General features: G+C 41.6%; 44 protein-coding genes. 32 read left to right on the top strand and 12 right to left on the bottom strand.

Annotation, left to right across the window (positions count from 1 at the left end):
* Positions 1–190 precede the first annotated feature (190 nt).
* Positions 191–541, top strand: coding sequence for a GNAT family N-acetyltransferase (locus HUS62_RS18370; RefSeq protein WP_175080720.1), 351 nt, complete (start codon positions 191–193; stop codon positions 539–541).
* A gap of 37 nt (positions 542–578) precedes the next feature.
* On the opposite strand, the gene minE is transcribed toward HUS62_RS18370, so the two are convergent.
* The 3 genes from minE to minC are packed head-to-tail and all read right to left on the bottom strand — an operon-like array spanning position 579 to position 2,363.
* Positions 579–842: a cell division topological specificity factor MinE gene (gene minE, locus HUS62_RS18365; RefSeq protein ID WP_054552047.1), complete on the bottom strand. Its 264-nt coding sequence runs from the start codon at positions 840–842 to the stop codon at positions 579–581.
* A gap of 1 nt (position 843) precedes the next feature.
* Complete coding sequence (gene minD / locus HUS62_RS18360; RefSeq protein WP_054552048.1) at positions 844–1,653, bottom strand: septum site-determining protein MinD; 810 nt, start codon at positions 1,651–1,653, stop codon at positions 844–846.
* A gap of 5 nt (positions 1,654–1,658) precedes the next feature.
* Entirely contained in the window at positions 1,659–2,363 is a 705-nt protein-coding gene (gene minC / locus HUS62_RS18355) for a septum site-determining protein MinC (RefSeq protein ID WP_054552049.1), read from the bottom strand.
* Positions 2,364–2,519: 156 nt separating this feature from the next.
* Between minC and HUS62_RS18350 the strand changes: the two genes are divergently transcribed.
* Together HUS62_RS18350 and HUS62_RS18345 are read left to right on the top strand one after the other, a co-directional pair.
* Positions 2,520–2,801, top strand: coding sequence for a YcgL domain-containing protein (locus tag HUS62_RS18350; protein WP_175080719.1), 282 nt, complete (start codon positions 2,520–2,522; stop codon positions 2,799–2,801).
* The gene (locus HUS62_RS18345) at positions 2,794–3,819 is read left to right on the top strand and encodes a lytic transglycosylase domain-containing protein (RefSeq protein WP_175080718.1); all 1,026 of its coding nucleotides are present in this window, start codon (positions 2,794–2,796) and stop codon (positions 3,817–3,819) included. The genes HUS62_RS18350 and HUS62_RS18345 overlap by 8 nt, the downstream gene beginning before the upstream one ends.
* 214 nt (positions 3,820–4,033) lie before the next feature.
* On the opposite strand, the gene HUS62_RS18340 is transcribed toward HUS62_RS18345, so the two are convergent.
* Both HUS62_RS18340 and HUS62_RS18335 read right to left on the bottom strand, forming a co-directional pair.
* Positions 4,034–4,447 carry a hypothetical protein gene (locus tag HUS62_RS18340; RefSeq protein ID WP_175080717.1) on the bottom strand — a complete coding sequence of 138 codons (414 nt, stop codon included), beginning with the start codon at positions 4,445–4,447 and terminating at the stop codon, positions 4,034–4,036.
* Between the two features lie 336 nt (positions 4,448–4,783).
* Positions 4,784–5,341, bottom strand: a complete 558-nt coding sequence (locus HUS62_RS18335) for a GbsR/MarR family transcriptional regulator (RefSeq protein ID WP_054552053.1) — start codon at positions 5,339–5,341, stop codon at positions 4,784–4,786.
* Between the two features lie 251 nt (positions 5,342–5,592).
* On the opposite strand from HUS62_RS18335, the gene adhP reads away from it, so the two are divergent.
* From adhP to HUS62_RS18315, 3 genes are all read left to right on the top strand, one after another.
* Positions 5,593–6,603 carry an alcohol dehydrogenase AdhP gene (gene adhP / locus HUS62_RS18330; protein WP_054563854.1) on the top strand — a complete coding sequence of 337 codons (1,011 nt, stop codon included), beginning with the start codon at positions 5,593–5,595 and terminating at the stop codon, positions 6,601–6,603.
* Positions 6,604–6,974: 371 nt separating this feature from the next.
* Positions 6,975–7,808: a DUF2806 domain-containing protein gene (locus tag HUS62_RS18325; RefSeq protein ID WP_175080716.1), complete on the top strand. Its 834-nt coding sequence runs from the start codon at positions 6,975–6,977 to the stop codon at positions 7,806–7,808.
* Between the two features lie 144 nt (positions 7,809–7,952).
* Entirely contained in the window at positions 7,953–8,819 is an 867-nt protein-coding gene (locus tag HUS62_RS18315; RefSeq protein WP_175080715.1) for a DUF2971 domain-containing protein, read from the top strand.
* Positions 8,820–9,025: 206 nt separating this feature from the next.
* On the opposite strand, the gene HUS62_RS18310 is transcribed toward HUS62_RS18315, so the two are convergent.
* Together HUS62_RS18310 and HUS62_RS18305 are read right to left on the bottom strand one after the other, a co-directional pair.
* On the bottom strand, positions 9,026–11,437 hold the full coding sequence (locus HUS62_RS18310; RefSeq protein WP_175080714.1) for a TonB-dependent siderophore receptor: 2,412 nt from the start codon (positions 11,435–11,437) through the stop codon (positions 9,026–9,028).
* A 196-nt stretch (positions 11,438–11,633) separates the two neighbouring features.
* Complete coding sequence (locus HUS62_RS18305; protein ID WP_175080713.1) at positions 11,634–12,902, bottom strand: amidohydrolase family protein; 1,269 nt, start codon at positions 12,900–12,902, stop codon at positions 11,634–11,636.
* Between the two features lie 147 nt (positions 12,903–13,049).
* Here HUS62_RS18305 and HUS62_RS18300 point away from each other — a divergent pair, with 147 nt between their 5' ends.
* From HUS62_RS18300 to HUS62_RS18290, 3 genes are all read left to right on the top strand, one after another.
* Positions 13,050–14,873, top strand: coding sequence for a DUF885 family protein (locus HUS62_RS18300; RefSeq protein ID WP_175080712.1), 1,824 nt, complete (start codon positions 13,050–13,052; stop codon positions 14,871–14,873).
* 65 nt (positions 14,874–14,938) lie between these two features.
* Positions 14,939–15,436 carry a YcgN family cysteine cluster protein gene (locus tag HUS62_RS18295; protein WP_054552059.1) on the top strand — a complete coding sequence of 166 codons (498 nt, stop codon included), beginning with the start codon at positions 14,939–14,941 and terminating at the stop codon, positions 15,434–15,436.
* A complete protein-coding gene (locus tag HUS62_RS18290) occupies positions 15,436–15,960 on the top strand; it encodes an RNA methyltransferase (protein WP_175080711.1) in 525 nt (174 codons plus the stop codon). Before HUS62_RS18295 ends, HUS62_RS18290 begins: the two co-directional genes overlap by 1 nt.
* Before the next feature lie 26 nt (positions 15,961–15,986).
* Here HUS62_RS18290 and HUS62_RS18285 read toward each other — a convergent pair whose 3' ends face one another.
* The 4 genes from HUS62_RS18285 to HUS62_RS18270 all read right to left on the bottom strand — a co-directional run bounded on the left by HUS62_RS18285 (position 15,987) and on the right by HUS62_RS18270 (position 21,025).
* Positions 15,987–17,723: a hypothetical protein gene (locus HUS62_RS18285; protein ID WP_175080710.1), complete on the bottom strand. Its 1,737-nt coding sequence runs from the start codon at positions 17,721–17,723 to the stop codon at positions 15,987–15,989.
* A 75-nt stretch (positions 17,724–17,798) separates the two neighbouring features.
* Positions 17,799–18,566, bottom strand: coding sequence for a hypothetical protein (locus HUS62_RS18280; protein ID WP_175080709.1), 768 nt, complete (start codon positions 18,564–18,566; stop codon positions 17,799–17,801).
* Positions 18,567–18,854: 288 nt separating this feature from the next.
* On the bottom strand, positions 18,855–19,808 hold the full coding sequence (locus tag HUS62_RS18275; RefSeq protein ID WP_175080708.1) for a carbohydrate kinase: 954 nt from the start codon (positions 19,806–19,808) through the stop codon (positions 18,855–18,857).
* Positions 19,808–21,025, bottom strand: a complete 1,218-nt coding sequence (locus tag HUS62_RS18270; protein WP_175080707.1) for an AGE family epimerase/isomerase — start codon at positions 21,023–21,025, stop codon at positions 19,808–19,810. The genes HUS62_RS18275 and HUS62_RS18270 overlap by 1 nt, the downstream gene beginning before the upstream one ends.
* A gap of 137 nt (positions 21,026–21,162) precedes the next feature.
* Between HUS62_RS18270 and fucP the strand changes: the two genes are divergently transcribed.
* From fucP to HUS62_RS18180, 18 genes are all read left to right on the top strand, one after another.
* Complete coding sequence (gene fucP / locus HUS62_RS18265; RefSeq protein WP_175080706.1) at positions 21,163–22,434, top strand: L-fucose:H+ symporter permease; 1,272 nt, start codon at positions 21,163–21,165, stop codon at positions 22,432–22,434.
* Positions 22,435–22,781: 347 nt separating this feature from the next.
* Positions 22,782–24,671, top strand: a complete 1,890-nt coding sequence (locus HUS62_RS18260) for a methyl-accepting chemotaxis protein (protein ID WP_175080705.1) — start codon at positions 22,782–22,784, stop codon at positions 24,669–24,671.
* Positions 24,672–24,690: 19 nt separating this feature from the next.
* Positions 24,691–25,770: a diguanylate cyclase gene (locus HUS62_RS18255; protein WP_235575516.1), complete on the top strand. Its 1,080-nt coding sequence runs from the start codon at positions 24,691–24,693 to the stop codon at positions 25,768–25,770.
* Complete coding sequence (locus HUS62_RS18250; protein ID WP_175080704.1) at positions 25,771–26,376, top strand: DsbA family protein; 606 nt, start codon at positions 25,771–25,773, stop codon at positions 26,374–26,376.
* A gap of 176 nt (positions 26,377–26,552) precedes the next feature.
* Entirely contained in the window at positions 26,553–27,305 is a 753-nt protein-coding gene (locus tag HUS62_RS18245; protein WP_054552068.1) for a DUF3450 domain-containing protein, read from the top strand.
* A gap of 10 nt (positions 27,306–27,315) precedes the next feature.
* Positions 27,316–28,683 (top strand): MotA/TolQ/ExbB proton channel family protein, encoded by a 1,368-nt coding sequence (locus tag HUS62_RS18240; RefSeq protein ID WP_054552069.1) that lies wholly within the window; start codon positions 27,316–27,318, stop codon positions 28,681–28,683.
* A 3-nt stretch (positions 28,684–28,686) separates the two neighbouring features.
* On the top strand, positions 28,687–29,214 hold the full coding sequence (locus HUS62_RS18235; protein WP_054552070.1) for a MotA/TolQ/ExbB proton channel family protein: 528 nt from the start codon (positions 28,687–28,689) through the stop codon (positions 29,212–29,214).
* 45 nt (positions 29,215–29,259) lie between these two features.
* Entirely contained in the window at positions 29,260–29,673 is a 414-nt protein-coding gene (locus tag HUS62_RS18230) for a biopolymer transporter ExbD (protein ID WP_036971869.1), read from the top strand.
* 12 nt (positions 29,674–29,685) lie between these two features.
* On the top strand, positions 29,686–30,291 hold the full coding sequence (locus HUS62_RS18225) for an energy transducer TonB (protein WP_175080703.1): 606 nt from the start codon (positions 29,686–29,688) through the stop codon (positions 30,289–30,291).
* 17 nt (positions 30,292–30,308) lie between these two features.
* On the top strand, positions 30,309–31,616 hold the full coding sequence (locus tag HUS62_RS18220; protein ID WP_175080702.1) for a lipopolysaccharide assembly protein LapB: 1,308 nt from the start codon (positions 30,309–30,311) through the stop codon (positions 31,614–31,616).
* A 290-nt stretch (positions 31,617–31,906) separates the two neighbouring features.
* Positions 31,907–36,007 carry a hypothetical protein gene (locus tag HUS62_RS18215; protein ID WP_175080701.1) on the top strand — a complete coding sequence of 1,367 codons (4,101 nt, stop codon included), beginning with the start codon at positions 31,907–31,909 and terminating at the stop codon, positions 36,005–36,007.
* A 65-nt stretch (positions 36,008–36,072) separates the two neighbouring features.
* Entirely contained in the window at positions 36,073–38,763 is a 2,691-nt protein-coding gene (locus tag HUS62_RS18210) for a TonB-dependent receptor plug domain-containing protein (protein WP_175080700.1), read from the top strand.
* Positions 38,764–39,156: 393 nt separating this feature from the next.
* Complete coding sequence (gene yegS, locus HUS62_RS18205; RefSeq protein WP_175080699.1) at positions 39,157–40,053, top strand: lipid kinase YegS; 897 nt, start codon at positions 39,157–39,159, stop codon at positions 40,051–40,053.
* Between the two features lie 129 nt (positions 40,054–40,182).
* Entirely contained in the window at positions 40,183–41,325 is a 1,143-nt protein-coding gene (asd, locus tag HUS62_RS18200; RefSeq protein WP_175080698.1) for an aspartate-semialdehyde dehydrogenase, read from the top strand.
* Between the two features lie 61 nt (positions 41,326–41,386).
* On the top strand, positions 41,387–41,998 hold the full coding sequence (locus HUS62_RS18195) for an FMN-binding negative transcriptional regulator (protein WP_175080697.1): 612 nt from the start codon (positions 41,387–41,389) through the stop codon (positions 41,996–41,998).
* A gap of 249 nt (positions 41,999–42,247) precedes the next feature.
* Positions 42,248–42,682, top strand: a complete 435-nt coding sequence (locus HUS62_RS18190) for a GNAT family N-acetyltransferase (RefSeq protein ID WP_175080696.1) — start codon at positions 42,248–42,250, stop codon at positions 42,680–42,682.
* Positions 42,683–42,996: 314 nt separating this feature from the next.
* On the top strand, positions 42,997–43,680 hold the full coding sequence (locus HUS62_RS18185) for a hypothetical protein (protein ID WP_175080695.1): 684 nt from the start codon (positions 42,997–42,999) through the stop codon (positions 43,678–43,680).
* Between the two features lie 227 nt (positions 43,681–43,907).
* A complete protein-coding gene (locus HUS62_RS18180) occupies positions 43,908–44,288 on the top strand; it encodes a VOC family protein (RefSeq protein ID WP_175080694.1) in 381 nt (126 codons plus the stop codon).
* A gap of 59 nt (positions 44,289–44,347) precedes the next feature.
* On the opposite strand, the gene HUS62_RS18175 is transcribed toward HUS62_RS18180, so the two are convergent.
* Positions 44,348–45,154: an ion transporter gene (locus HUS62_RS18175; protein WP_175080721.1), complete on the bottom strand. Its 807-nt coding sequence runs from the start codon at positions 45,152–45,154 to the stop codon at positions 44,348–44,350.
* Between the two features lie 88 nt (positions 45,155–45,242).
* Between HUS62_RS18175 and HUS62_RS18170 the strand changes: the two genes are divergently transcribed.
* The 5 genes from HUS62_RS18170 to HUS62_RS18150 are packed head-to-tail and all read left to right on the top strand — an operon-like array spanning position 45,243 to position 46,941.
* Complete coding sequence (locus HUS62_RS18170) at positions 45,243–45,449, top strand: hypothetical protein (RefSeq protein WP_054563817.1); 207 nt, start codon at positions 45,243–45,245, stop codon at positions 45,447–45,449.
* Positions 45,442–45,714, top strand: a complete 273-nt coding sequence (locus HUS62_RS18165) for a hypothetical protein (RefSeq protein WP_175080693.1) — start codon at positions 45,442–45,444, stop codon at positions 45,712–45,714. Before HUS62_RS18170 ends, HUS62_RS18165 begins: the two co-directional genes overlap by 8 nt.
* Before the next feature lie 2 nt (positions 45,715–45,716).
* Positions 45,717–46,163 (top strand): hypothetical protein, encoded by a 447-nt coding sequence (locus tag HUS62_RS18160; RefSeq protein ID WP_175080692.1) that lies wholly within the window; start codon positions 45,717–45,719, stop codon positions 46,161–46,163.
* A gap of 59 nt (positions 46,164–46,222) precedes the next feature.
* On the top strand, positions 46,223–46,417 hold the full coding sequence (locus HUS62_RS18155) for a YwbE family protein (protein ID WP_036971837.1): 195 nt from the start codon (positions 46,223–46,225) through the stop codon (positions 46,415–46,417).
* The gene (locus HUS62_RS18150) at positions 46,414–46,941 is read left to right on the top strand and encodes a DUF4240 domain-containing protein (protein ID WP_062565591.1); all 528 of its coding nucleotides are present in this window, start codon (positions 46,414–46,416) and stop codon (positions 46,939–46,941) included. The genes HUS62_RS18155 and HUS62_RS18150 overlap by 4 nt, the downstream gene beginning before the upstream one ends.
* Positions 46,942–47,036: the final 95 nt, after the last annotated feature.

Raw genomic sequence — 47,036 nt, 5'->3', positions numbered from 1 at the left:
TAACAACTAAGCGTAAGCACTCTGATGCAGTTGCAGATAATTTGCTTAACCAGAACTTTAATCCGGTAGCACCCAATTAGATTTGGGCTGGCGACGTGACATACCTGAAAACTGGTGAAGGCTTGGTATTTCATTTGTAGCAGCTACAGAGCAAGACAAAGCTTATTTGCTCGACTTAAGATTAAATACCATGGTTGAGCACTTAGAAAATCAGGGGTTGTTTTTATCACTTGAGCAGCATCAAGAACGAGTGGCTGAGCACTTTGAGCATAGTCATTTAGTGTTAAATGATGGGCAATGTGTAGGCGCTGCCAAGTTCATCGTAAGTGACCAAGCAATCAGTTTATTACAGCTACAAATTGCACCTAAAGAGCAGGGCAAAGGGTTAGGCACTAAGGTGTTAGATGCACTAAAAGCACAAACAGCAGAGATTAATTTAACGGTGCTAAAAGCGAATCCAGCGTATGGGCTTTATCAACGGGCAGGGTTTAAAACTCTAGGCGAAGACGACTATGAGTTTCATATGCAGTGGCAGAAATAAAAAAGGGCGCTGTTAAAAACTAAGCGCCCAATTTTGACTATTTCTTTTCTTCGTCAGGTAAGGTGACGTTTAGCTCAAGTACGGCTAAGTCATCTTCGTTTTGGTCAAACTGCACCTGAACTGCATCAGTGTTTACATTCACATATTTACGAATAACATCAAGGATGTCTTGTTTTAGCTGTGGTAAGTAATCTGGTGTACCACGCTGTGAACGTTCGTGCGCGACAATGATCTGCAATCGCTCTTTTGCTAATGACGCACTGCTTTTCTTTTCTGAGCGGAAGTAGTCAAGTAAAGACACATTAACCTCCAAAAATCCGTTTAAATAAGCCTTTTTTCTCTACGTCTAAGAAACGAAAATCAACAGTTTCGCCTAATAAACGATTGATTGCATCTGTGTATGCTTGGCCTGCATCCGATTCACCATCAAGGATAACCGGTTGACCAGAGTTTGATGCACTCAGTACAGCTTGTGATTCAGGAATAACGCCCAGTAGTTTAATCGCTAAGATTTCTTGTACGTCTTCTACCGAAAGCATTTCGCCTTTTTCAACACGCTCAGGATTATAGCGAGTTAATAGTAGATGTTCTTTTACGCTTTCAAGGCCTTCTTCAGCACGTTTTGATTTGCTGTGTAAAATGCCAAGAATACGGTCAGAGTCACGTACTGATGATACTTCTGGGTTCGTTGTTACAATCGCTTCATCAGCGAAGTACATTGCCATCATTGCACCAGCTTCGATACCCGCTGGAGAATCACACACAATGTAATCAAAATCTTTTTTCAGCTCGTTTAGTACGCGCTCAACACCGTCACGGGTTAGGGCGTCTTTATCACGGGTTTGTGAGGCAGGTAAAATATGTAGCTTATCAACGCGCTTATCTTTAATAAGTGCTTGATTTAAGTTAGCTTCGCCATTGATTACGTTTACGAAGTCATAAACAACACGGCGTTCACAACCCATGATAAGGTCAAGGTTACGTAGACCAATATCAAAGTCGATAATAACGGTTTTAAAGCCTTTAAGCGCTAAACCTGTGCCAATCGCAGCACTCGATGTGGTTTTACCAACACCACCTTTACCAGAAGTAACGACAATCACTTTTGCCATGAGATTTATCCTTTAACCAAAGCTGAAATTTCTAATGAATCATTTTTTTGTTGGATTTGTACTGCGCTGCCCCAGTGTTCACCTTGTAGAGAGTCGCTGATCCAATAACTACCATTAATCGAAACAAGTTCTGCTTCTAATTTTTGGCAAAATATATTTGCTTCGTTGTAACCTTTAGCCCCAGCAATTGCACGGCCACGAAGAGTGCCATAAATGTGCACGTTGCCATCGCTAATCACTTCGGCGCCATGACTTACAGCACCAATTACGATTAGGTCGCGGTCTTTTGCATACACTTGCTGACCCGAACGTACAGTGCCATGAATAACTTGCGCAGGCAGGTGAACGGTTTTTTCAACGATAGATGTATTTGTTTGTTGTTTAGCGGTTGCACCCTTAACGTCTTGTGAATAATTTAACACCGACAGGCCCGCAGCTTTTGCGCTTTCGTTTTGCTCTTGAGAGCCATTACAAACCCCAACAGGGTTTAACGAAAGGCCGCTTAACATTGATTTTAAGAAAGAGAAATCAAGCGCTTCATCTTGTACGTCGCTTAAGTTGATTACGATAGGCGCACCGGCAAAGAACTTAGGTGCTTGGGCGATTTTCTCATCTAACTGCTTACTTAAAAGGGCTGTATCTGCTGAAAATAAATGTAAAACAGATAACGTAAAAAGGTTCCCTTTTAATTCAAAAATTTGTTCCGACATACACGCTCAATTGAATTGTCTGGATTAGCATTATTTAAGTATAAACACAGGCTGAACAAGGCATATACAGTAAAAATCTAATCTATTTTTTCTAACTTATTATATCACTCATGTTATAGTGTGCGCCTTCGTTAAGCAAGATATTATAGGGCCATAATGCTAACTGCGGTGTATAAAAGTATTAAAAAAGCGGATACATACCTTTTTGTAGAAAAAAGAGATGATTTCTCACGCGTACCAGAACCATTACTAGAAACGTTTGGTCAACCTAAGTACGTGATGATGATTAATCTAGCAAGCCGTGAAAAGTTAGGTGTGGCAGACTTAGACGCGGTTAAGCAAGCGTTAATTCACCAAGGGTTCTACTTGCAATTACCTCCGCCGGAAGAAAATCTGTTAACCCAATTTAAAAAAGACAAGGGAGTTGAGAGTGATTAAAAAACTTGCCGTCATTTTACTCAGTGCTTCACTAAGTACTTCAGTATTGGCAGAACAAAAGACACAAGCTGATTTTGACGTTTACGTTGCAGCATTAAAAAAAGAAGCACTTGAAAAAGGCTATGATGAAGCCTTAGTTGATCAAGCACTTGCAACAGCTAAATTCAAAAAGAAAGTGATCTCAGCTGATAAAAATCAGCCAGAAGTAAAAGAAACCCTCGAAACTTATTTACCAAAACGTGTGCCGCAATGGAAAATTGACCGCGCGCGTAAGTTATACAAAGAAAACCAAGAGGTTCTTGAAAAAGTCGCTAAAGAATACGGCGTTCAAGCACGCTTTATTGTCGCACTTTGGGGCCTTGAAAGTAACTTTGGTAAAATCCAAGGTGGTCACAGTGTAATTGCATCATTAGTTACGCTTGCTTTTGATGGTCGCCGCGAAACCATGTATAAAAACCAACTTTGGGCTGCGCTTGATATCTTAAAAGAGGGTCACATTACCCTTGATAAGTTCAAAGGCTCTTGGGCTGGTGCAATGGGGCAAACGCAGTTTATGCCAACCTCATTTAACGCTTACGCTGTTGATTACAACGGTGATGGCCGCAAAGACATTTGGACCACAGAAGAAGACGCATTCGCTTCAATTGCTAACTACCTTAAGCAAGCAGGTTGGAACGATGATTTAACCTGGGGTCGCCAAGTTAAACTACCTGAAGGCTTTGATAACTCAAATATTCTTAAGCGTGGCACTAGAACACGCAGCCAATGGTTAGAGTATTGGAAAGAGTCAGAGCGCAGCCTTGCTGATTGGCAAGCTCTTGGTGTGCGTAAAATGGATGGTAGCGACTTACCAAACGTTGATGTTACCGCCGCAATGGTAATGCCAGATGACGTAAACGGCCGTATGTATCTAGCCTACGATAACTACAAAGCACTTATGCACTGGAATCGCTCGTATTACTTTGCAACCAGTGTTGGTTACTTATCAGACCGCATCGGTTACCCAGCGATTAAGTGATTAGATACTAGAGCCTAGGTAACTAGGTTCTAGGCACTAGGGGATTTGCAGAAAGCGCGAGTTTATCTCGCGCTTTTTTATTACTACTGCAAAAGATCTCTAAGTGAATTACTCACAAAGAGTTCAAGAGGCGCTGCGCTTAAGAGGAAAAATACAAAATTATTAAAATATACTTGCTAACTTTACTCTTGTAACTTTCCCTTCGATACAATTTTTAAACCTTAACTTTGAGTGCTTGTTGCAGTGCATCAGCGTCTTTACAGCCAAGGTATATGTTTTTTCCGTCAGTTAAAGTTATTTTAATGGCTTGTCCAACTGACGCATTGTATAACCAGCCATCATTTAGCATACGAATGCCAATTCCTTGATACCACTTTGTTTTGTAAACTGAGGTCTCTGCAATCTGAGATAATTCAACATCTTTGCTAATAATCCCAAACCCAAAATACCAACGAAGCGTTTGCTCATTGATGACTATTGTTAGTGAAAAGAACAACAAAGTAACAAGCAGGTTTATCGATAATATAATTATTTTGAGGTCAGCCAGTTCAGGCGATAAAATTATAAAGGCACTAATCACTAATAAAATAACAATTAACGAGTAATTTATTTCTGTCTGTTTATACATAGCTTAATATCCTTTTAAGTCAGAACGTAAATAAACGTTTAGTCATTAGTATAGCAAAGGCAAGTGTAGTTATGATTACCCGTTCAAAACGCGCTAAAGCACGACCTACAAGAGAGCGCGCGAAACAAGTTTCACGCCTACGATAGAAAACATTAGGCGCTAGGATTTAGGCTATGGGACGCGATATAAAATCGCAGCTACATGTTCGGCGTTAAACGCATCCTACGCCGAGAGGGGATTGGCGTAGGTCGTCATTTATGGCGACAAAACCTTAAACATTTCTCAAATGACGCGCTAAAGCACGACCTACAAATTTTTCCCTTGTAACTCGCTAACTTATTCCCCTTTCCCCGGCTTTTTCAAAATCTTGTCTTTAAAATCAAGTACCTTGCCAATGCCAGAGCCTAGTTTCATTAGGCTTTGAAGTTGCTCAGGGCTTAAGCGTTGTAGCTCTGCAGACCATTTGGTTACGGTTTCAAGTAGGTCGTGAATTTCTTGCATTTGCTGTTGAGCAAAGCGTTCATCATCATTGTGGGCTTCTTCTAAAATGTTATCGCGAAGCAGGCTAAGGGTTGGGTCTATCTCGCGCTTTTTACGCTCTTCGAATACGCGGTTGGCCATATCCCAAATGCTGCCAGCAGGACCGTAGTATTCTTTACGGTCGCCCGGAATATGATGCACTTTAATTAAGCGCCAAGACTGTAGCTCTTTAATGCCCATGCTGACGTTTCCGCGCGAGATACTTAAGGTATCGGCAATTTCATTGGCGGTCATTGGCTCTTTAGTAATGGTTAATAATCCACACATTTGACCAATGGTGCGGTTAAAGCCCCAACGGCTACCCATTTCACCGCAGTGCATAACAAAAGCTAAGTTTTTTTCAGATAGGCTCATAATTTTTAGTATTCAAAAATTTCAGAAATTAAATGCTAGCACGCTCGGGGTATAACTAAAAGAAATAGCCACTATGCAATCTGCTACTACTAAAGTGTGGATACGCCACATTTTAAATTTAAGTTATTGAAATTAAATAATAGTTTAATTAAATACCGCAGTGGTTAGCTATTTGATGTGGATCAATAATAGTGACAGTCAATAAGTTTATCGTATAGGCTGAATCGCAATTTATACCATGGAGGAAGGTTATGAAAGCTGCAGTAAATAAAGAGTACAAAGGTAAATTAACTATCGAAGATATCCCATGCCCAGAGGTGGGAATTAACGATGTGCTAGTTAAAATTGCCGCGTGTGGAGTGTGCCACACAGATTTACATGCTTGTCATGGAGATTGGCCAGTCAAACCGAAAATGCCATTAGTACCGGGCCATGAAGGGGTAGGTACTATCGAAAAAGTAGGCGCAAACATTAAACACTTATCAGTAGGCGACCGTGTCGGTGTTCCTTGGTTATACAGCGCCTGTGGTCATTGTGAGTTTTGTTTAGAAGGTAAAGAAACTTTATGCCTTGAGCAGCACAACACGGGGTATTCAGTCGATGGAGGTTACGCCGAGTACTGTGTAGCTCATGGTGATTACGTGGTTAAAATTCCTGAAGGATTAGGCTTTGCAGAAGCCGCACCACTATTTTGTGCTGGGGTTACGACTTATAAAGCGCTTAAAGTGACTGATGCCAAAGCGGGTGATTGGGTTGCAATTGTTGGTGTTGGCGGCCTTGGCCACTTAGCAGTGCAATACGCAAAAGCAATGGGCTTTAATGTAATTGCCGTTGATACCGGCGAGAGCAAGTTGGCACTAGCCAAAGAGCTTGGCGCAGACATCACCATAGATTTTATGAAGCAAGTGCCTTCAGAAACCATTTTTGAACAAGTAGGCGGCGCACATGGTGTTGTGTGTACTGCCGTATCAAAACCCGGTTTTGAACAAGCCTATAAAAGCGTACGCCGTGGCGGTAAATGCGTACTTGTAGGTTTGCCACCCGAAGATATGCCACTGCCAATTTTTGATACCGTATTAAATGGGGTATCTGTTGTAGGCTCAATCGTTGGTACGCGGAAAGACTTACAAGAATGCCTCGACTTTGCAGCAAAAGGTAAAGTTAAAGCCATTATTGAAGAAAAACGCCTAGAAGATATCAACGATATATTTGACGACATGCTAAAAGGCGACATCACTGGTCGAATCGTGATGACGCTTTAAGCTTAGTCTTTAATCAAGTACTGTCAGGTTTGTTGAGTGATTCAATTGAATCTGACAGTTTTCATTGTTTGCAGGATCAAAAAGTTAACTTATTGGTCTTACACATTTTCCTTGTAAAAAATATTATTGCATATCTAGCTAAAGTTAGGTGTAATGATAACTGAACATACGCTGAGCAGTGCAGGGAAAGCAGAAATAAAAGCTAAGCTAAAACACTAAAAAGCAAATTCCCGCAGCATAAACAACACCAACTCTGACACACCGAGCAGGTAGCGCCTCAGCCTAACAAGCGATTATGCAACACAAACTGCATGTCGCATAAATACTAAAATGTTTTAAATACACGGCAATCTATACTTGGTGAAAGCACAATGACAGAAACTAGTCTAATCGACTTAAAAGCACTATCTGAACCTGCATGTAAGTTGATTGATGCAGTGAGTAACACTATTGGTGTTTTGTATGAGCCAACGAGGATTCGCCGAAAAGCTAGGGCCGAATCTGATTCGCTTGTTATTATGGCTAAAGGAGAGTCTGACGCACTTGCTCTCAGAGCTGCTAGACGGATTTCAACGCAAGAGACGCGTCGACAAGAAAATATCGAGGGTATAATCGATAAATCAATTAACTTCCTTGATCATAATGATATTGCCGATGGTGTAACTATAGATGTGGATTGGTTGTCGTTTTATTTTGATAAATGCCAAGATGTTTCTATTGAAAATGTCCAAGAACTTTGGGCTAAAATACTTGCGGGTGAGGTTTTAGAACCAGAAGCGTGTAGTAGAGCTACATTGCTTGTCCTTCAATCTCTGAGTAACAATGATATAAAGTTATTTAATAGTTACTGTCAGTTCCTTTTTCAGGTTAACGGTGAGCTGTTGCGTTTTAAATACTCATCACTTAACAAGCATATCGAAAATCGAGGGATACGAGAGGCAGATATTCGTCACCTTCAAGATCTTGGTTTGGTACAACCTCAGCAACAATTCCACTTTACCAAGAATGAGCGATATGTAATTGAATATAATAGCTATAAGTTTGCAATGACGCTGAAAGGTCATCGTGAAAATCGAACAGAGTTTCTAACAAAAGCTGGACGAGAGCTCTATCGATTCATTGACGTTAAACCATGTGAAAAATACTACGAGATCTTGATAAGCAGATCACAGCTAATGGCTCGCAAGGTAAAAGAACTGGAATAAGTATTTATAACAAACTGTTTAAGAGTGATTCGCAACGCGTTGCATTTTTACTATGTGTTGATTTTCCTGATTAAGGTGGTGTGCGGAGGCTTTTGTATTGCGTTGCTCACACTTTAGCAGAGCGTTAGCTTAAAAGGAGTATTCATGATCTATCATTATTGCAGACCTGAAGGTTTCCTTAATATTGTTAAGAGTCAAAAAATATGGGCTTGTGATTTAAAAAAAATGAATGACCCTGCTGAACTTGTTCTAGGCTTTTCAATTATCAGGGATTTATGGGACACAGTATTCCCCGAACAAAAAGGAACATTCAAAGATAATGATATAGAACACGTTCGTTTCTTTTACGTAGGCACTTCTTTTTCAAAGAATAAAGATCTGTTAAGTCAATGGCGTTCTTATGCTGGTGATGGTTGTGGAGTTTCAATTGGCTTTTTAGAAAATGACTTATTTAAAGCAAATTCAGAGAGGCATCAAGTTCCGGTAGAGCATAGAAAAGAAGTAGGGTCTGAGTATACTGTGAGTAAACCTAGGTTCAAACTCGAAGATGTGTTTTACAATAAAGAGTCTTTTACAAATTTTATTAAGGATAAGATGCTTTCATTTAGAGAAACAAATGGAGTTCCTTTCAAAAAAAAAGACGGAGAGCCTACTAGTTTAAATCATGTCTTATTTTATACTGAACTTATGGAAGCTTCTTGTTTACTAAAAAGTTCATTTTATGAAGAAGAGCAAGAAGTTAGACTATTCTCTTCATTATGGTATGAACCGTTAAAAGTCCAAAGCTATAGCTCGCCAAGTGACTTTGATTTGAGACTAGATTTTAGGGCTTCTTCAAATGGTCTAATTGCTTACACACCTGTTAGATTAATAGGGTATGAACATAAAGCTATAAAAGAAGTTATTTTAGGGCCTAAGTCAGAATCTTCAATTGAAGAGATTCAATTATTTTTACGTTTAAACTCATTTGAAAATTGCCATGTAACAAAATCTGCAGGAAAGTATCGGTAAGCTAACAAGTCGTTTAAAAGGACAAAAACAGTTGGCTTTTATCCTTCGTCGCTTTTTATTCGCCGTTTATTAAGGCCTTTCTTTTATACAGTGCCGTCCTGTGGCGTTAACTGACTTTTCCAAAAACAAGCCACTAGTCAAACTTGCTCCCACAAAACAAAAAAGCGCGACTTAACTAAGCCGCGCTTTTTGCTATCAATTTATAATTAAAGTGTGTAGCTAAAGGTTAATTTAGCATCACGCTCTTCTCCTGGCATGCCGCCTAAGAACATTGCTTTTGAGTAATAGGTTTTGTTAAACAAGTTATTTAGGTTTAACTGTAGTTTCCAATCATCTGTATGGTATTGAATGGCGGCGTCGTACACCGTGTAGCTAGGTACGTAGCCATCAGGAATACCAAACGAGGTTGAGTTTGTGCTGCGGTCATCAACATATTGCACGCCTGCACTAATTGTCAGTGGCTCGGCTAAATTAAACCATTTAGCGTCATAGCTTAACCAGCTGCTTGCTGTTACATAAGGCACACCTTTTTGACGAGTATCGAAAGATGATGAGTTAGGGTTTTTCTTATCGCGGGCGTCTTGATAAACCGCGTTTATGTTAAGTTTCCACTGCTCGTTTAAATCGGCATTTAAATCAAGTTCAACACCTTTGGTTTGCTCTTCACCATCGTAAAAGCTTTTTGGTACTGAGGCATCAGATACACCGGCTTCGTAATCTGGGTTGGCATACTCAAGGTTTGTTCGAGCACTATCAAATACCACCAGTGATGCTAGTAGTTGATCGTCAAAGGCTTTTACACGCATACCAATGTCGTTACTGACTGACTCGGCGTCATCGCGGTCTGCTTCGTTACCCGATACACTACCAAGCACGCTGTAGGCAGTACGGCCTTTAGAGTGGTTTACAAAGAACGAAATATCATCGCTCAGTTTGTAGGTTGCACCAAGGTTGTAGGTCATACCGCTGTCTGATGTATCTGCTTCTGGCGTTGGCTCGGCGGCACTTGCGCGGTAGCGCGCATCAACACCAAAGTGTTCGTAGCTTTGTTTAATACGGTTAAAGGCAACGCCTACTCGGGTTGTAAAGGTATCGTGAATATAGGCAACATGTTGAATACCCACACCCCAAGCTTGAACCTTTTTGTTGTAATCGCTGGTTTTTAGCGGGTCGTAATCAAAAAAGCTGCCTTCGCCCCAGTTCGGGTTACGAATATCAAAAATGTAAGGTAATTGACCTTGGTAAATAACCTCTCCATCTTTGTTTTTAATGACCTTGTCGGCATCGTAAATTGAGTATTGTTTAAAACGAATATCGCGGTCTTCGTAGTTGGCGTTTACAAGTAGTTCGTTATCAATACCGGCAAAGCTAAAGTCATAACGCAAGTCAGCAAAGTATTGCCATGATTTTTCGTCAGCTTCTACTTGGCGGTACTCTTGGCGACGCGCGGCAAATGGGTAAAGTACGTCATCAACCACTAAAGGAGCGCGCGGGTCGGCATTTATCACGCCTCTGCGGTTCCAATAAACATAGTTATAAGCACCTGTTTGGCGGGCAAAGCTCGATTCGTAATTACGGTATTGTAGTTGCTGATTTAAAAATAAATTATCGGTAATGAAGTAGTTATGAGTTAACTTAAAGCGTAGCTCTTCGCCTTCGTTATCATTTGCCATTGGCGAGATAATACCGTTATGACCAAAGGTGTAAGGTGTTAGCCCATCATTTGCTGCCAGTGAGTCTGCTAATTGTTGGCGTTGCTGTTCGGTTAGTTGCAGGCCTTTTGCCGTTGCATCGTTAATTAAATCGGCAGCGGTTACTTCACCTGCGGTTTTACCATTCACTGAGTCGCTGTTAAAAATACGAATAGGGTGGCCAATTGAATCAACGGCAATGGCATCTTTGATATAAGCGGCAGAAATCATGATGTCTTGTTTGTCGCTTAATACGTATTTTAATGCGCCATAAATTTCATCTCGGTCGTCTTTTAAGTCGCGGTAGCCATCGCTGCGAGCGGTTTTTGCGTTAACGCGATAAGCAAGATTGTCGGTTAATGCTGCTGTGCTATCAAAGCCTAATGAGTAGCTATCCCATTGACCAAGCTCGGCATTAACGGTGTGCTGCTCAGTAAATTGTGGTTTCTTTTCGATTAGGTTGATAACACCGCCTGCGCTACCCATACCATATAAGCCCGTTGCAGGGCCTTTAAGAACTTCTACAGATTCAACATTGGTCATTGAGCGTGTTGGGTTAAAGGTGTTACCCAGGCCTGCACCGCCATACATGCCATCGTATGTATAGTTAGCGCCTAAACCGCGGATCACTAAGTTATCGCCAATACCGTAGTTATTACCGGCTTGGGTAACACCACTGATGTTACGTACTAAGTCTTGTAAGTTTGTCGCGCCTTGCGAGTTGATAAGCTCTTGGTCTACAACCACAACTGGGGCTGGCGTTTCCATTAGGGTCATATTTGATTTAGTGGCAAGGCCAGATTCAAGTACTACACGGTTTTGTTTGTCGTAAACGGTAATACGTTCAACAGAATCTAAATCGTTGGCGGTTGCATTGAATGCGCTTAAGCAGGCTAGGGCTAAAATTGAATATTTATATGTCGTCATTATAGGTAAATTGTCGAAATTTTTCGGCAATGATAATGCGAGCTATTTTCATTTCAAGTTTTATTTATCTGTTTTGGGTAATTTCTTTGTTTAGATACAAGTTGCTAACAACTGGTTTTATGGTTGGTAATTTTGTTTACGATATAGATACAAAGGAAGATTGCTGACTTCACTAATGCAAAGCCAGCATAATAGCTTATTTAAAAACTTTACCGTCTTTCATAACAAATTGTACATCTTCAAGTACAGCAATGTTTTCAAGCGGGTTGCCTTTAACGGCGATAATATCGGCTAAGAAACCGCTTTTGATTTGGCCAAGTTGATCATCAGCTTTAAGTAGTTTGGCACTATTGATGGTGGCAGACTGCAATGCTTGTAGGGGTGTCATACCAAATTCAACCATACGCGAAAACTGCTTCGCGTTATCGCCATGAGGGTAAATTGCTGCATCGGTACCAAATACCATGTTTACGCCTGCTTTTACTGCACGGTTAAAGCTATCACGTTGCTTTTTAGATACTTGGCGTTCTTTATTGAGGTTTTCTTCTGCAACCCCGTTTTGTTCGCCAAAGGCAAGGGTGTACTCAGTGTTGTAAATATCCATTGAGAACCAAGTGCCGTGTTTTTTGGCAAGTTTAATGGCTTCGTCATCGACAAAGCTAACATGCTCAACACTGTCTACACCGGCAACAATGGCTGCTTTAATACCACTGGTACCGTGCGCATGGGCTGCAACGGTTAGGCCGCGTAAATGAGCTTCGTCAACAATGGCGTTCATTTCGTCTTGGCTATATTGTTGAATACCGACTTTTGTGCCTTTTGAAAATACCCCGCCTGTAGCGCAAAATTTAATGGCATTGGCACCGTACTTAATGTTTTCTCGCACTTTAGCGCGCACAGCCCATGGGCCATCAGCAACGCCTTCGGCGGTGTATTTCATTTCTGGTGGTAAACGGTTGTTATCGCAGTGACCGCCAGTAACACCTAACGACGGGCCAGCCGCCCAAATACGTGGGCCAACAATATCGCCTGCGTTAATGCCATCGCGTACTGCAATCACGCTGTAGCCTTCTGCGCCTAAGTTACGCAGCGTTGTAAAACCTGCATACAGTGTTTTTTCGGCAAAGTGCGCCGCTTTAATTGCTTTACGCGGAATCGATTGACCAATTCGCTCACTGCGTGGCACGGTAGGATCGCTCGTTAAATGCACATGCATATCCATTAAGCCTGGCACCAAAGTCAGTTCTAGTAATTGAATATGCTTATCGCCGTCTTTTAAGCTAGGCTGTTTATTACTTTGTACAGCTGTAATTTGACCGTTATCTATACTAATAAGTGGTGATTTAATCAGTTTACCTGAATTTACATCTACCATGGCTTTTGCCGATAAGTAGGTGGTTGCGTAGGTATTTAAAGAGGTTAGGCAAGCAAGGCCTAAGCTAATAGCAAGAGCTGTCTTTTTCATTTTTATTCAAAATTGGTAAGTCGAGCCGACACTCTAGCAATCAGCTTACAAAGTGTAAATAAACTGCGATAAGTTGCAGCGATACTTGCTAAATAGGGAACTAAACCCTCATAATTTACGCGTACTTAATATAAGGGCAGGGAAAGAATGAAAAACGTAAAACTAGCACTACTTAGTTCGGCAGTGATGTTTGCATTACTTGGTTGTAATGAATCAACGCCAAGCAACGAAAAACCAACTCAAGAAGTAAGCAAACAAGCGCCAAGCGCAACGTCAGCCACAGAGCAACTTGATACATTACTAGCAGACTACTTTGAAGCAGGCTTAAAGTTTAATCCAATTGGCGGTACTTATATTGGTCGCAGCGAATATAACGACCAATTTATCGCACCTATCAGTAAAGCAAACCGCGATGAGCAGCTTAACTTTGTTAAAGAATACAAGAACAAACTAGCAAATATCGACAAAGCGCAATTAACAGGTCAGTCATTATTGAGCTACGAAATTCTAGCCCGCGATTTAGACCTTGCGATTGAAGGCGCTCAGTTTCCAAGTTACTTAATGCCGATTAACCAAATGGGCGGGGCGCATAATACCTTTGCTGCGCTAGGTTCTGGGCAAAGCGCACAACCTTTTAACACGGTTGAAGATTATCAAGCATTTGAAAAACGTGCTGACGGTTTCATCGCTTGGTTAGACAGTGTTGAGCAGTCAATGCGCCAAGGCATGAAAGACAAAGTAGTTCTTCCTAAACCACTTGCTGAAAAACTATTACCGCAATTTCAAACTCATATTGTAGAAAAACCAGAAGAGTCATTATTCTGGGGGCCAATTGCTCAGTTACCTGAGTCTTTCAGCGACGAACAAAAAGCACAGCTAACAAGCGCGTACACGGCGATGATCAGCGAGCGTTTAGTGCCTGCGTATAAAAAAATGGCTGACTTTTTAGCGAATGAATATATTCCAAATGCCCGTGAAAGCATTGGTTACAGCGACCTGCCAAATGGTAAAGCATGGTATGAGTATCAAATTAAACAGCATACTACGCTGAGCCTAAACGCCGATGAAATTCATGACATAGGCTTAAGCGAAGTATCGCGCATCTTATCTGAGATGAAAAAAGTCAAAGAGACTGTCGGTTTTGAAGGCGATTTAAAAGCGTTTTTTGAACACCTAAGAACCTCAGATGAGTTTTACTACGATACGCCAGAAGAGTTAATTGCTGCGTACGAAGCAGTAAAAGAAAAGATTGATGCTAAGCTGCCGCAAATGTTCGATATTGCGCCAAAAGCGCCATACGTTGTAAAAGCAGTTGAAGATTTCCGCGCAGAATCAGCTGCGGGTGCATCTTACCAGTCGCCTGCACCAGATGGCTCACGCCCGGGTATTTTCTATATCAATACCTTTAACCTAAAAGCACAGCCTAAGTTTTTACTTGAAACCCTGTCTATTCACGAAGCCGCACCGGGTCACCACTTCCAAATTGCCTTGCAACAAGAAATTGAGGGGTTACCGCTGTTTCGTAAATTCGGTGGTTACACGGTATTTGCAGAAGGTTGGGCATTGTATGCAGAAAGCTTAGGTAAAGAGCTTGGCTTATTTACCGACCCTTACATGTGGTACGGCCGTTTATCAGATGAGCAATTACGTGCAATGCGCTTAGTGCTTGATACTGGTTTCCACGCGAAAGGTTGGACACGTCAACAAGGTATTGATTACATGTTGGCTAACTCATCAATGGCCGAAAGCGACATTATCGCCGAAGTTGAGCGTTACATTGCATGGCCGGGCCAAGCGCTGTCGTACAAGTTAGGTCAGTTCAAAATTCAAGAACTACGTGACTACGCTAGCAAAGAGCTAGGCGATAAGTTCGATATTAAAGCTTTCCATACGCAAGTTCTAATTGATGGCGCATTACCTATGCCGATTCTTGAAGAGAAAATTAAGCGTTGGGTTAACGAGCAAAAATAACCGCCTTTGCGCGCATGCTGGCTTTACGCTAGAATGCGCGCTGTTTAGGGGCTTTGAGTAATACCATGTTAGAAGATCAATTTTGGCTTAAGCGCTCGCTTGAGCAAATGTCACAACCCGAATGGGAAGCCATTTGTGACGGCTGTGGTAAATGTTGTTTAAACACATTTATCGACAGTGAAGACGAAGATGAATTTACCGCAACGGATCAACTTCGCGAGGGTGAAGAACTGATCTTCACTAATATCGTTTGCCAATACCTAGACAACGACACCTGTGGGTGTAGCGAATATGCGAACCGCCAAACCTTGGTGCCTTCATGTGTAAAGCTCACTAAAGAAAACCTCAAAGATATCTTTTTTATGCCACAAAGCTGTAGCTACCGCCGCCTTTACGAAGGCCGTGGCCTTGCGTCTTGGCACCCGCTACTGAACGGTGGCAGTAAAGATATGATGCATGAGCTGGGTATTTCTGTGCGTGACAAAACAGTGAAAGACTGTGATGTAGACCTAGATGACTTTGACCTTTACGTGGCCGAGTGGCCAACCAGAGACATTGATTAATGAACGCCCTTAAAGCAAGCATTGGCTTGTTAAACCCCAAAAGCCCAACCAATGTGGGTGGCGTATTACGTGCCGCGGGTTGTTACAATGCCAAGCAAGTGTTTTTTACTGGTAGCCGCTATTTACGCGCTAATAAGTATCACACCGATACCAAAAATGTGCTTGAGCACATTCCACTTACGCAAGTTGAAAGCCTAGAGCAAGCAAAGCCTGAAGGTGCCACAACGGTGGTGATTGAGCTTGTTGAAGGTGCAACGCCACTGCCTGAATTTAAGCACCCTGAAAACGCATTTTATGTATTTGGCCCTGAAGATGGCTCGGTTAGTAAAGATGTGTTGAAATGGTGTGATGAAGTAGTGTATGTACCAACCATTGGCTGTATGAACCTAGCCGCAACCTGCAATGTTGTGCTGTACGACCGACTTGCCAAACTCGGTGGTATTGAGAGTTCAAACGACACCATTTGCAATAGTCGAGACACTAACAACTCACTTAAATGGCAACAAAAAAAGAGCGCTAAATAGCGCTCTTTTTAGATTCAAACTCAAAACTACTTTTTAGTAATTTGTACGTTACTTTCAAGGCCAATGCCGTTGTCTGTAATGTCTGTGGCAAAATAAACACCCACAGGTTGGTCGCGTAGCGAATCAAGCTCAGCCATTTCTTCATTCGTTAATTGACCCGTTGATGCAATCGTATCAAGTAAAGGTAATAAGATTTTTTGTACGTCGAATGCCATGTTCACAAAGCCATTTTTAGTGACACTTTGCGACTCTAAAGTCTCGGCAATCTGCGCTGACTTATCACCGGTGAAAATCACAATATGATTGCCTTTAAGGGCCATTTTAATATCAAAGTTAAGTGGCACAGGCGATGGAATGTATTCATTGATCAGTACTGCATCACCATTGGCTGGTAGTTTTATGTCAGCAAGCGGCGGTACAAAACCTTGTGCAATTGAATACAAGCCATGGGCGTCGGTCGCAGATAGGGTAACGATGGCATCAAGTTTCTCTATTTGTGGGCCATTGTAGTCATCGATAGTAAATACAGCATCTTGAACGCTGACACTCATGCCTTGTACGCCATTTGCAAAGCCCGACATCATAGCAAGGCCAGCGGTACTCACTTCTTGCATTTCATTTTGTAGTGCGACGATAGGACCACAGTTAAACTCAGCTGACTTAATTGCACCAGTTAGTGTATTGGCCAGTGGCAGGACTTTTGCTACATCAATACCATAAGCAACACTCATCATTTGCCCGTCAAGCCCAGTGGTATGTTTTGGCACAAAACCACGCACGGCTTGAAGCGTATTTAGTAAGTCTTGATCTGTGCTTTGCAGTACTGCTTTTACGTCAAAGTCGGCGTAGTCGGCAGTAATACGGGTTTTTGTTGTGCCTGATACTGTTGCAGGCCATTTAGCGGCAATGGCAGCAATATCATCTTGACACTCAGGTGTTGAAATCGCTGCTAATGCGTTTGATTGCTGGGCTTTATCAAGTAGCTCTTTGAGCATCTGGTGTAAGCGAGAGTCTTCTTTGCCAGTTACAGCATTGGCGATACGTTGATGATCAACAAAGCCAACCGAGTTGCCATCAAGCGAAAAAGTTTTAATAAGCTCAGGTAGTTTTTTAGTTTCAGCCAGTGATTGAGCCGGTTTTTCTACGCCAAGGGCAATACGTAAATCTTGATCATTAGAAAGTGCAGTGGTTAGCGTGATGGTAGCCCAATTGTTATGAGTTGATGCAATTAGGTTAAAGTTATCTAAGCCTTCAAGCTCAATGGCAAAGCGTGTGTAGCTTACGCCTTCAAGGCTTTCAGTTGTATAAGCAATACCGGCTTCATCAGCAGATTGCTTAATGCTATTGATAATGCTGCTTTGATCAGCGACCTGAAAACGCACAATCGGCATTAAACCTTGCGCATACATCATGCCTTTGTAGTCATCACCAAAGCCCCAAATCGATTTGAAGGCATCGTAAGAGCTCAGTGATTGTTGGTATTTTTCCATCAGTGATGCAAGGAATAGGGCATTCTTATCATCAACAGTTTTAAGCTCAGCAATGATGGGCGTTAAATCGCTCGTGCCTTTCATTGCATCTGGCATAAGCGCAAAGTATTTGCTGTACGGAAACGGTTTAAGTTGACCATAAAAAACCGCCGTGTCGGCAGGTACGTATGCAAGCTCAGGTAAATCTACATCAACACTGGCTTTATTTTGTGAGTACAACAACGCACCTGCAACAATCGCAATTGCGCCCCCAGCAAGAAGCTTATTATTCATAGGATGAATTCCTTTTTCTTTAATTAGTTAAAAAACATACCATGAAATAGAAACAAATTACTAGCAGGCTAACGACTAAAACTGATAGCTCACGCTTATTTGCGGGCCGTGGGTAAATGTATCATAACTAAAGAAGTTTTTATTTCCGCGTTGGCCGGTTTGGTAATCTACATACGTGGTTTTATAGCTCATACCCAGATCCCAATGCGGGTTTATTTGATACACCGCACCTAATTTAAAGCTGCCAGTCAATTTAGCATTTAAGTTAAAGCCACCGAGATCTCCAGCAGTTGTTAGTTGCCAATGTTCGCTTAATTGTTTGTTAAAGTGAAAGCCAAAAATGAGGTCAATCCAATCTTCATCTCTGTCGACCACTGACACTTGTGACATAAAGTTAGGATCAAGATCGAATTCGTAGGTGTTATCCCAGCGACGAATACCCACATAGTTAACCCAATCACCCATCGAAGGACTAGAAAAACGGTACGCAACACTTAATTCGAGCACGGCTTGGCGCACCCGGGCACTGAGCACGCCAAGTTTTGGGGCGTTATGAGATTTACTTAAATCCATATAGCCCCAGTCAGCAATAAAACCCCAGTTTGATTGATGATATCCCTCAAGATGGAGCATAAATGCGCTGTCGAGGTTGTTTAAAATGGTATCAAATTCGACTTCAAGGGGGGCTTCTATAGTGCCGATTGCCGAGCTGCCATCAATCGCAGTGGCCATTAAATAAGGCTCTACAGAAAATTGCCATTGGTCGGCATAAACGGTTGGTGAGGCGAATACTAAACTTAAAGATAAAAGCGTTAACACACGAGGTTGTTTTAAAGTGAGCATAATCAAATCCTTTTAAGTAAATCACAGTATTAACTATAGAAACGCTGGGCTTTTTTGCATTGATTTGATGATGAAATATTTTCGTTTTGTTATTCAATCAGTGAACAACTTAACGTTGAAATGGAGAAATTAGCATTGCTTTAAAAGCGGGGGATCATGTGGTGTTCGATCCAAGCATGAAGGTGTTTAGGTATTTACTAATTGTCGATAAATGTAAAACTGAGCAATATCTAAAAAGCCCGGCATTAATTACTAATGCCGGGCTTTTTACTCAACCTAAACAAAGTTCTAGGCTAAATCGGCTGCGCTTGGTAAAGACGCAAATGCACCATAACGGCTTACTGCAAAAGCGCCAGCTTTCGCTGCATAAGCAATGGTTTGTTCGATATTAGCTGGGGTTTGGCAAAACGCTTTAAAGCTTTGTTTGTTTTCACAGTGCTGACCAATCTTTGATAGCATGCCGCCAATAAACGCATCACCTGCGGCGGTGGTATCAACCACTTTCGTAGCTGGTGGGTTAACTTGGCCTTTAAAGTCTGCGTGGTAAAAGCTGATTGCTTCGCCGCCATTGGTAACTAGCAAACAGGTTACACCGGCCTTTAAAATGGCATCTATAGTATGCTCAAGTGGCATTGCTTGATGGCTTTTTTGATTTAAAAACTCAAGCTCTTCAAATGACAGTTTTACGATATCTGCCAATGAAATAACATGCCACATTCTATCGAGTGTATGGCGCATACTTGGCCATAGGTTTTCGCGCAAATTCATATCAAAACTACAGATTGCACCGGCTTTTTTCACCTGAGTTAAACCATAAATAGTGGTTTGATAAATGTTGTGCTCAGTCAAACTGTTGCTGCATACATGCATGATGGCGTGATTTGCAAACATTGCATGGTCAAAATCGTCCACGCGATACAGTAAATCGGCGGCTGGTGGGCGATAAAAACTAAACGAGCGTTCGCCACTGTCATCAAGTGATACAAACGCCAATGCTGTTTTTGCCGCATCGGTGAATGTACAGTACTGGGTGTTTACCGCATGCTGATCAAGCTCTTGTTTAATAAAGTGACCGAACATATCATCACCTAACATACCGCAAAAGCTGGTGTTTAGGCCTAGTTTTGCTGCTGCAACAGCCACATTAGCTGGTGCGCCACCTGCGTATTTGGTAAATGACTCTGGTTGTTTACCATCTGATAAAAAGTCGATTAATGCTTCGCCAAAACACACTAAACTCATTATGCATTCCTCAAGGTTAAGGTTCTTAATACTTCGTAGCAGGCACCCATAGTATGGTAGTCGGTTTTGCCTGCTGGCGATTTTTCGTCACTGTATGGTTGGTTTTGTGCTGATAAAATGCGATACCACGCACCATATTGGTGATCTACCATATGTTGCCAACTGTACTGCCAAATTTTTTCGTACCATTGCCAATAGCTTTCGTCATTTGTGGCATCAGCTAGTAGGGCAGCTGCGGCTAATGATTCGGCCTGCACCCAAAAGTACTTATCGCTATCACATATTTGTTTATCTGGTGCAAAGCCATAGAAAATGCCCCCATGTTGCTGATCCCATGCGATGCTCAAGGTTTCATCAAACAGGCTTTTAGCGCGTGTTACCAGCCAAGGTTCATCAATATGGCGGTTTAAAATAAGTAACAGTTTTGCCCACTCAGTTTGATGCCCTGGTTGAAATCCCCAAGGTCTAAATAAATGCTGCGGGTCATCTTTGTTGTAATCTAAATCGAGTTGCCAATTTTTAGAGTAGTGCTCCCACACCAACTGCTGGCTGTGGGCTGCCAGTTTTACGGTAAAAGTTTCGGCAAGCTGTTTAGCGCGTTTTAAATAACGGGTCTCGTTAGTTGCTTCAAAACACATGAGTAAGGCTTCGCATAAATGCATATTGGCATTTTGGCCGCGATAGTCATCTGCACAGCTAAAATCAGCATTTTGCTCATCTAAATAGGCATTATGCTGGGGTTCAAAGTAGTGCTGCTCTAATAAATTCCATACCTGTGAAATAGTTTTTTTGCAGTCGTTCACCCCTGCTTTTGAAGCAACTGCGTTTGCAAGCATTACAAAAGCAAGCCCGTAGCAATGATTGGTGTCGTCTAACACGGTTACTTTGCCGTTATCACCTTGCTCAATAAGCCAAGCATAACCACCAGATGCTTGTTTATGCGCATGTTCAAGGTGAGCTAAACCATGTTTAGTGAGGCTTAAATATTCTGGGTCTTTAAACTCTATGTACGCCATTGCATAGTTAAAAACAAAGCGGGTGCTCGAGACTAAATGGCGAGTGTGTTTATCGTAAATCGCGCCATTATTTTTAAAGAACTGATAAAAGCCAGCTAAGCCATGGGCTGAATGATCAACACAATGGGGGTGATAAAAAGCAAGGGTATCTTGGATATGCTGCTTAAGAAAATCAGGGCTTTTAAAGTTAACTGTGGCCATGGGTTATTAATAAATCTGTGTTCATCTTGCAACTATAGCAGGAAATAAAAATATTGGAACGTTCCTAGTAAATCTTTGTGCTATTTTTACTTCAATGTGTAGAATCAAAGGTAACTTGTTAACGGAGTGAAAACCACGTGAGTGAAATAAATACAAACCAATCGTTTGTCGCCGATGGTTCGCAGCAAAATAAAAACTACCTGCTACCACTGACAGCAATGACAACCCTGTTCTTTTTATGGGGTTTCATTACAGTTTTAAATGACGTGTTGATCCCGCGCTTAAAAGGGGTATTCGATTTAACCTACACAGAGGCAATGCTGGTTCAGTTTTGTTTCTTTGGTGCTTATTTTATTGTATCGCTACCTGCGGGTATGTTGGTTAAAAAAATGGGCTATAAAAATGGCGTACTAACCGGCTTAGTCGTGGCATCAATTGGCTGTATGTTATTTTACCCAGCAGTTGTTGTGCATGAGTACTGGTTATTCTTAGGTGCGTTATTTGTTCTAGCAGCAGGTATTACCGTATTACAGGTATCTGCTAACCCGTATGTTGTGGCGTTAGGTCCTGAAAAAACGGCGTCGTCACGTTTAAATTTAGCACAAGCACTTAACTCACTAGGTACCACAGTTGGTCCATATGTGGGTGGTATTTTATTCTTTGGTACAGCAGGCACATTAGCTGCAAACGCAGCAACTGCAGAATCTGTAAAAGTGCCTTACCTTATGCTTGCAGCAGCACTACTGACCATTGCTGTAGTATTTGCCTTCTTTAAATTACCGGTGATTGCAGAGCATACAGAAGAGCAAGACTGTAAAGCGAAAGGCCACAGCCTTGCCGAAGCACCTCATTTAATGATGGGTGTTATAGGCATCTTCTGTTACGTAGGTGCTGAGGTTTCAATTGGTAGCTTCTTAGTAAACTATTTTGGTGAAGAACACATTGCTGGCCTTGAAGAGCATGCGGCTGCAAGCTTAATTGCTTATTATTGGGGTGGTGCAATGGTGGGTCGTTTCATTGGCTCTGCAGCACTACAAAAAATTGCGCCTTCAAAAGCGTTATTCTTTAATGCCATGATGGTTATTATATTGCTGTTAGTGACTATATTCACTGAAGGTGATGTGGCGCTTTACTCAGTACTTGCAATTGGTTTATTCAACTCAATTATGTTCCCGACTATTTTCTCTGTTGCTATTGAAGGTTTAGGCTCACTAACCAGTAAAGGTTCGGGTTGGTTATGTTTAGCAATCGTTGGTGGTGCCTTAGTACCATTAGTACAAGGTGTAGTTGCTGATACAGTAAACATCCAACAAAGCTTCTTTGTACCAGTGATTTGTTATGCATTTATCGCTTGGTATGGCTTAAATGTTGTACGTTTAGCTGATAGCTGGAAAAAACGCATCAGCTAAAATTACTATCAATAAAAACCCCGCACTGAGTTGCGGGGTTTTTTTGTGCCATTTTTTTGCTATACCGAAAAAAACTAGATGACAAAATGATTTAATGAATACGTATTCAGGGACGGTTTAAGTAACAATTTATAGGAACGTTCCAAAGGGTTTTTTGCTGCTTTTTTATTAATACGACTTAAGAAGTGAAATTGGCTGCCGTTAACAAAGTAATTGATTTTCAAAGAAAGCGTACTTTAATAAAAGGAACGTTTTTCTAGTTTTAGCTTAATTTTATAAGACAAAGAGCTTTAAATTTGTTAAATATAAATAGGCTAACAACGAAAAAAATAACAAACAGGTTTGTCATGCAAAGCACTCTTAAATTTACCACCAAGGTAACTGTGGCTGCATCACTGGTTTTAGTGATAGTGCTCGGTTTATTCACCATTAATAACTTCATCTCTATGCGCAGCCAAACGCAGGAGCAGCTTTCGCTTGTTCTTCAAGAGATTTCTCAGTCAGTGTCGCAAAACATAGCTAACTGGTTAAATGCTAAATTAGCCATTGTTTCGTCAGTTGCTGATACCTATCGACTTGGTGATAGCAAAGAGCTTACGCTTACGCAGCTGAACACAGCCGACAAAGCGGGGAGTTTTAAAAATACCTACATCGGTATCACGGATGGCACCTTTGTATTAAACGACCAATCTGTTGTCTTACCGCCAGACTACGATGCAACAACACGTCCGTGGTACAAGCTTGTTGAAAACAAAACAAACACTGCCTTTACTGCCCCTTATATTGACGTAACCACCAATGAACTGACTATTTCAGCTGTAGCGCCTATGCAAGCTAACGGTGTGTTTAGTGGGGTTGCAGGTGCCGACATCGACATGAAAACCATTACTAAAATCGTCAACGAAATTGACTTTTTAGGGTTTGGTTATGGCTTTTTGCTAGATAGTGAAGGCCGCATTTTAAGCCACCCAGAAACTAAATTTAACGACAAAAACATGAGTGACTTATTCGGTAAAAGCTTGTCGTTACAACCTGAGTTTGTTGAAGTACAGGTAGGTGGCTTAGACAAATTAGTATCGTTTACCAAAATCAAAGGAATTCAAAACGTTGATTGGTATTTAGGTGTGGTGATCAACGAAGAAATTGCTTACTCATCAGTTGCCTCATTTAGAAATATGGCGGCTATTTACATGCTAATGGGTATAGTTGCGATTGTATTAATGATGCAGTTTTTACTTCGCTATTTAATGCGCCCAATGCAACGCTTAAACGATGCAATTAAAGATATTGCGCAAGGTGAGGGGGATTTAACCCGCCGACTTGAGGTTGAAAATAATGACGAGTTTGGTGAGCTAAGCCATTACTTTAATGCGTTCATCGAGAAAATTCATACATCAATCGAGCAAGTTAAAAATACCACCGTTGAGCTTGAGCGCTTAGTTGAGAGTTTAGTTAATCAAACTCAAGGCACGCTCGACATGTATGCTGACCAAACAAAACGTACTGATAACGTGGCAACTGCAATCAATGAACTGACATCGAGTGCGGTAGAAATCTCAAATAGTGCAAGTAATGCGTCAACATTAGCAACCAGTGCTAACAGCCAATCATTACAAAGCCAATCTGCATTAGCTGACAACTTATCAGCTATTAATGCCTTGTCTCGCAATATGGAGCAGGCGCAAAAAACCATAAACAGTTTAGATGCGCACACTGTAAGCATCGGCCAAGTGCTTGAAGTGATCAAAGGTGTGAGTGAGCAAACTAACTTGCTAGCACTTAATGCAGCGATAGAGGCAGCCCGTGCAGGTGAAGCAGGTCGTGGTTTTGCGGTTGTAGCTGACGAAGTACGCCAACTTGCGCACCGTACACAACAATCAACTCAAGAAATCGAAGACACTATTTCTCAGTTACAACAAGGTTCTGCGTCTGCCGTTGAAGTTATGACGGCCAGTATTCGCGACAGTGAAAAGAGTGTTGAGCAAGCTCATGTAGCTGGCGATAAAATGGCAGAGGTAACCCGTGCCATTGAGTCAATTGATGAGGTGAACCACAGTGTTGCCAATGCCACGACTGAGCAAAATCAAGTGATTCAAAGTTTAGACAGTGACATACACTCAATTAGTGAGCTTTCAAATCAAGGTCAAAGTAATCTTAATAACACCTTGAATGAGTGCACTAAATTAAAAGCCCAGTTCTATGAGCTAGAACAATTGGTACTTAAATTTAAAGTTTAGTTGTTAAGAGACTGCAATTTTGGATCAAAATTGGCTTAATGCCATTACTTTAAACAGTGTCGACACGGCGGATAAACAGCGTCGTGCCTTCACGTTATTTGCCATGGCTTTTTTTGCCATCGTATTAATCACTTCGTTAGTGTTATCTAACTATCAAATTTACGCCTTACCGCTCACTATTATGTTAGTGGTGAGCGATATAACTATTGTGCTGTGCATGCTCTATTACTTTCGCACTGGTGCTTTAGTCTCTGTAAGCTGCATTATTTTATCGATCATTTTGCTGCTCTGTGTAGCTTTGGTATACACCGGCGGCAAAGAAAACACCGCTTTATATTGGCTTATGTTTTACCCTATTGTGGCTTATGTCACCTTAGGGTTAAAAGTGGGCAGTGTGTTGGTTGGGATTATGTATGCTAGTGCAGTTGCACTGCTGTTTAGCCCCAACTTTGGCCAAGCGCATTACGGGCAAGTTGAAACTTCACGCTTTTTAGCCTCTTTCACTATGGTGATTTTGTTTTCTGGGATCAGTGAATACTTTAGGCAAAAAAGCCATCAAAAAATTGCTGATATTACCTTAATAGAAAAACGCGATGCATTAACAGACCCACTAACAGGCCTTGCCAATCGTCGTTACATATATGAGCATATTCAGCCGCGCCTTGAAGCTGAAGCGGCTAATTATTTACCTATGTCGGTATTATTAATTGATTTAGATAACTTTAAATCACTTAACGATACTTATGGTCATGACTTTGGCGATCAGGCATTAATAGCCTTTACCTCTATGCTGCACGATAAATTACGTGGCACAGATATAAAAGCACGCTATGGCGGCGAAGAGTTTATTATTTTGCTGCCAAAAGCCGGGCTTAATATTGCCCATGCCGTGGCTGAAAAACTGCGTAGTTATGTCGCCGAAAAACAGATCCCTTATGATGTGGGGCAGTCTGTGACTATTACCTGTAGTATTGGCATTGCTAGCCTTGAACGAGGCAGCCAATTTAGTAAAGCGATTAAACAAGCTGACGACAACCTCTATAAAGCCAAAGCTAAAGGGCGTAATGTAGTGGTCTCTGATTTAACTGAGATAAGCTAAATGGCAAAGCTAATTTATGTATACGACCCAATGTGTAGTTGGTGCTGGGGCTACAGAGAAACCTGGTTAAAACTAAAAACTGCCCTTGGTGATAAACTTGCTATTGAATATAAAGTGGGTGGCCTTGCGCCTGATTCAGATGAGCCAATGCCTAAAGAGATGCAGCAGTTTTTACAGCAAACATGGCAGCGTATAGAACAGCAACTTGGCACCCCATTTAATCATGAGTTTTGGCAGACCGCGCAACCACGCCGCTCTACTTATCCTGCATGCCGTGCTGTGCTTGTTGCAAGGCAACACAATAAAGAATGTGAAATGCTTTACGCCATTCAAAAAGCCTACTACTTAGATGCACAAAATCCATCTGACATCAACACTCTTGCAAGCCTTGCTGAGCAAATAGGGTTAGAAAAAAACGCATTCATTAACGAAATTGAAAGTGAAAAAATAAATTCATTACTTTTGGCCGAAATAAACCAAGCCAGAAGCTTACCTATTCAAGGATTTCCATCTTTAGTCCTTGAAAATAAAGGGCTCTACGCTGCTATTCCTGTTAATTATCAAGACTGGCAAAGCACATATCAGCAAATAACATCCCATATTTAGTTCCCGAAACCCTGCAACTTTTGCCTTATCTTTGCGCAATATAAACTAATTGTTACAGCTGTCATATTTTTGTATTTTTTGCGCAACATGCTTGTCATTTTTCATCGTTATCCTTTCGCACAATAAAACAACCCAACTAGCAAATTAAGCTAACTTAACGAGTAAAGGTGTATGCGATGAAAGGCGTTAAACCACTGATTTTAGCAGGTATTGTAGCGGCATCTGCAGCAGTACATGCAAACGATCTAGATAAAGTAATTGATAAAAGCAGCGAGATAAACAAATCTGCAGCGCAATCACAAACTAAAATCGACAAGATTGCAGATTCAATGCAAGGTCGTTTACAACAATTCAAAGCCCTTAATAAAGAAATTGATGGCTTAACTGTTTATAACGCGCAACTTACTAAGCAATTAAACAACCAAATTGCTGAAATGGACGCGTTAAACGAGTCAATGGATCAGGTATCGGTTATCGAGCGTCAAATTACGCCGTTAATGATGCGTATGATCACAGGCCTTGAGCAATTCGTTGCACTAGACGTGCCTTTCTTAACTGAAGAACGTAGCAAGCGTATTGCATCATTAAAAGAAATGATGGACCGCGCAGACATCACTTCTAGTGAAAAATTCCGCCGCTTACTTGAAGCTTACCAAGTAGAAGTTGATTACGGTCGCACTATCGAAGCGTACACATCATTACTGAATGTAGATGGCCAAGAGCGCGAAGTGGATTTCTTACGTATCGGTCGTTTAGAACTTATTTATTTAACACGCGACGGCAAAAAAGCAGGTAGCTGGGATAAAGAAACAAAATCGTTTGTTGAATTACCAGATTCTGCAATCAGCCAAATCAACAAAGGTTTACGCATTGCACGTAAGCAACTTGCCCCAGATATGTTAACACTGCCAGTCCACGCTGCTGAATAAGAGGTTTGAGATGAAATTATTAACGAAAATGACAAAAATGGCCGTGTTTGCAGCTGGCCTTGGTTTTGCTGGTAGCAGCCTAGCGGCTGAGCCAATGGATTTAGACTCATTACTAAAAACATTAGAGCAAGGTAAAGCACAGCAAAGCGCTGAAAATAAACAACGTGAACAAGAGTTCATGGCGCGTCAAAACGAGCAAGTACAAATGCTTAAAGATACACAAGCAAAACGTACAGCAATGCTAAACGAATCAGAGCGTTTAGAAACTCAGTTTGAAGAAAACGAAGTAAAGCTTGCTAACTTAACAGACACACTTTCAAACCGTATGGGTTCACTTAAAGAGCTATTCGGTGTGTTACAACAAGTAGCGGGCGATTCAAGCAATAAATTCATGACGTCAGTTGTTTCTGCAGAGCTTCCTGGTCGTAGTAACTTCATGGATGAGCTAGCACAAAAAATGGGTTCAACGTCAAAGCTTGCTTCTATCGATGATATCGAAAAAGTATGGTTTGAATTACAACGCGAAATGACTGAGCAAGGTAAAGTATCTCGCTTTACAACCGATGTAATCGTTGAAGGTGGCAGCAAAGCACAAAAAGAAGTGGTGCGTGTTGGTGCATTTAACTTAATCGCAGATGGTAAATATCTTGAGTACACACCGGCTACAAATACAATCAGCCAGCTTACGCGTCAGCCAAGCAGCCGTTACACAGCAACTGCAGCTGATTTACAACAAGCAAACTCAGGTGTTGTACCGTTCGCACTTGACCCAACAGGTGGTTCAATCTTAGGTCTTTTAGTACAAGCACCAGATACTGAAGAGCAAGTTCACCAAGGTGGTACGGTTGGTTACATCATCTTAGGTGTCGGCTTAATCGCTTTACTAATTGCACTTGAGCGTTTTGTATCTCTGATGATTATGGGTAGCAAAATCCGTCGTCAGCTTAAAGACACAGTGGCACGTGATGACAACCCGCTTGGTCGCGTAATGAAAGTGAAAGACCAGTACCCAGATGTAGCGTACGACACGCTTGAGCTTAAATTAAGTGAAGCTATCATTCGTGAAATGCCAAAAATTACTCGTAACCTGACGCTAATTAAGATTATCTCTGTAGTAGCACCACTACTTGGTCTACTAGGTACGGTAACCGGTATGATTAACACCTTCCAAGCAATTACCTTGTTCGGTACAGGTGACCCTAAACTAATGGCGGGTGGTATTTCTCAGGCACTTGTAACAACGGTACTTGGTCTGGTTGTGGCTATCCCAACAGTATTCTTATACACACTTCTTAACACGCGTTCTAAAAATATGCTGTTGATTTTACAAGAGCAAAGCGCAGGTATCATCGCAGAGCGAAGCGAGAAAGGAGCATAAATCATGGTGCTATTGATTGATGCAATCAATGCTCTACGTGATTTCCTCGACACAGGTGGCCAAGTTCTCTTGGTCATCGGGGTCCTCATCTTCGCGATGTGGTTATTGATACTTGAGCGTTTTATGTACTTTTTTGGTGGCTTTAAACGCTACAAGAAAGACGTAAAAAGCACTTGGAGCAATAGAGCAGAGCGTAACAGCTGGAACGCAGAGCAAATTCGCCAAGCGATGATTTCACGCGCTGGCATGCAACTAAATAATAACCTTGCGCTAATCAACGTAATGGTTGCGTTATGTCCACTTTTAGGTCTGTTAGGTACCGTAACCGGCATGATCGAAGTATTTGATGTAATGGCAATTACAGGCACAGGCAGTGCACGTTCGATGGCATCAGGGGTGTCTAAAGCCACTATCCCAACAATGGCCGGTATGGTGGGGGCACTTTCAGGGGTTTTCGCATCAACGTTCTTACAACGTCGTGCAAAACGCGAAGTGCAATTACTTGAAGACAACATGGTCTTAGACCACTAAACGAATTTTAGGGTGATGTAAGCATCACCCACTAGGAGACTAACAATGAGAGCGCCACTAGGTAATTTATTTCAAGAAGACGACGCTGAAGAAATCAACATGACGCCAATGCTAGACGTTGTTTTCATCATGCTTATCTTCTTTATCGTAACAGCATCATTCGTAAAAGAAGCCGGTATTGATGTAAACCGCCCTGAAGCGGCAACGGCAGTGAAAAAAGAGCGTGCCAACATCTTAGTTGCTATTTCTGACAAAGGTGAAATTTGGATCAACAAACGCCAAGTAGATGTTCGTGCAGTACAAGCAAATATCGAGCGCTTAAAAGCTGAAAATCCACAAGGTAGCGTGGTTATTCAAGCTGATAAAAAAGCCACAACCGATGTACTTATTAAAGTAATGGATGCATCGCGTGCTGCAGGCGCATTTGATGTGTCGATTGCTGCGCAAGAAGCATCATAAGGAATGTGAGCGATGCGTTATATAGTTGCATTAATCATCGCTGGTATCGTGACTGTTATGCTGTTTTTAGGCATGCAGGCACTGATCACCGGTGGTGAAGGGGCCATGTCTGAGCCCGTAAAAGGAAACGTACTTGATTTTGTTCGTCTGAAAAAAGAAGAGACAGTGCAAAAGAAAGAACGTAAACCGCAAAAGCCACCAACGCCAAAAGAGCCACCTCCGCCAATGGAATCACCGCAAATGCAAAACAGTGATCCTAACGCGAGCAATGCCAACTTTGACTTTGGTGCCAGTGTTGAAGCCGACGTTAACTTAGCTGGCGGCTTAGCCCTTGAATCAAGCGACGGTGAATACTTACCGATTGTAAAAGTAGCGCCTGTTTATCCGCGCCGAGCTTTATCGCGTGGGATCGAAGGCTATGTGATTGTTGAGTTTACAGTAACCAGGCAAGGCACAGTACGTGACCCGAAAGTTATTAAAGCTGAACCAGAGTCATTGTTTGACCGCGCTGCGATGGATGCAGCACTTAAATTTAAATATAAACCGCGCGTTGTTAACGGTGAAGCTGTTGAAGTAGCGGGCGTACAGAACAAAATTTCTTTCCAAATTAACGGTTAGAAAAGAGGAATGCGATTATGAAACCTTTAAAAGTTGCCGTGATTTGCGCGGCTGCTTTCACAAGCAGCCTTGTAGTCCCAAGCGTTGTTAGCATGTTACCAGGTGTCACACTGGCAACGGCTTACGCACAAGAACAAAAAACTAAACGAGTACCTGCACTGCGCGAAAAAGTGTATAGCCAATTAGCACGAGCACAAAAGCTGGCTGATGATGGTGATGCAAAAGCAGGGCTAGAAGCTCTTGATAGTATTCAAGAGCGCTCTTCGAGCATGAACTCGTATGAAATTGCCATGATGCATAATTTCTATGGTTTTATTTACTACAACGAAAACGACCTTGATAAAGCAATTGCGTCGTTTGAAAAAGTAGTAAACGAAGATGCGATTCCTGAAACATTACGTGTAAGCACCACCTTTAGCTTAGCGCAACTTGCCATGGCTAATAGCGATTACGAAAAGGTAATCAAATATTTAGCACAGTGGGATGTGATTAACGACAAGCCTAAAACAGATGCTTATTATGTATTGAAATCTCAAGCGTATTATCAGCTTAAAGATTACCAAAAAGGCATTGACAACATTAACTTAGCTATCGCACAAGCCGACAGCAAAGGTGAGATGCCGAAAGAAAACTGGTTAATCTTACAACGTGCAATGTACTACTCACTTAATCAGTCTGACAAAGTGGTCGAGGTACTTGAGCGTTTAGTTAAGCTTTACAACAAGCCAGAGTACTGGGTTCAGTTAGGTGGCATGTACGGTGAAACGGGAGCAGAGAAAAAGCAATTAGCGATTTTAGAAGCGGCATACCAACAAGGTTTCATGAAATCTAAATCAGATTTACGTCAATTATCACAAGTGTATTTATACAACGGCCTGGCTTTTAAAGCGGCGAACGTGATGAGTAAAGCTATGCAAGACGGTGTCGCTGAAAAATCAGCGAAAAACTATGCCTTTGTTGCAGAAGCAATGGTACAAGCAAAAGAAGCTGAAAAGTCACTTGCTTACTTTGCAAAAGCCGCTGATTTAGTAACGCATGGTCAGTACGAACAACGTATTGCAGAGGTAAGCATTAACCTTGAAAAATACGAAGAAGCAGCGGATGCAGCACGTAAAGCCCTTGATAAAGGCGGCTTAGAGTTTGAATCAAATGTATATGTTGCCTTAGGTATGGCGCAGTACAATTTACAAAACTTTGATGCCTCGATTTTAGCGTTTGAGCAAGCGGAAAAACACAAAAAGTCGCAGCGTTTAGCTGAGCAATGGATCAAGTATGTGAAGCGTGAAAAAGTGCACGCCGAAACATTACGTACCGCTTTACTCTAAATCGTATTCAACAGGTAAGCGTACAAAAAAACTAATTTATAATCGCAACACCAAAGCTGCCTTCGGGCGGCTTTTTTCCGTTTCTAAAATTAACTAACTTACTCTTTTTTATATAATTAATATTGTCATTTTATGTTTATTAAAGTGTAACTAGTTTGTCATACAGCTCCCGTAAGGTAGTCGCAGTTTAAAACTCAAGTGACCCAAAAGCATTAAGTGCCAGTGCTTTTTGGTGACTTGAGTTTATGCGCTAACACAATAATTAAATATCTATCTTAACGGAGTGAACAATGAAATTATCTGACTTATTCAAAGTTAGTTTGGTAGCTGCAGCAGTTTCTTTAGCTGGTTGTGGTGGTGATTTAGTCGTTAAAGAAGGCGACACCACTGTCAACGAAGGCGATAACGTCACTAACATCATCGATAATGGTGGTGACAATGGTGATAACGGTGGCGACCAATCAGGTCGTGATGATTCTCAAAACGCAACAACTGGTTTCCCAACTGACATCGAAAATGCTTTAACACAAGGTTTAGCAACAGATGTTTCTTCAGAATTCCCAACGATTACAGATAAACCAGTTTACCGTTTATCAGCAGACACTACATTCACAGCTGATGTAACACTAACAAACGATGCTCACTGGATTTTAAATGGTCGTACAGCTGTAGGTAATGACCGTGCTGATAACGCTGTTTTATATATCCAACAAGGCACTACATTAATTGGTGAATCGGGTGACGACTTCTTGGTTGTTCGTCGTGGTTCACAAATCGAATCAGTAGGTACTGTAAGCCAGCCAATCACGATGACTTCGATTCAAGATGTAACTAATGTTGAAACGTCTATCGGTCAGTGGGGTGGTTTAGTTCTGCTTGGTAATGCACCTGCAAACTCTTGTGGTGACCAAGAAGGCGAAGCAACTGCAGACGAACTTGCAAACTGTGGTGTTGCTGCAGAAGGTGATGCAGGTCAATTTGGTGGTAACGTTGCAGATGATAACTCTGGTACATTGAAATACTTAGTTGTTAAACATGCAGGTAAAACACTGGGTAATGGTGACGAATTAAACGGTATTTCATTTGCTGGTGTTGGTTCTGCAACGACTGTTGATTACATTCAAGTACACGAAAACTTAGATGATGGTATCGAGTTCTTTGGTGGTACAGTAAACGTAAGTAACGTGGTACTTACAAGCATTGGTGATGACTCACTAGATTGGTCATTTGGTTGGACTGGTACGGCGAAAAACGTATACATTCAACAAGCTGCGAACTTAGGTGACAACGCGATTGAAGCGGATAACTCAGAGTTTGATTCAGACGCTACACCACTGACTAACCCTACAATTGAAAACGTAACAATCGTGGGTGCTGAAGGTAACAATGGTATTCGCCTACGTGCAGGTACTGCAGGTATGCTGAAAAACGTTTTCGTTACAGGCCCTGCAACGTATGAAAACTGTTTACGTGTCGGTTCTGATTCAGTGCCTCGTGCAGAAGATGGCTCTCTAACTATCACTAACTCAATTGTTGCTTGTCAAACAGCTGCTAATAACTTCGGTAGCGAAACAATTAATGGTGGTACTGTACAAGCATGGTTTGAAGGCCAAGACGGTAACCAAACTCTTACACCAGCAGATTTAATGCTAGATGATAATGGTTATATGCCTTTAGCGGGTTCACCATTATTAGCGAATGGTCAAATCGGTGCATTTAGCGCAACAAATAACTGGATGGAAGGTTGGACTGTTGCTATCAATGGCGGTTTCCCAACTGATATCGAAAATGCAATGGCGCAAGGTCTTGCGACAGACGTTTCATCTGAATTCCCACAAATTACTGACAAGCCAGTGTATCGCTTAGCTGAAGATACAACCTTCACTGCAGATGTAACATTAACAAATGACGCTCACTGGATCTTAAATGGTCGTACAGCAGTAGGTGGTGACCGTACTGATAGCGCAACATTATATGTTCAAGCGGGTACTACATTAATTGGTGAAACAGGCGATGACTTCTTAGTTGTTCGTCGTGGCTCACAAATTAACGCAAATGGTAATGCAACAGCACCAATCACTATGACATCTATCCAAGATATGACAGGTGCAGAGACAGGCATCGGTCAATGGGGTGGTTTAGTATTACTTGGTAATGCACCGGCTAACTCATGTGGTGACCAACAAGGTGAAACAACACCTGAAGAGCTAGCAAACTGTGGTGTTGCAGCTGAAGGTGATGCAGGTCAATTCGGTGGTGATGATGCAGAAGACAACTCGGGTGTTGTTCGTTATGTTGTTGTTAAACACGCAGGTAAAACACTGGGTAATGGCGATGAGCTAAATGGTATTTCATTCGCGGGTGTTGGTTCTCAAACAAAAGTGGAATACATCCAGGTTCACCAAAACCTTGACGATGGTATCGAGTTCTTCGGTGGTACTGTCAACGTTCGTAACGTTGTACTAACTGATATTGGTGATGACGCGTTTGACTGGTCATTTGGTTGGACAGGTCGCGCACAGAACGTTTATATCCAACAATCATCTGTTGAAGGTGACAATGCAATCGAAGCTGATAACTCAGAATTCGATTCAAACGCTACACCATTAACTAAGCCACTACTTTCAAACGTAACGATTGTTGGTGCTGACGGTAAAAACGGTGTTCGTCTTCGTGCAGGTACTGCGGGTGTTATCCGTAACATGGTTGTGACAGGCCCAGAAGGTTACAAAAACTGTTTACGTGTAGGTTCTGACTCTGTAGCAAATGCTGAATCTGGTGAGCTTTCTATCGAGAATTCAGTGGTAGCATGTAGTGCAGACAATAACTTCGGTTCTGAAGCAATCGGTTCTGGTAATGTTCAGTCTTGGTTCGAAGGTCAAACTGGTAACCAAACACTTACTGCAGCGACATTAAACCTTGCTACAGATGGTTTCACGCCTAAATCAAGCTCGCCGCTATTAGGTGCAGGTGTTGATGCGTCAGACCTTGACCCATTCTTCACTAAAACAAGCTACATTGGTGCATTTGACGGTGACAACAACTGGATGGAAGGTTGGACAGTTGCTGTTAACCCTAGCTTCCCTGCTGATATCACTAACGCAATGGAGCAAGGTTTAGCAACTGATGTTTCTGCAAGCTTCCCACAAATTACCGATAAGCCAGTTTATCAGTTAGCACAAGATGTTGTTTTCACATCTGACGTGACATTAACTAACGATGCTCACTGGATCCTTAAAGGCCGCACGGCAGTGGGTGGTGACCGTACAGATAGTGCAACGCTTTATGTTCAATTTGGTACAACGCTAATCGGTGAAAGCGGTGATGACTTCTTAGTTGTTCGTCGTGACTCGAAGATTGAAGCGGTAGGTACTGCAACTCAACCAATCGTTATGACATCTATCCAAGATATGACAGGTGCTGAAACAGGCATTGGTCAATGGGGTGGTGTAGTGCTTCTTGGTAACGCACCAGCTAACTCTTGTGGTGACCAAGTGGGTGAAACAACGGCTGATGAACTAGCAAACTGTGGTGTTGCTGCAGAAGGTGATGCTGGTCAATTTGGTGGTAATCAACCAGAAGATAACTCAGGTACACTTAAGTATGTTGTTGTAAAACAAGCAGGTAAAACACTTGGTAACGGTGATGAGCTTAACGGTATTTCACTTGCAGGTGTTGGTAGCCAAACTGAACTTGATTATATCCACGTTCACGAAAACCTTGATGACGGTGTTGAGTTCTTCGGTGGTACTGCAAGCATCAGCCACTTAGTACTAACAAACATTGGTGATGACTCGCTAGATTGGTCATTCGGTTGGACTGGTAATGCACAATACGTATTAATCAAGCAGTCTTCATCTGAAGGTGACAATGCAATTGAAGCTGATAACTCAGAGTTTGATTCAGATGCATCACCTTTAACAACTCCTACTATCTCTAACGTAACTATCATCGGTGCAGATGGTGTAAACGGTATCCGTTTACGTGCAGGTACTGCAGGTATGCTGAAAAACGTAGTAGTAACAGGTGGCGAAGGTTATAAAAACTGCTTACGAGTTGGCGCAGATTCAGCACCTCGCGCTGAAGATGGTTCACTTACTATCAGCCACTCAGTAGTTGCATGTGCAACAGATAACAACTTCTCAAGCCAAGCAATTGGTACGGGTAATGTTCAATCTTGGTTCGAAGGCCAAGAAGGTAACTCTATCATGGATGCAGCAATGTTAGGTCTAAGCGACAACGGCTATCAACCAAGTGCTGAATCAGCACTACTTGGTAGCGGTTTCGATGCTTCAAGCCTAAATAGCTTCTTCGACCAAGTAGATTACATCGGTGCAATGGATGCGCAAACAGACTGGACAGCAGGTTGGGTAAAAGTAGGTCTTAACTAAGCCCTTCTAATCCATGGTCGGGGGCAACCCCGGCCAGCTTCTAGTTTTGTTTTCGGAGTATAATAATGAAATCTTTTACCCCCTCTAAACTTGTGCGTTCAAAGATAAACCACGCAGTGCTTGCAGCATTAGTTGGCTTATCAGTGAATACTGCCTATGCAGCGGATGAAGCACAAGAAATTGAAGAAGTGGTTGCTGTAGGACAGCGTTTAAAAGGGAGTGCCGGCGCGGTTCTTCAAGAGCGTCAAAATCAAGCTTTCGTTGCCGATATCATGGGTGCAGAGCAAATCTCTCGTACTGGTGATGGCGATGCTGCATCGGCACTTCGTCGTGTAACAGGTTTGACACTTGTTGATGGCAAGTTCATTTATGTTCGTGGTTTAGGTGAGCGATATTCGAGTACTCAGCTTAATAGCATGTATGTACCAAGTCCAGATCCAACTCGCTCAGTTGTACCGCTTGACTTATTTCCATCAGATATTATTGAAAGTTTAAGTGTTCAAAAATCGTTTTCACCCGATATGCCTGCGCATTTTGGTGGTGGTAACGTAAATATTAGAACCAAATCAATTCCGACTGATTTTTTATTTAAAGTCGATATTGGTACTTCTTATAACACCAATAACAGTGATACAGGCTACTTCTATGAAGGTGGTGATGATGACTGGATGGGGCGTGATGATGGTACTCGTGCGTTACCAAGTGAGTTCATCGATGCCTTTTATGGTGCGGGCCTTGAAGGCGATATCAACACAACACTGGCTGAACGCCAAGCATTGATGTCGGCGCTTGATTGGAACATTTCAGCAACTGAAAAAGACGTTGATCCTGAAATGAGCTTTTCAGTTTCATTAGGCGATCGCTTTGAAAGTGAAATGGGTACATTTGGTGTGTTAGCTGCGGTTTCTTACGAAAATGAGTGGGAAGTAGCACAAGAAAAAAGTGGTACAAACCTCGGCAGCTTAGGGTGTGAAGACAAGTGTTTTGCTCAGTATTACGATGGTACATCGACTGAACAAAATGTGCGTTGGAGTGGTACCTTCAATATTGGTTATGAGTTTAATTCAAACCATAAAATTGAACTGACTAATATTGCCCTGCATGACATGCGTGACCGTGTTCGTAATCGTAATTTCTATGATGCCAACGAAACGGAAGAAGGTGTACGTGATCTTCGCCGTGTTGATGTTGTGTATGAAGAGCGTGAAATGTTCTCTAGCCAATTAAAAGGTACACACAACTTTATCGACTTTAACAACTTGTTTGTTGATTGGTACGCAGGTACAAGCCGTGCAAACCGTGATGCACCAGGTGGTGTAGACGCTGTTTTCCAACGTAACTACGACGATGGTGTGTTTGTTTCTGAGCAATTACAAGACGTTTCAGCAACTAACGTAACACGTGAATTCCAAGTGCTTCATGACGAAGTTGATACTTGGGGTTGGAACATGGGTATGCCATTTTATGGTGAAGGCTATGAGCTTGAGCTAAAAGTGGGTGGCGACTTCTCAGAGAAAACTCGTACAGCAAATAACACCACATTCGGTATTACACACCGCGGTATTTCAGATGATTATTCATTTGGTTCACGTTTAGATGAGATTTTTGCTTACGATAACATCAATAATGATGCTTTCTATGCAAGCTCAACGGGTTCTGGCATTTTTGATGACAGAACAACAGACGGCGATAAATACAGTGCAGCCCATAAGTTAGATGCATATTACTTTATGGCTGATTATTTCCTAGACAACACTTGGCGTATTACCGGTGGTATTCGTTGGGAAGATTTTGCCCAAGTATCAGTACCATTTAAGGCGCATAGTAACTTATTTGATGCCACAACGGATGAACTCGCTGAAGTAGCAATTAAAGAAGACGATTTTTATCCTTCTTTAGCTGTGACTTATATCATGGATGAAGAAATGCAATTTCGTTTAAATTTAAGCGAAACAACTATTCGCCCTGATATGCGTGATGTAAGTTCAACGTTCTTCGTTGACCCGTTAACAGAGTTCCTAGTTCGTGGTTCACCGACACTACAAAGTTCAAAACTGAAAAATGCTGACTTCCGTTTTGAATGGTATATGGCATCGGGTAATAACCTATCAGTTGCATTGTTCTACAAAGACATCACAAACCCTATTGAAATGGTAGAGCTTGCAGGTGTTGGTGGTGCTGCGCCACAGCTATTAACTGCAAACGCTGAATCAGGTGAGTTAACGGGTATTGAAGTTGATTTCTTGACTGACTTTAGCTTTATCAGTGCTGATTGGTCGAGTGTGTTCTTGTCGGGTAACGTTACGCTATCTGATTCAACTGTGAAACTAGGTATCGATGATTCTGACGGCGTTGATTCATTGTTTGAGCAGCAATTAAAAGATGCACTTGATGCAGATACAGTGTCTAACATTGTTACTAACGATGAGCGCCGTTTAGTGGGTCACTCTGAGTGGGTAGCAAACTTACAGATGGGTTATGACTCTGCTGATGGTTTCCATTCGACATCACTTGTATATAACGTGTTTGGTCCACGTATTATTGTACCGGGTACTCGCGGTAATGAAGATGCTGAAGAGAAGCCATTCCATTCGCTTGATTTAGTTTATTCTTACTTCCCGAACTTCAACACAAAAGTTAAGTTCAAAATTGAAAACATCCTTGGTCAAGATAAAGAAATTGAACAAGAAGGTTTATCGCTTTGGAAGAAAGAAGAAGGCACTAAGTTTAGCTTAGGCTTTAGCTACGAGTTTTAATTAAACTCCCCAAGGAAGGATACAATAATAAATCCTAACGTTGATTTAGCCCTGCACTAGCAGGGCTTTTTTGTTTCTATACCCAAACCACCTCAAGATGCAGAATTCAGCGTTTCACAGGTGCTTAATATCAAGGCGTTACTTTGCAAGAATGGCAGTCCCTTTTAAGAAATAACAACGATGAGAGTAAGTGCCTGTGAAGCGCCCAAAGGGTTGGTTTAAAAGCGATTTATACTGCGTTATTGATTTTAGCAATAGAACCACTATTACTTGCAATCAATGCCTTGCCTAAATCGCTTTTAATTCCAACTGAAACTCGCATCTTGAGGTAGTTTGGGTATATTAAACCATTGCGTGTTATGGTAGTTCAACGTGTTTAAAAAGGGATTAAAAATGGACTTACGGTTAATTATAAATGGTAAAAAAGCGGCTGATGAGCAGCTTCGTGATGCCATCGGTCAATTTCGAACTCGTCAGCCACTTGCGGTGCGTGTTACTTATGAAGGCGGTGACATTGAGCGCTTTATTAATGAAGCCGTCGCAGAAGGTGTAAAACGTATTGTCGTAGCTGGTGGTGATGGCACCGTTAATGAAGCCGTTAATGCATTAATGAAACTGGAAAAGTCACAACGTTTAGAGCTTGCAATTTTACCTATGGGCACAGCAAATGATTTTGCTACAGCCGCTAATATTCCTCACGGGTACTTGCCAGCGCTGAAACTGGCCGCACAGGGGCAGCCGCATGCAATTGATACGGTAGAGGTTGATAAGCGTTATTTCGTAAATGTAGCCAGTGCTGGCTTTGGGGCAAAAATTACCGCAACCACACCGCCTGCACTGAAAAACTTACTCGGTGGTGGCGCGTATACCTTGGCAGGGCTTGTACAAGCACTAAGTTTTGTACCTTACAGTGGCGAGTTAACGCTGCCTGATGGTGAACGAACTTCGGGCGATATTATTGCCGCTGCCGTGTGTAATGGACGCCAAGCGGGTGGTGGTCAGCCCCTTGCGCCCCATGCGTACATAAATGATGGCTTGGTTGATTTAGTGGCGTTTACATCATTTGCAATTTCAGATGTACCAGCGGTTATCGAAGAGCTAAGTAACTATCCTAATTCATCACAACAGTGGGTAAAACGCTTTCAAGTGCCTTGGCTTGAATGGCAAACACAAACAGAAATGCCAATAAATTTAGATGGCGAGCCAATCACCTCAAAACAACAGCGTTTTGAAGTGCATGCTGGCGCGCTAAACATGGTGCTACCAGACGCTTGTACATTACTTAAATAAACGATGATGAAAAATTTTGATGTTACTCGGTTAGCGCTGGTTTTGCTTGGGCCGCAATGCTAGATTACTTCTGTAAAAATTAAACTCTCACGCAATGGACTTTAATTTTTAACAGTTTAGGTAATTTGAATGAATCAAACAGTGGAACAAACAATGAAAAAAGTAGGATTAGTCGGTTGGCGGGGCATGGTTGGCTCTGTGTTATTAGAACGTATGCAGCAAGAAAATGATTTTTCTAATATCGACACGACTTTTTTCACCACCTCACAAACCGGTCAATTAGGTCCTGATCTTGCGGGTCCTGCTAAACCGCTTTTAGATGCCAATGATATCGCTGAGCTTGCGAAGATGGATATTATTGTTACTTGCCAAGGCGGTGACTACACCAAAGCCGTTTACCCGCAATTACGTGAATCAGGTTGGCAAGGTTACTGGATTGATGCGGCATCGGCACTGCGTATGAGTGACGACAGTATTATTGTGCTAGACCCAGTAAACAAAGACGTTATCAGTGCAGGCTTAGAGCAAGGTGTTAAAACCTATGTGGGCGGTAACTGTACCGTATCACTTATGCTATTAGCCCTAGGCGGTTTATTTGAACAAGACTTGATTGAATGGGTAAGCCCTATGACATATCAAGCGGCTTCTGGTGCAGGCGCACGCAACATGAAAGAGTTAATTGCGCAAATGGGTGCAATTCACGAAACAGTGGCAGACAAGCTTGCAGATCCAAATGCTGCGATTCTTGAGATTGATAAGTTAGTCACCGAAAAAATTGCCTCAAGCGATTTACCACAAGACCAGTTTGGTGTGCCTCTAGCTGGTAGCCTTATCCCTTGGATTGATGTACCAATGCCAAGCGGTCAAAGTAAAGAAGAGTGGAAAGCGCAAGTTGAAGCAAACAAAATTTTAGGTAGCAGTGAGCAACCAGTACCCGTTGATGGCTTATGTGTTCGCATTGGCGCAATGCGTTGTCACTCACAAGCAATGACAATTAAGCTGCGCAAAGACATTAGCGTTGATAAAATTGAAGAAATTCTTGCTTCTCACAATGAGTGGGTAAAAGTGATCCCGAATGATCGCGATATTACCGCTACAGACTTAACACCTGTAAAAGTAACTGGCACACTGTCTATTCCGGTAGGTCGTATTCGTAAATTAGCGATGGGCCCAGAGTATATCAGTGCGTTTACGGTTGGTGATCAACTGTTATGGGGTGCAGCTGAGCCACTTCGTCGCATGTTACGCATTATTGTTGATGGCCAACAATAATCACACAACTCAATATTAAGGCTAGCATTTTGCTGGCCTTTTTTAGCACTAAAGGAAAGTAATGCACACCCCTAATAAATGGAAAATGACACCAGAGCGAGTGTCGCAGTTCATTAAAACCTACAGCTTTGCACTGATGGTTGATAGTGAGTTTGAGGCAACTCATTTACCTTTAGTTTATAAGCCCGATGAGGGCGAGTTTGGTACCTTATATGGTCATGTGTCACGGGCTAACCGTCATGGCAAAAGCTTGCAAGATACCCATGTATTAGTGGTTTTTAATGGCCCTCATAGTTATATATCTCCTACTTGGTATAGCGAGAAGCCAGCTGTATCAACTTGGAACTACGCTGCGGTGCATGCCAAGGGCAAAGTAGAATACCTCGATGATGACCACACCTTAGCTTGCCTAGATGAGCTGATTCGCCAATACGAGCCAAGTATTTTAAACGATACCAGTTTGTTGCCAGCTGATTATCAAGCCAAGTTACTTCGTGGCATAGTGGGTATTAAAATCGAACTTGATTCAATTCAGGGAAAAGAAAAGTTAGGCCAGCATAAATCGGCAGCGGATCAACAAGGTGTTGTAACAGGGTTAAAATCAGATAAACACCCGGATGCCCAAGCCTTACTTAGCTATATGCTTAAACATGAAGTAGGAATAGGCAGCTAATTTGCATCCCGCAAATGCTGCCAATTGGTTGGAAAGTATCAAGCACTGCTTTGTTAAAAGCATGTTAACTACTAAAACTAAAGTTAGTACATTCCATGTATCTGTCAACTAAATGTCATACTTATCGCTCGCGGGAGTTATGTCTTAAATCGTGACAATACTTTACTTTGGTTTATTGCATGAATAATACTTGTGTGAATTATAAAACCTGATGTTACTTTGCTATCAGCAATGATGAGTATTTAATCAATGAAAATAGACAATGTGAACGCTGAAGATTACCCAGAGCTACTTGCTGTATGGGAAAACTCAGTACGAGCAACCCATGATTTTATAACAGAAGACGACATAGCCTTTTTTAAGCCAATCATTATTGAGCAGGCGTTTCCTAATGTAACTTTAAAGTGCATTAAGGATGAAAATAAAACAATTTTAGGATTCGTTGGCGTACATGAGTGCAAAATAGAAATGTTGTTTATTTTAAATGCCGCAAGAGGTAAGGGGATAGGTAAAACACTCTTGAACTATGCTGTTGAGCAATTAGCTGCCAACAAAGTGGATGTTAATGAGCAAAACCCACTTGCAGTTGGGTTTTATCAGCATATGGGCTTTAAAATTGCCTCACGCTCGCCATTAGATGATATGGGCAAGCCATTTCCAATATTACACATGGAACTCGCGTAGGAATGGCTGCAGCCATGTAGGTCGCCATTTATAGCAACAACACCTTGAACATTTTTCAAATTACGCGCTAAAGCACGACCTACAAACGCGCGAAACAAGTTTCACGCCTACGATGGTACCTTGTAGGTCGTCATTTATGGCGACAATAACCGTGAACCATAAATGTTCGGCGTTGAAACGCCTCCTAGAAACTTTCACCTTGTAACTCGCTAACTTTACTCTCGTATCTTAAAAACTAAAAATTTATTACTTGTCATACAAATTAATCTATTTTATCTTCAATGGATTAAGCTTCAAAAATAAAAGGATTTTTAATGGTTAAACTAAATGGATTCACAGTTTTAATTTTGATTGCTATCAGTTCGCTAATAACTTATTTGGTTACTTCATCGAGCAACAATAGTGAGGTGACGGCTACCGTAATAGAGAGCCAAGTTAATAGTGATTCTAATAAAGAAGTGATCTCGACGAATAACAAAGATATACATCAAAGCACTATTCAAGTTAAACAATTAGCCAGTTCAGAGCCTGAAGGTAATAAGGTGAGTGAAGAGCAAGGTCAACAAACGAATTTAGCTGATAGACATTTTTCATCATCAGAATCTGTTACCAATTCATTCATTACTGATAATGGGCAAATTAAACAGCAAAGCGTATTTGGCGCAATCACAATTCCTGAATTTCATGACTTTTTGAATAATGTACGAGGTGCAGAAGAAAACGATAATTCAATAGTAAGAGAAGTTAAGCTGCTCGAGATGTTGAGTCAAATTCGCACAAACGACGTTTATGCTGAAGACTTTGCTTGTAGAGGTAAAGTCTGTGCTATGTCATTTCACCATGAGGCTAACTCTGATTTTGATCTTGATAAGTTGAGTACTTTTGATGAAAACTACCTTTTCACAAACACATCAAAAGATGAATCAGGTTCAACAGTGACAAGAGTCTTGTTTATTCAAACAGACAACCCATCTCAATTAGTTTTTACCAATGGCTAGTCTTTGTAAGTCGTCATTTATGGCGACAAAAGCTTGAACATTTTCATGTAGGAACGGCTTTTGCCGTGAACCATAAATGTTCGGCGTTGAAACGCCTCCTACAAACTTTGCTCTCGTAACTTGCTAACTTTACTCTCGCAACTCGCTAACTCATAACATATCTTTTGCTTAATTTAATGAACGCGATATGCTGAAGCAACGAATAAAGCATTACATGAGAGTAGCAAATGAATCTTAATCAGGTGACGTTACCTGTAAAGGATATGAATGAAGCGGTGGCTTTTTACTTAACACTGGGAATGATTCAGATTGTGGATACACCGCATTACGCACGCTTTCAATGCCCAGATGGTGATGCCACATTTTCGCTGTCATTAGAAACTGAAGAGTTTAGTAATAGTGCGGTCATTTATTTTGAACATGAGCAGCTCGATGAGCTCTATGCAAGCCTTGTTGAAAAAGGCATTAGCTTTGAACAGCCGCCAACAGCCCAGCGTTATTTATGGACGGAAGCAATTCTAAAAGACCCATCAGGGAATAAAATTAAATTGTATTGGGCGGGAGAAAACCGCTTAAACCCACCATGGAAGGTAGAAAAGCGAGGGTAAAAAAGGCGCTAGGGTCTAGGTCCTAGCGCCTAATAGCTAAAAACTATTATCTAAAAACCTTACTGCTTTTCTTTCAATAGATGTTTTAGTTCAGCCATTTCAGCTTGCAGCTGAGCAATTTGCCCTTTGGTTGCTGGCATGTCGGCATCAGATGTTTGCTCTTCACGGGCGTTACGATGCTCTTCAGACATAACTTCTAAAATTGCTCCAACCATCATGTTTAAAAATACAAAGGCCGTTAAGAAGATGAACGTTAGGTAGAAAATCCAGCTGAGTTCATACACAGCCATAGTTTCATACATAACATCGGTCCAATCCTCGAACGTGGCGATTCTGAACAGGGTAAGCATAGAAATAGACACATCACCCCACAGTACTGGATTTATATCAGCAAACAGCATGCTACCCATGGCGGCATAAATATAGAAGATCACGAACATGAGCAGGGCAATATAGCCCATTTGTGGAATGGCTTTTAAAAGTGAGTTAACCAGCAGTCTGAGCTCTGGGATCATAGATACAAGTCGCAATACGCGGAAAATACGCAGTAATCGAGCGATAAAAATCGTAGAGCCAGCTGCAGGGTAAAGGCTTCCCACCACGATTATAAAATCGAAGATATTCCAGCCTTTGCTGAAAAAGTCTTTAAAACCACGGCTTGCGATAAACCGTATCACGAGCTCAACTAAAAAGAATACCGTGATACCTAAGTCCATCCAATGTAAGGCAAGCTCTGCAGTTGGGTGTAAAGAGTAGGTGTGTGCACCCACTGTTAGCGCTGAAATAACAATGACAGCAATAACAAATGATTGAAAAATTTTACTTTTATCGATACGCTGAAACAGCTGTTGTAACTGCGACAACATCATATAGAACCCTTTGGTAATAATATTTAAACCCACGCAATATACAGGAAAACACAGCACCAATGTATAACTACATAAAGGAAATTTAATGTTTCTAAATGCCTTAAAATTGGCCGTGATTGCGACCCTTGCAATACTTTTATCAGCTTGTAGCTCAGATGCCCGTTATCATGAAATTCAATCGGCGCGTTTAAGTGAATGCAATCATATGGCAGATAAAGAGTACCATGAGTGCGTAAAGCGCCAGCAAGATAGCTACGAAGAATTTAAAAAACAACAAGCAGAACATGACTAAAACTGAAAAACGTCTAGATAAGGCTATTCGAGTTGCATTAACGCAAGCGTGCGAACAAGCAAAAGAGCACGTACACGAATTTTCATGGTTAACGCATACTGCTGACCTAAAAAAGCTACCGCAATCACTAAAAGTAAGTTGTTATTGTAAAGAGCTGCCGATAACCGCTGAGCAAACCCAGTTAATTTCTAGTTTAATTATCAAAGAATTGAGCGCTATAGATTTCGCTGTCAATGCAAAAGCAATTGCGTTTTTAAAGGAATAATAATGTACGTAAATTTAACCCCTAAACAGATGGTTAGATTAAATCTAGCCCTTGCAATGTTATTTATTTGTATAGGTGTGTACAGCTTGCAATCAGACTCATTACCTATTTCAAGTTTTACCGGTTTTATATTTGCTATCGGTTTTATGGTGCAGGCTTATCGTTCAACAGAAAAGTTTGCAGCCAAAACAGCCCTTAGTAAAACACTCACGGCAACAGGCTCGAGCTTAACGGTTAAGCAGGTTTATTATGGCGATAAAGAAGCAACTCTTGAATTAAGCCGTATTACGCAACTGAAAGTTGCTGATAACTATTTAGCCGTCATATTAGATGGCAACGGGCAAGGTTATGACTTTCAAATAAAAGGCAAAGCTGAAGCAATCACTAACCGTTTAAATGAGATATTGCCAAAGGAGCTGCTTAAAAACAGCCCAATCAAACAGGTTTAATTTGGTAAGCCAGCTGCAAATGGCTATAATCGGCAAAAATTATTGAAAGAGATATAGCAATGGCAGTGCCTACGCGTTCACAAATTTCAATTGGCTGCGAAGTCAACATTGTTTTAAAACAAGATCAACGAACAGGTCAGTTAACTCAAGGTGTGGTGTCACGTATTTTAACTAAATCACCAAACCACCCGCATGGTATTAAAGTTCAGCTTGATGATGGTCAAGTAGGGCGCGTGAAAGAGATTTTATCATGAGTGTTTTAAGCGAAAGTGAATTTTGGCAACTCGTGACCGCCGAAGATAAAACTGCCGAGCCTGAGTCTGTTTGTAATGCTTTAAAAGCAAAGCTGACTGATTTATCTGACCAGCAGCTGATGGAATTTGATAAGCAGTTTAACCTACGTATGCGCAAAGCCTATACCTGGGACTTATTTGGTGCCGCTTATGTAATGGCTGGTTGTAACGACGATTATGGTTTTTCTGAGTTTTTATGTTGGCTTATTTCACGTGGTGAACAGGCTTTTTTAAAGGCGCTTGAAAACCCAGACTCAATTGCCGAGTGTACGCCAGTTTATCATTTAAACGAACAGCCTTACCCGTATTTAGATGAGTACGATTTAATTGCCGGTATGCTTTACGAAGAACGTAATGATGACGAATTACCCTTTGTGCCATCAGGCCTTGAGCAACCAAAAGGTAAACGTTTTAAAGATAAAGCTAAGTTTTTAAAACAAACCTACCCAAATTTATATGCTAAATATTGGCAACAACCGAGTTAATTAAAAGCACCTAAGGGTTAATGCTGATCAGTTAAGAAGTTGATCAGTTGACCGATCAGAATGATCATGCACAATCCGTAGTTAGGCAACTAACT

Source organism: Pseudoalteromonas sp. 0303 (genome assembly GCF_013349995.1).
Lineage (GTDB): Bacteria > Pseudomonadota > Gammaproteobacteria > Enterobacterales > Alteromonadaceae > Pseudoalteromonas.
This window is presented reverse-complemented; position numbering and strand designations above follow the sequence as displayed.

What these genes read in the sequence shown, in the direction of transcription:
- HUS62_RS18195 (WP_175080697.1), top strand. Translation starts at nt 41,387, where the DNA reads ATGCACACCCCTAATAAATGGAAAATGACACCAGAGCGAGTGTCGCAG.
- HUS62_RS18325 (WP_175080716.1), top strand. Translation starts at nt 6,975, where the DNA reads ATGACAGAAACTAGTCTAATCGACTTAAAAGCACTATCTGAACCTGCA.
- HUS62_RS18215 (WP_175080701.1), top strand. Translation starts at nt 31,907, where the DNA reads ATGAAATTATCTGACTTATTCAAAGTTAGTTTGGTAGCTGCAGCAGTT.
- HUS62_RS18210 (WP_175080700.1), top strand. Translation starts at nt 36,073, where the DNA reads ATGAAATCTTTTACCCCCTCTAAACTTGTGCGTTCAAAGATAAACCAC.
- HUS62_RS18185 (WP_175080695.1), top strand. Translation starts at nt 42,997, where the DNA reads ATGGTTAAACTAAATGGATTCACAGTTTTAATTTTGATTGCTATCAGT.
- HUS62_RS18160 (WP_175080692.1), top strand. Translation starts at nt 45,717, where the DNA reads ATGTACGTAAATTTAACCCCTAAACAGATGGTTAGATTAAATCTAGCC.
- HUS62_RS18300 (WP_175080712.1), top strand. Translation starts at nt 13,050, where the DNA reads ATGAAAAACGTAAAACTAGCACTACTTAGTTCGGCAGTGATGTTTGCA.
- HUS62_RS18350 (WP_175080719.1), top strand. Translation starts at nt 2,520, where the DNA reads ATGCTAACTGCGGTGTATAAAAGTATTAAAAAAGCGGATACATACCTT.
- HUS62_RS18220 (WP_175080702.1), top strand. Translation starts at nt 30,309, where the DNA reads ATGAAACCTTTAAAAGTTGCCGTGATTTGCGCGGCTGCTTTCACAAGC.
- HUS62_RS18245 (WP_054552068.1), top strand. Translation starts at nt 26,553, where the DNA reads ATGAAAGGCGTTAAACCACTGATTTTAGCAGGTATTGTAGCGGCATCT.
- HUS62_RS18165 (WP_175080693.1), top strand. Translation starts at nt 45,442, where the DNA reads ATGACTAAAACTGAAAAACGTCTAGATAAGGCTATTCGAGTTGCATTA.
- HUS62_RS18240 (WP_054552069.1), top strand. Translation starts at nt 27,316, where the DNA reads ATGAAATTATTAACGAAAATGACAAAAATGGCCGTGTTTGCAGCTGGC.
- HUS62_RS18150 (WP_062565591.1), top strand. Translation starts at nt 46,414, where the DNA reads ATGAGTGTTTTAAGCGAAAGTGAATTTTGGCAACTCGTGACCGCCGAA.
- HUS62_RS18270 (WP_175080707.1), bottom strand. Translation starts at nt 21,025, where the DNA reads ATGGCCACAGTTAACTTTAAAAGCCCTGATTTTCTTAAGCAGCATATC.
- HUS62_RS18170 (WP_054563817.1), top strand. Translation starts at nt 45,243, where the DNA reads ATGTTTCTAAATGCCTTAAAATTGGCCGTGATTGCGACCCTTGCAATA.
- minC (WP_054552049.1), bottom strand. Translation starts at nt 2,363, where the DNA reads ATGTCGGAACAAATTTTTGAATTAAAAGGGAACCTTTTTACGTTATCT.
- HUS62_RS18235 (WP_054552070.1), top strand. Translation starts at nt 28,687, where the DNA reads ATGGTGCTATTGATTGATGCAATCAATGCTCTACGTGATTTCCTCGAC.
- HUS62_RS18305 (WP_175080713.1), bottom strand. Translation starts at nt 12,902, where the DNA reads ATGAAAAAGACAGCTCTTGCTATTAGCTTAGGCCTTGCTTGCCTAACC.
- HUS62_RS18290 (WP_175080711.1), top strand. Translation starts at nt 15,436, where the DNA reads ATGAACGCCCTTAAAGCAAGCATTGGCTTGTTAAACCCCAAAAGCCCA.
- HUS62_RS18295 (WP_054552059.1), top strand. Translation starts at nt 14,939, where the DNA reads ATGTTAGAAGATCAATTTTGGCTTAAGCGCTCGCTTGAGCAAATGTCA.
- yegS (WP_175080699.1), top strand. Translation starts at nt 39,157, where the DNA reads ATGGACTTACGGTTAATTATAAATGGTAAAAAAGCGGCTGATGAGCAG.
- HUS62_RS18310 (WP_175080714.1), bottom strand. Translation starts at nt 11,437, where the DNA reads ATGACGACATATAAATATTCAATTTTAGCCCTAGCCTGCTTAAGCGCA.
- adhP (WP_054563854.1), top strand. Translation starts at nt 5,593, where the DNA reads ATGAAAGCTGCAGTAAATAAAGAGTACAAAGGTAAATTAACTATCGAA.
- HUS62_RS18285 (WP_175080710.1), bottom strand. Translation starts at nt 17,723, where the DNA reads ATGAATAATAAGCTTCTTGCTGGGGGCGCAATTGCGATTGTTGCAGGT.
- minD (WP_054552048.1), bottom strand. Translation starts at nt 1,653, where the DNA reads ATGGCAAAAGTGATTGTCGTTACTTCTGGTAAAGGTGGTGTTGGTAAA.
- HUS62_RS18155 (WP_036971837.1), top strand. Translation starts at nt 46,223, where the DNA reads ATGGCAGTGCCTACGCGTTCACAAATTTCAATTGGCTGCGAAGTCAAC.
- HUS62_RS18335 (WP_054552053.1), bottom strand. Translation starts at nt 5,341, where the DNA reads ATGAGCCTATCTGAAAAAAACTTAGCTTTTGTTATGCACTGCGGTGAA.
- HUS62_RS18230 (WP_036971869.1), top strand. Translation starts at nt 29,260, where the DNA reads ATGAGAGCGCCACTAGGTAATTTATTTCAAGAAGACGACGCTGAAGAA.
- asd (WP_175080698.1), top strand. Translation starts at nt 40,183, where the DNA reads ATGAATCAAACAGTGGAACAAACAATGAAAAAAGTAGGATTAGTCGGT.
- HUS62_RS18370 (WP_175080720.1), top strand. Translation starts at nt 191, where the DNA reads ATGGTTGAGCACTTAGAAAATCAGGGGTTGTTTTTATCACTTGAGCAG.
- HUS62_RS18250 (WP_175080704.1), top strand. Translation starts at nt 25,771, where the DNA reads ATGGCAAAGCTAATTTATGTATACGACCCAATGTGTAGTTGGTGCTGG.
- HUS62_RS18315 (WP_175080715.1), top strand. Translation starts at nt 7,953, where the DNA reads ATGATCTATCATTATTGCAGACCTGAAGGTTTCCTTAATATTGTTAAG.
- HUS62_RS18175 (WP_175080721.1), bottom strand. Translation starts at nt 45,154, where the DNA reads ATGTTGTCGCAGTTACAACAGCTGTTTCAGCGTATCGATAAAAGTAAA.
- HUS62_RS18180 (WP_175080694.1), top strand. Translation starts at nt 43,908, where the DNA reads ATGAATCTTAATCAGGTGACGTTACCTGTAAAGGATATGAATGAAGCG.
- HUS62_RS18260 (WP_175080705.1), top strand. Translation starts at nt 22,782, where the DNA reads ATGCAAAGCACTCTTAAATTTACCACCAAGGTAACTGTGGCTGCATCA.
- HUS62_RS18225 (WP_175080703.1), top strand. Translation starts at nt 29,686, where the DNA reads ATGCGTTATATAGTTGCATTAATCATCGCTGGTATCGTGACTGTTATG.
- HUS62_RS18340 (WP_175080717.1), bottom strand. Translation starts at nt 4,447, where the DNA reads ATGTATAAACAGACAGAAATAAATTACTCGTTAATTGTTATTTTATTA.
- HUS62_RS18275 (WP_175080708.1), bottom strand. Translation starts at nt 19,808, where the DNA reads ATGAGTTTAGTGTGTTTTGGCGAAGCATTAATCGACTTTTTATCAGAT.
- HUS62_RS18280 (WP_175080709.1), bottom strand. Translation starts at nt 18,566, where the DNA reads ATGCTCACTTTAAAACAACCTCGTGTGTTAACGCTTTTATCTTTAAGT.
- HUS62_RS18190 (WP_175080696.1), top strand. Translation starts at nt 42,248, where the DNA reads ATGAAAATAGACAATGTGAACGCTGAAGATTACCCAGAGCTACTTGCT.